Raw genomic sequence first — 56376 nt, 5'->3', positions numbered from 1 at the left:
TCTGGCCGATCGACGCGCTCGGCCACATCATCGCCAACGCGCAGGAGGCGATGACGGCAGCCGACCGCTTCTACGAGGTCATCGACACCCCGCCCGACATCGCCGACCGGCGGGGGGCGACGCCGCTGGAGCCGACCGCCGTACGCGGCGCGGTCCGGTTCGACAACGTCCGGTTCGCCTACCCGGACGCGCCCACCGAGGTGCTGCGCGGCGTGAACCTGGACGTGCGCCCCGGCGAGACACTCGCGATCGCGGGCGTGACCGGCTCGGGCAAGTCGACGCTGGTCTCCCTGGTGCCCCGGCTCATCGACGCGGACTCGGGACGGGTGCTGATCGACGGCGTCGACATCCGGGATGTGACGCTGGCGTCGCTGCGTACGGTCGTCGCGGTGGCGTTCGAGGAGCCGATCCTGTTCTCCATGAGCGTGCGGGAGAACCTGACGCTGGGTCGCCCCGACGCCACGGACGCCGACATCGAGGAGGCCCTCGACGTCGTGCAGGCCGACTTCGTCCGCGACCTGCCGTGGGGTCTGGCGACGCGGGTCGGCGAGCAGGGCCTGTCGCTGTCGGGTGGGCAGCGCCAGCGGCTCGCGCTGGCCCGGGCGGTGCTGTCCCGGCCGAAGGTGCTCGTGCTCGACGATCCGTTGTCGGCGCTGGACGTGCACACGGAGGCGCTGGTGGAGCGGGCACTGACCCGCGTACTGGCCGGCACGACGGCGATCATCGTGGTGCACCGGCCGAGCACGGTGGCGCTGGCGGACCGGGTGGCGTTCCTGCGGGACGGGGTGATCGCGGGCGTGGGTACCCACTCGGAGCTGCTCGCCACGAACCGCGACTACGCCGCCGTCCTCAGCGCGACGGAGGTGCCGGCGTGAGCGTGGACGTGGACGCGTGGCGCGGGGTCGCGCAGGAGCAGGACGCCGAGCGTACGGCCGCCGAGGCGCCCGACCAGAAGGCGACGATCCGGCTGCGCGCCGCGAGCCGGGCCCTGCTTCGCTCGCTCATGCGCCCGCACCGGCGCGCGTTGGGCGTACTCGTGGGGTTGTTGCTGGTGCAGAACGCCGCGGGCATGGCCGGGCCGTGGCTGGTGCAGCTGGGCATCGACGAGGGCATCCCGCCGATCCAGCGCGCGGGCGACTACCGCCTGCTGGCCGCGCTCGCGGTCGCGTTCGGCGCGGCGACCGTCCTGGAGTACGTGACGAAGCGCGGCTTCCTCACGCTGTCCGGGCGCACCGGACAGGCGGTGCTGCTGGACCTGCGGCAGCGGGTCTACGAGCGGTTCCAGCGGCTGTCGATCGGGTTCCACGAGCGCTACACCGCGGGCCGCATGGTCTCGCGGCTCACCTCGGACATGGACACCATCTCCGAGCTGGTCGACGGCGGCATCGACGACCTCGTGCTCGCCCTGCTCTCCGTGGTGTCCGTGGCGACGATCCTGCTGGTGCTCGATCCTCCGCTGGCGTTCGTGGCCCTGCTGTCGTTCCCGCTGTTGCTGCTGCTGTCGAACTGGTTCCGGGTCGCGTCGGCGGTCGCCTACCGCCGTACCCGGGAGAAGGTCGCGCTCGTGATCGTCCACTTCGTGGAGTCGCTCGGCGGCATCCGGGCGGTGCAGGCGTTCCGCCGCGAGGCGCGCAACCAGGAGATCTTCGAGGCGGTCAACGAGGACTACCGCGCCGCCAACCTGACCGCCAACCGGCTCATGGCGAAGTTCAACCCGGGCATCCGCCTGGTCGGCAACGTGACGATCGCGGTCGTGCTCACCTACGGCGGTTACCGGGTGCTGCACGGGCAGACGGACGTCGGCGTGCTGGCCGCCTTTCTGCTCTACCTGCGGCGGTTCTTCGGGCCGATGGAGGAGCTGAGCCAGTTCTACAACACGCTGCAGTCGGCCACGGCCGCGCTGGAGAAGCTGTCCGGCGTGCTCCAGGAGGCACCCGACGTGGCGGAACCGGTGTCACCGACGCCGCTGACGGCCCCGCGCGGCGAGATCACGTTCTCCGCGGTGACCTTCAGCTACCGCCCGGGACTCGTCGTGCTGCCGGCCATGGATTTGCACGTGCCGGCCGGACAGACGGTCGCGCTGGTCGGGGCGACCGGCGCGGGCAAGTCGACCGTGGCCAAGCTGGTGGCCCGCTTCTACGACCCGACCGCCGGGTCGGTGCGCATCGACGGGGTCGACCTGCGCGAGGTGGCCGAGGCCGACCTGCGCCGCGCGGTCGTCATGGTCACCCAGGAGAACTTCCTCTTCTCCGGCACGATCGCCGAGAACATCGCGTTCGGCAAGCCCACCGCGACACGGGCGGAGATCGAGGAGGCCGCCGCCGCGATCGGCGCCGACGCCTTCATCAGGAGACTTCCCGAGGGGTACGACACGGATGTGCGCAAGCGCGGCGGGCGGCTGTCGGCCGGGCAGCGGCAACTCGTCGCGTTCGCCCGCGCGTTCCTCGCCGACCCGGCCGTACTGATCCTCGACGAGGCGACCTCGTCGCTGGACATCCCGTCGGAGCGGCTCGTCCAGCACGCGCTGCGCACCGTCCTGACGGACCGTACCGCGTTCGTGATCGCGCACCGGCTGTCGACCGTCGAGATCGCCGACCGGGTACTCGTGATCGAGGGCGGCCGGGTCGTGGAGGACGGGTCCCCCGCGTCCCTGGTCGCGGGCGGCGGGCACTACGCGGACCTGCACACCCAGTGGCGGACGAGCCTGGCCTGACACCCCGACGATCCGGCCGGTCAGGGCCCGGTCGCCGCGCCTGCACGCCCCGGCGGCGAACAACCCCGGCCCGAGCGGCAACTCGACGATCCCGTGCTAAGCGGATGGCTGCGGGCTATCGTTCGTCACCGGGCACCTGAGCGGCGATCACCTTGGCCAGGGCGCGGAACGCCTCGCCCCGGTGACTGATGGCGTCCTTCTCGTCGGCGGTCAGCTCGGCGCTCGTCCGCGAATGCCCGTCCGGAACGAAGATCGGGTCGTATCCGAAGCCGGCCTCGCCGCGCGGCGCCCGGATCAGGTGGCCGCGCATGTGGCCGGCCACCGTGAACTCCCGCCCGTCCGGCAGCACGAGGGCCGCGGCGCAGACGAACTCGCCGCCCCGGTGGGCGTCGGGCACGTCGGAGATCTGCGCCAGCACGAGGTCGAGGTTGGCGCGGTCCCTGGTCGCCTGGTCGCCGGTGGCGAGGCCCGCCCAGCGGGCGCTGAGCACGCCCGGCATGCCGTTGAGGGCGTCGACCGCGAGGCCCGAGTCGTCGGCCACCGTGGGCAGGCCACTGTGCCGGGCCCCTTCGCGCGCCTTGATGAGCGCGTTCTCCTCGAAGGTGAGGCCGGTCTCGGGCACCTCCTCGTACTCGTCGATCTCGCCGAGGCCGACCAGGGTGACCGCCCCACCGCCGAGCGCCGCGTCCAGGATGCGCTGCAGTTCGACGAGCTTCTTCGCGTTGCGCGTGGCGAGCAGGAGTCTCATCGGCCCAGCGCCTCTTTCTGGGTGGTCGCGAGGCTCAGGCAGCCCGCCACGCCCAGGTCCAGGAGCTGGTTGAACTGCTCGCGGTTGAACACGCCGTCCTCGCCGGTGCCCTGCACCTCCACGAAGTCGCCCGTACCCGTGCAGACAATGTTCATGTCGACGCCCGCGCGCACGTCCTCCTCGTAGCAGAGGTCCAGCCGCGGCTCACCGTCGATGATGCCGACACTCACGGCCGCGACACTGCGCGGCAGGGCGCTCTCGACCGTACCGGCGAGTTTGTTGCGGCCGGCGAGCCAGGAGACGGCGTCGTGCAGGGCGACGAACCCGCCCGTGATCGACGCGGTGCGCGTGCCCCCGTCGGCCTGCAGCACGTCGCAGTCGATGACGATGGAGTTCTCGCCCAACGCCTTCAGGTCGATGGCCGCGCGCAGGCTGCGGCCGATGAGGCGGGATATCTCGTGGGTACGGCCGCCGACCTTGCCGCGCACGCTCTCCCGGTCGGACCGGGTCGTGGTCGAGCGCGGCAGCATCGCGTACTCGCTGGTGACCCAGCCGAGACCGCTGCCCTTGCGCCAGCGCGGCACACCTTCGGTGACGCTCGCGGTGCACAGCACCCGCGTCGCCCCGAACTCCACGAGCACGGACCCCTCGGGATGCATGCTCCACCCACGGGTAATCGTCACAGGGCGCAGCGAATCGGCTGTTCGTCCATCAGGTCGGGCCATGTGATGCAGCCTATGTGGCGCGGTGTCTGGCATTGTCATAGGCCTGACCACCGAGGAGCCCGCTTCCCGATGAGCATGATCATGCAGTACGTACGGCTGCGTTCCGACGAGCTGACCCGGCTGCGAGAACTGCTCCGGAGCGATCCCAACGGCGCATTCGACTTCGTCGACGAACTGGCCGACCTGTCCCTCGGAGACGAGGTCGACGATCGCACGTTCGACACCGACAAGGCCTGGGCCGGCCTGGACCACCTGCTGGAGAAGGCCGGCGGCGCCCCCGTCAACGTCATCTACGGGGAGGAGACCCTGACGGCCGACGACTGGGGCTATGCCCCGCCCCGCCTGCTCGACCCCGACCAGGTACGCGCGGGCGCCGGCTTCCTCGCCGCCCTGCCCTTCGACACGCTCGCCGCGCACTATGACGCCCGGGCACTGACCCGGGCCGGCGTCTACCCCGAGATCTGGCACGCGGACGAGCGCGCCCGCGACTACCTGCGCACCTGGTACGACGGCCTGGTCGCCTTCTTCACCCGGGCCGCGGCGGCCGGCGACTCCCTGGTGATCTATCTGACCTGAGGGTGCGAGGATGGGCGCATGGTTGCCGCTCCCGAGGACGTGCCCGTCGAGGGCGACATGATCCGGCTGGGCCAGTTCCTCAAGCTGGCGAACGTCGTCGACACCGGCGGTGAGATCAAGGACCTGCTCGCGTCCGGCGACGTCCTGGTCAACGGCGAGGTCGACGAGCGTCGCGGCCGTCAGCTGCACCCGGGCGACATCGTCACGGTCGGCGGCCTGCGGCTGCGGGTCGCGGCGGCGTAACGCCGCCACGGGCCGGCCAGGACTAGACCGTGTACCGGCCCCCCGGGCGGGCGATCTCGACCTGGCCGTCGAAGGTGGCCTGGGCGGCTTCCAGGGTGCGCGCCTCGCTGCCCCAGGCGGCCACGAGGTGGGTCAGCACGAGCAGCCCCACGCTCGCCTTGGCCGCGATCTCGCCGGCCTCGCTGCCGGTGAGGTGCAGGTCCGGCGGGTTGTCCTCGCCGTCGAGGTAGCTGGCCTCGCACAGGAACAGGTCGGCGTCCTGGGCCAGCCGCTCGACCGCCTCGCACGGGGCGGTATCAGCCGAGTAGGCCAGGATGCGGCCGTCATGCTCCACCCGTACGCCGAACGTCTCGATGGGGTGGTTGACGCGGTCCACGGTCACCGCGAACGGGCCGATCTCGATGGTGCCCGGCTCCAGGGTGCGGAACTCGTACACGTCGTCGAGCGGGCCCTCGTTGCGCTGCGCGTAACCCGCCATGATCCGCTCGGCGGTGCCGGCCGGGCCGTAGACGGGCAGCACCGGGTACGGGCCCTCGGGAGCGTACCGGCGCACGACGACGTAGCTGACCGCGTCGAGCACGTGGTCGGCGTGCAGGTGCGAGACGAGGATCGCGTCGACGCACTTCAGGCTGGCGTAGCGCTGCAACGCGGTCATCGAGCCGGGGCCGAAGTCGAGCAGCAGGCGGAACCCCTCGGCCTCCACCAGGTACGCGGAACAGGCCGACTCGGGTCCGGGGAAGCTTCCCGCGCACCCGAGGATGGTCAAGCGCATGTCATGCCGCCGCTCCGTAGCTCGTGGCCGGCCCGCTCGGGCGGGCGGTCACCGGGACGTCCCGGCCGAGGAAACGCCGAGCCAGCTGGGCGAAGGGCGCCTGGTCCCCGGTCGCGATGAACCGGTGCACGGGTGGTGGCTGGGTGTCGGGCCGCAGCAGCCCTCGCTCGGTCAGCACCCGGTAGACCTCCTTGGCCGTCTCGTCCGCGCTGGATACGAGCGTAACGTCGGGGCCCATCACCAGCCCGATCAGGCCGGAGAGCATCGGGTAGTGGGTGCAGCCCAGCACCAGCGTGTCCACCTGGGCCCGCTGCAACGGCTCCAGGTACGACTCGGCGAGGCCGAGCAGCGCCCGGCCGGAGGTGACGCCCCGCTCGACGAAGTCGGCGAAGAGCGGGCAGGCGACGCTCGTGACGTGCACCTGCGGGGCGGCGGCGAAGGCGTCGGCGTAGGCACCGCTGTTGACCGTGGCTGTGGTGCCGATCACACCGACGTGGCCGTTGCGGGTGGCGGCGGCGGCCCGGCGCACGGCCGGCCGGATCACCTCGATCACCGGGACCCGGTAGCGTTCCCGGGCGTCGTGCAGGCTCGCGGCGGCCGCGCTGTTGCACGCGATCACCAGGAGCTTCACGCCATCCGCGACGAGCTTGTCGAGGCACTCCAGCGCGTACCGTCGCACGTCCGCGATCGGCTTGTCGCCATACGGGAAATGCGCGGTGTCGCCCACGTATCGGACCTGCTCATGCGGGAGCTGGTCCAGGATGGCCCGGGCGACCGTCAATCCACCGACCCCACTGTCGAAGATCCCGATCGGTGCGTCCGCCACGCAGCGGAGCCTACGCCGGCCAGGACCGGTTTTATGAGCGCTCCCGCGAGACCTGTCATCAACGCGACACCCGAAAATCACCGTTACGCAGGGTATTGTCGCGCGTTGCACTCCATGGGCGTGCTGCCTATCGTCACACAGCAGAGGTCCGCACAGCGGGCGAACGCCCACTGAACGACTGCGGGCCGGACCGGAAACGGAGACGACGTGGCTACCGATACCAAACCCCAGGTGACCGGGACCGCGGCGCACGTGCCGAACCAGCAGCGGCCCGCCGACCTGTCGATCACCGGGCTCCACACGGCCCTCAAGGGCCACCCCATCGCCCCGGCGATCCGGGTCGCCCCGGACGAGGACACGCCGCGCCTGCGGCACCTCGTGGCGGTGAGCGCCTGGGCGGCGCTGCTCGGCGTGCTCGGGCTCGCCATCGGCACCCGCGGGTTCGTCGGCGTCCTCGCCGGCGACGCGGCCGGCTGGTACGAGCCGACGCTGATCGTCCTCGGCGCGGTCGGCATCGGGCTGACCGTGGCCGGCTTCGCCACCATCCACCGCGACCGGGCCCCGTGGCTCCTGCTGGGCGCGGCCTCCCTGACGCTGCTGGCGGGCCTGGCCGCCACGATCAGCGCCTTCTAGGGCCACGGCCCTACGCCCAGAGCTGCCCTTCCAGGGCGTTCTCGGCGTCGGCCAGGGTGCCGCCGTAGGCGCCGGTCGACAGGTACTTCCAGCCGCCGTCGGGCACCAGGAACGCCACGTCCGCCCGGCGTCCGGCCTTCATCGCCTCGTGCGCCACGGCCAGCGCCGCGTGCAGGATCGCGCCGGTGGAGAACCCGGCGAAGACACCCTCGACCTCGACGAGCTGCCGGGTACGCAGGACCGCGTCGCGGGTGCCCACGGAGAACCGTCGGGTCAGCACGGACGCGTCGTACAGCTCCGGCACGTAGCCCTCGTCGATGTTGCGCAGGCCGTAGACCAGCTCGCCGTAGCGCGGCTCGGCCGCGATGATGGCGACGTCGTCGACCTTCTCGCGCAGGTAGCGCCCCACACCCATGAGCGTGCCCGTGGTGCCCAGGCCCCCCACGAAGTGGGTGATCGTGGGCAGGTCGCGCAGCAGCTCCGGACCTGTCGTCTCGTAGTGCGAGCGCCAGTTGCCCTCGTTGGCGTACTGGTTGAGCATGATCCAGTCGGGGTGCTCGGCGGCGATCTGGCGCGCCTGCGCCACGGCCGCGTTCGAGCCGCCCGCCGCCGGCGAAAAGATGATCTCCGCGCCGTACATGCGGAGCAGCTGCGTACGCTCGGCGGAGACGTTCTCCGGCATGACGCACACGAGGCGGTAGCCGCGCAGCTTGGCCACCATCGCCAGGGCGATGCCGGTGTTGCCGCTCGTCGGCTCCAGGATCGTGTCGCCGGGCTTGATCCGGCCCTCCGCCTCGGCCGCCTTGATCATCCAGATGGCGGGGCGGTCCTTGACGCTCCCGGTCGGGTTGCGGTCCTCGAGCTTCGCCCACAGCCGGACGTCCGACGAGGGCGAGAGCCGGGGCAACCCGACCAGGGGCGTGTCGCCGCACGCGTCGAGGAGGCTCTCGTAGCGTGCCATGACGTCAGAACCGCTGGCTCGCCAGGCCCGCGTCGGACAGCGGGCGACCGAGCAGCGCGGCGGCGGCCATGAGGCCGAGCGCCCCACCGGCGACGGCCGGCAGGATCGTCACGGTGTCGCCGTCGTTGAGCTTGGCGTCGAGCGCGCCGAGGAAGCGCACATCCTCGTCGTTGACGTAGACGTTGACGAAGCGGTGCAGGCCGCCCTCGGGGGTGATGAGCCGGGCGCGCAGGCCGGAGAACTGGGCGTCCAGGTCGCTCAGCAGGTCGGCGAGGGTGTCGCCGGTGCCCTGCACGGCCTTCTCGCCGCCGGTGTAGGAGCGCAGGATCGTGGGGATGCGTACTTCGATGGCCATGGTTCTACAAACTCCTTGATCGGGTTACGTCGGACGGTGATGACGGGGGCCTGGAGAAGATCAGGCGCGACACTCGTAATCGACCGTCGTCGGGCTCTGCCCGAACATGTAGGACTGCACTGCCACGGGATCCACGATCGCATTGAGGACGCGGACCGGCTCCTCGGTCACCACGCCGTCCAGAATGCGGAACGAACGGACCTCCGCCGGACCCGGCTCGCGCGTGGAGACCAGCAGGTAGTGGGCGTTCGGCTCACTCGCCAGATTGATGTCCGTGCGCGACGGGTAGGGTTCGGTCGCGGTGTGCGAGTGGTAGATGACGACGGGTTCCTCGTCCCGGTCGTCCATCTCGCGCCACACGCGCAGTTGCTCCATCGAGTCGAAGCGGTAGAAGGTGCTCGACCGTTCCGCGTTCTCCATGGGGATGTGCCGCTGCGGGCCTTCCTGCCCGATCGGCGCGGCCACGACACCGCACGCCTCGTCCGGGTGGTCCCGACGGGCGTGGGCAACGATCGCCTCAAGGATCCCCGCGTCGATGCTCAGCACGCAGCCAAGGCTACCTTGCGGTTGTTGATCAAGTAACCCTAGTCCATCAGGGCATCGACGAGCGATCCCTGCAGACCGGTCAGATAGCCGTAGACGGCCAGCTGGCGCACCCGCTGCGAGGTCGGGTCGGCCGCCACCGCGTCGTCGATCTCGGTCTCAAAGTCGGTGTCATCCCGGATGTCCAGTCGCAGGCCCAGGGCCAGGCGCATGTCCGTGAGCCCGCGCACCCACGTGTCAGCGGCCTCCTCGGTGAGGCGTACGTCACCGCCGTCGCGCGGCAGGTCCGCGATCATCTCGCCGAACGCGGTGAGTTTGGCCGCCCGCAGGTCGTCCTCCGTCAGCTCCCGCATCTCGGCGGCGGCCTCGGGGTCGTCGCGGTACATGTCCGGCAGCAGCCGGGCCACCACCGGGTCGTCGCGGTCGGGCTCGTCCCCGAGCATCTCGGTCAGCTGCACCGCGAACTGGCGCAGCACGAGCGCGGCCTCCCGGTCGAGGTGCGCCACCAGCTCGGCGCCGTCGCGATAGAACATCACTACTGCTGGTCCACGGTGGCCCACAGCCCGTACCCGTGCAGGGCCGAGGCGTCGTGCTCCATCTTCTCGCGCGCCCCCGACGAGACCACCGCCTTGCCCTTGTGGTGCACGTCCAACATGAGGCTCTCCGCCTTCTCCCGGCTGTACCCGAACAGCTTCTGGAAGACCCAGGTCACGTACTGCATCAGGTTGACCGGGTCGTTCCAGACGATCGTGACCCAGGGCCGGTCGGCGCCGGGCACCTCGTCGACATCGGGTGTCTCGGTCGGCACCGCGAGTGGAGTCGCCACGCCCCCATCCTATTAACCGCCGGGCGCTCCCGCCCGCGAGAGCAACGCCGATGTGATCGAACGGGAGTACTGGCTGCTCACGCCGTCCGGAACGCCCGTCTGGGCGGGGATGCCGTGCCGGCCCAGATGCAGGCCCATGCCGCCGTGCGGATCCAGCTCCAGGTGCATGCCCACGCCGGTCGGCACCTTCGCGCGCGGCGGCAACACCACCACAGGATGTACGCCCACCTGGGCGCTGCCCGGGCCCACCAGCCCGCGCGGGATGCCCCCGAGGCGCTCGTCGATCACCGCGACCACCCGCGGCCGGGTGCGCCCGCTGCGGTGGCGGGTGTCGACGAGGGCGCGCAGCGAGGCGCCGAGCAGCTTCGCGTGGCGGCGGCTGTGCACCGGGCCCCCGTCGCGCGACACCAGCGGCAGGGCGCGCGCGTGCGGCAGGTCGGCCAGCCAGCCCCAGTCGTCGTCCGGCACCGGGGCGACCGCCGCCACCAGCGACAGGTCGTCCGGCGCGTACAGGACCGCCAGTTGGGTCACCACGCGCCGCAACAGGCCGGCCGCCAGCGCGGGCTCGCCGCGCACCGCCAGCGTGTCGAGGGCGCCCACCTTCACCGCCACCGGCCCCGGCGGCGTGCCGTGCCGCCAGCCCACCCGCACCATCAGCTCGTTGTCCTTGCCGACCGTGGCAGACCCGGGCCGGCCCTGCCGGGCCAGATGGGAGACCGCGAGCGGGTCCAGCCCCACCCAGCCCACGTCCGGGTCGCCGAACGGGTCGCGCCACGGCTCGGCGGCCGTACGCACCTGCAGCAGCGTCGAGCGCACCGACACCACGTCGCCGGGCCGCAGGTCGCAGCCCTCGTCCGCGGGCAGCCCGTTGACCCGGGCCGGCCCGAACGGCGCGAGCCGCAGCCCGCCGGGCGTCAGATCGACCCGGGCGTCGTGCCCGCCGCCGGACAACTGCAGGCCGGTCTCCGGCACGATGAGCACCTCGCCGGCGCCCGGTCCACCGATCACCGCCAGGACGGGCGGCGGCGTGACGACGCTGGACCGCAGCAGCGGGCTGCCGGCCAGGGACGCGGGGCCGGTCGACTCGTGCGGCAACGACCGGGGCAGCGGTGGTGGGCCGGGGGCCGGCCGGGTCGACGGCGCCTCGGCGCCCGGGAGCAGGTCGGCGAGCGCGGCGACGAACGCCGCGCAGCTGGCGTAGCGCCGGTCGGCCGTCTTCGCCATGGCGCGGGCGAACACGCCGTCGACCTCCGGCGGCAGGTCCGGCCGCAGGTCGCGGATGCGTGGCGGGGGCAGGGTCAGGTGCGCGGCCATCATGGCCACCTGGCTGTCCCGCGGGTAGGGCGGCTGCCCGGTCAGGCACTCGTACGCCACGCACGCCAGGGCGTACTGGTCGCAGCGCCCGTCGAGCGGTTCGCCGGTGAGCTGTTCGGGCGCGCAGTAGGCGACCGTGCCCACGAACTCGCCGGTCGCCGTCAGCCGGTCGGTGTCCCCGACCCACTTGCTGATGCCGAAGTCCGTGATGTACGACCGGTCGTCCGGGGCCACGAGCACGTTGCTGGGCTTCACGTCGCGGTGCACGATCTGCTCGGCGTGCGCCATGTCGAGGGCACCCGCGATGGGCGTGAGGAGCGCGACCGTGCGCGCCAGCTCCAGCGTGCCGGCCCGCTCGATGACGGCCGCCAGGTCGGCCCCCTCGACGTACTCCATCGCCAGGTACAGCAGGCCGTCCGCCTCGTCGGCGGTGTAGATCGTGACGATGTGCGGGTGTCGCAGCTTCGCGGCGGACAGCGCCTCCAGGCGCAGCCGCTTGCGGTAGACGGGATCGCTCGCGTAGTAGCGGTGCAGGACCTTCACCGCGTCGACGCGGTCGAGCATCCGGTGCCGGCACAGGTAGATCTCTCCCATGCCACCGGCTCCCAGGCGCTGCAGAACCTCGTATGCGGCGAACTGGACGCCGGGCGCGAGCTCGGCATCACCGTCGCCGCCCGCGCGGTGTCGGCTCACGGCGAGCGGCCCTTCACTGAGTCTGTCCAGGATGAACCAGGGGTGCGGAGCAGTCCGTGCGAGGCCGGTCGCGCTCGTTGGGTACACGCGCCGCCACGGTCGGTGGTTGAGCTGAGCCACCGAGTGTACGGGTTCCGCGTCGGGGCGTGGGGGTTGGGCATCACAGATCCGATCCGTTCGCCCGCCGTCGGTGACCACCTAGGCTGGAACCGTGACACGCCCTGACATCGCCCTGCTGACGGACCATTACGAACTGACGATGGTGAGCGCCGCCCTCCGCGACGGAACCGCCGAGCGGCAGTGCGTCTTCGAGGTGTTCGCGCGCCGCCTGCCGCCCGGCCGCCGGTACGGCGTGGTCGCGGGCACCGGCCGGCTGCTCGACCTCGTCCGCGAGTTCCGGTTCACCCCGGAGGAGATCGAGTTCCTCCAGCGGACCGGCGTTGTCGATGAACCGACAGCGACGTGGTTGGCCGACTACGAGTTCACGGGCGAGATCAGCGGGTACGCCGAGGGAGAGCTGTTCTTCCCCGGCTCCCCGATCCTGACGATCGCCGGCACGTTCGCCGAGTGTGTGGTCCTGGAGACGCTGATCCTGTCGGTCCTGAACCACGACTGCGCCGTCGCGGTCGCCGCCGCCCGCATGGTCACCGCGGCGCGCGGGCGGCCCATCATCGAGATGGGCAGCCGCCGCACCCACGAGGAGGCGGCCGTGGCGGCGGCCCGGGCGGCCTATCTGGCCGGCTTCGCGTTCACCTCCAACCTGGCGGCCGGGCACCGGTACGGCATCCCGACCGCCGGGACGGCCGCGCACGCCTTCACGCTGCTGCACCAGGACGAGCCGGCCGCCTTCGCCGCCCAGGTCGCCGCGCTGGGCAAGCAGACGACGCTGCTCGTCGACACGTACGACATCTCCCAGGGCATCCGCAACGCCATCGAGGTCGCCGGGCCGGCGCTGCGCGCGGTACGCATCGACTCGGGCGACCTGTCCGTGCTCGCCCAGCAGTCGCGCGACCTGCTGGACTCCCTGGGCGCGACCGACACGAAGATCATCGTCTCCGGGGACCTCGACGAGTACGCCATCGCGGCGCTCGCCGCCGAGCCGGTCGACATCTACGGCGCCGGGACGGCGGTCGTCGTCGGCTCCGGCGCCCCCACCGCCGGCCTGGTCTACAAGCTCGTCGAGGTCGACGGGCGGCCCGTGGTCAAGCGCTCCGAGAACAAGGCCACGGTGGGCGGGCGCAAGACAGCCGTACGCCGGCACAAGCCGACCGGCACGGCGACGGAGGAGATCGTGGTCTCGCAGGGGACCGTTGATCCCGCCCCGCACGACCGTCCGCTGCAGCGGGTCTTCGTCCGCGACGGCAGGGTGGTGCCCGACGTGCCCACGCTGGAGCAGTCCCGCGATCATCTGCGACAGTGCCTGATCTCCATCCCGTGGGAGGGCCTCAAGCTGTCCTCGGGCGACCCCGCTATCCCGCTTACCGTCATCCCGGCCCGTGCCTAGGAGGCTGCTGTGACCCGCGCGCTCATCATCGTGGACGTGCAGAACGACTTCTGTGAGGGCGGCTCCCTGCCCGTGACCGGCGGCGCGGCCGTCGCGGCCGGCATCTCCGCCGCGCTGCGCGCCGGGGAGGGCCGCTGGGACCACGTGGTGGCCACGAAGGACTACCACGTCGACCCGGGCGCCCACTTCGGCAACCCGCCCGACTACGTCAACTCCTGGCCGGTGCACTGCGTCGTCGGTACGGGCGGCGTGGAGTTCCACCCGGCCCTCGACACCGACAGGATCGAGGCCGTCTTCGAGAAGGGCCAGCACGCCGCCGCCTACTCGGGCTTCGAGGGCCACGCGGGCAGCATCGGCCTCGCCGCCTGGCTGCGGATGCGCGACGTCGACGCCGTGGACGTGGTCGGCATCGCCACTGACCACTGCGTACGGGCAACCGCCCTGGACGCGGCGGCGGAGGGCTTCGACACGACGGTCCTCCTGGACTACACGGCCGGCGTCGCTGCCGAGACGACGGAGGCTGCCCTGTCGGCGATGCGCCAGGCGGGCATCGCCCTCCGCTAACGCCAAGCTGCGGCGGGAACCGGCCCCACAGGGGCTGATTCCCGCCGCAGCTGAATGCGATGGAAGGCTAGCGTTCGCCGGCCGTTTTGCCGCTGGGCGGTTCGTCCGTCGTGGCCGGGGCCGTGCTCACCGCGTCCCTGGCGTGGATGCTCAGGGTCGCCTCGCGGGACGTGTCCACGGCCATCTCGGGGAACTTCGCGTCGAACGCCGGCCGCTCGGAGCGGATGCGCGGCATGCGGTCGAAGTTGCGCAGCGGGGGCGGGGACGACGTCGCCCACTCCAGCGAGTTGCCGTGGCCCCAGGGGTCATCCGCCGTGACGACGCGCCCGGTCGTGTAGGACTTCCACACGTTCCACAGGAACGGCAGCGTCGAGATACCGGTGATGAACGCGCCGACCGTGGAGATCATGTTGAGGGTGGTGAAGCCGTCGGACGCCAGGTAGTCGGCGTACCGCCGGGGCATGCCCTCCGTACCCAGCCAGTGCTGCACCAGGAACGTCATGTGGAAGCCGATCGTGGTGAGCCAGAAATGCACCTTGCCCAGGCGTTCGTCCAGCATGCGTCCGGTCATCTTCGGGAACCAGAAGTACACGCCCGCGTAGACGGCGTACACGATGGTGCCGAAGAGCACGTAGTGGAAGTGGGCCACCACGAAGTACGAGTCGGAGACGTGGAAGTCGATCGGCGGGGCCGCCAGCAGCACGCCGGACAGGCCGCCGAAGAGGAACGTCACCAGGAAGCCGATGGAGAACAGCATCGGCGTCTCGAAGGTGAGCTGCCCTCGCCACATGGTGCCGATCCAGTTGAAGAACTTCATGCCGGTCGGCACGGCGATGAGGAAGCTCAGGAAGCTGAAGAACGGCAGGAGCACCTTGCCGGTGACGAACATGTGGTGCGCCCACACGCTCATGGACAGCGCGGCGATGGCGATCGTGGCGCCGACCAGGCCCTTGTAGCCGAAGATCGGCTTGCGGGAGAAGACCGGGATGACCTCGGAGACGATGCCGAAGAACGGCAGCGCCACGATGTACACCTCGGGGTGCCCGAAGAACCAGAACAGGTGCTGCCAGAGCATGGGCCCGCCGGTGGCCGGATCATAGACGTGCGAGCCGAGTTGCCGGTCGGACAGGAGCGCGAGCAGCGCGGCCGCCAGGATCGGGAACACCATGAGGACGAGCAGGCTCGTGACCAGGATGTTCCACGTGAAGATCGGCATCCGGAACATCGTCATGCCCGGCGCGCGCAGGGTGAGGATCGTGGTCATCATGTTGACCGCGCCCAGGATCGTGCCGAGGCCGGAGATCACCAGACCGACGATCCACATGTCCGCGCCCGGGCCGGGCGAGTTCTGCACGTTGGACAGCGGCGTGTACGCGAACCAGCCGAAGTCCGCCGCCCCGCCGGGCGTGATGAACCCGGCGACCGTCAGCGTGCCGCCGAACAGGTACAGCCAGTACGCCAGCGAGTTGAGCCGAGGGAAGCTCACGTCCGGCGCACCGATCTGCAGCGGCACGATGTAGTTCGCGAAGGCGAACAGCACCGGCGTCGCGAACAGCAGCAGCATGATCGTGCCGTGCATCGTGAAGAGCTGGTTGTACTGCTCCGGGGAGAGGAACTGCATGCCCGGACTGAACAGCTCGGCGCGCATGAGCAGCGCCATGATGCCGCCGATCATGAAGAACACGAACGACGTGACCAGATACATCAGGCCGATCTGCTTGGCGTCCGTCGTCCGCAGCAGGCGCGCGAAGGCCGAGCCTTTGACCGGCTGGTGAACCGGCCATGGCCGGGTCACGATCGGCTTCGGTGCAACCGTGGTCACTCGGGGCCTCCTGGTCACCTGGCTTACAAGATCTGTGGCGTACCTCGGACGCAGAATAATCCCTCCCCGTCACACGCGTACCACGGGGTCACGGGACGCGCCCGCACGGAATGCGGGAGGTGGTCCACGGCCCCGCCGGCGACGGCCCCGCGCCGGGCGATACGACGCGTTTCAGCGAGCTTGAAGATGTTTCGTCAACGACAACGAGACCTTCGGACGAATCCATGCCCTTAACACTGGCGTAACGTCCCCGGGACTATCACCTCGGGAGGGATGCGGCATGCGCGTACGAGGATACCCAGCAGCCGCTCTGTGCTGGGTCGACCTGTTCTGCCCGGATCCGGCGAGCGTGACGGATTTCTACGGTGAGCTGCTCGGCTGGACGGCGACGGGCGGCCCGGGCGCCGGGCGCCTCGACTTCCGCCTCGGTGACCTGGTCGCCGCGGGTGCGACCGCGTCGGACGGCGGGCCCGCGGCCTGGGTGGTCTTTGTGAGTACGGACGACATCGAGGCCACCGCAGCGGCAGTGGCCTCGGCCGGCGGCCGCGTCGTGTCGCCGCCCGCCGAAGTCGGCACCCGGGGGCGCGCGGCCATCTGCGCCGACCCGCAGGGCGCGGTCTTCGGGCTGTGGCAGCGGACCACCTTCCCGGGCACGCAGGTGCACCGCGAGCCCGGCGCCCCGTCGTGGGGCGAGCTGTGGACCCGCGACACCGCCGGCGCCACCGCCTTCTACAAGGAGGTCTTCGGCTGGTCGGTGCGGGCCGGGGAGCTGGCCGCGTCGGTCGACTACGGCGAGTTCTACACGGCCGGCCGCACGGTCGGCGGGCTGGTCGCGATCACGGACGACATGCCGGCCGCCCTGCCGCCCCGCTGGGGCATCACTGTCGAGGTGGCCGACTGCGCGGCGGCGGCCCGGCGGTGCGGCGAGCTCGGCGGTGCGGTCGCGTTCCGGCCGATGTTCCTGGGCGTGGGGACGGCCGCGTTCCTGGTGGACCCCCAGGGCGCCCTCTTCGGCGTTTTCGAGCCGATTCCGGAGCTTCTCGACACCACCCACGCCGCACTGTAACTTCGCCCAGGCTGGCCAAGGTTTGCCCGGTACGGGCACAATGACAGTGATCATCCACCTCACCCCGAGGGACGCTATGGACCGACCGGACTGGGCACCTGAGGAGATCGACATAGAGCGCCCGAGCGCGGCGCGCATGTACGACTTCTACCTCGGCGGCAACCACAACTTCGCGGCCGACCGGGCCGCGGTGGAGCAGATACGCGCGGTCATCCCGGACGTGGAGGTCGGCGCGCGGGCCAACCGTGCCTTCCTGCGCCGGGCCGTGCGGTTCCTGGCCGAGTCCGGGATTCGCCAGTTCCTCGACATCGGGTCGGGCATCCCGACGCTCGGCAACGTCCACGAGATCGCCCAGCAGGCCGACCCCACGGCCCGGGTCGCCTACGTCGACATCGACCCCGTGGCGGTGGCGCACAGCCGCAAGATCCTCGCCGGCAACGGCAACGCCACGGCCATCCAGGCGGACGGCCGCCAGCCAGAGCGCGTTCTCGCCGACCCCGAGGTGCGCGCGTTGCTCGACTTCGACAGGCCGATCGCTGTCATGCTGGTGGCCATGCTGCACTTCGTGTCGGACGATGAAAACCCGGCCGGCATCCTGCGCACCTTCCACGACGCCGTGCCCTCCGGCAGCTATCTGGTGCTCAGCCACGGCTCGCCCGACAGCCGGCCGCAGGAGGGGGCCGCCGGCCAGGCGGTCTACAACCGCACCGCGAACCCGCTGACGCTGCGCACCCGCGCCGAACTCACCGCGCTGTTCGACGGCTTCGCCCTCGTGCCGCCGGGCGTGGTGTGGGTGCCCGAGTGGCGCCCGGACTCCCCCGACGAGGTGGGCGAGCACCCTGAGCGAACGGGCGTACTGGGCGGGGTGGGGCGCAAGGAATGACCGACAGCGCACCGGGTTCGCCCGGGGTGGCCGCCTTCGCCCGAGCCTGGACGAAGGCGATCACGGGCACCTGTTATGTGCCGCTGACGGTCGCTGAGGTGGAGCAGTACCTGGGCGGGCTGACGGAGCGGCTCGCGGCCGCGCTGCGCCAGGAGCCGTTCTCGCCCGGGATCGGACACGACATCGGCACCGAACTGGTGGCCGCCGACTTCACGGCGGCCGAGGCACTCGGGCGCACCATCGAGGTGATGCAGCTGCGCCTGCTGCGCGACCTCGGCGCCACCACGCCCGAGGACGCCGACCGGATCGGGCGGCTGCTGGGCTCGCTGGCCACCGGGTACGCGAAGGCCATCCGCGATCGCACGCTCGACGAGCAGGAGACGATCCGACAGGCGGCCCTGGTGGCGCGCGTGCAGGCCGAGCAGGCGCTACGGGCCAGCGAGGCCCGCTTCCGGCACCAGGCCACGCACGACCCGCTGACCGGGCTGCCGAACCGGGCCCTGTTCGCGCACCGCCTCGCCGAGGCGCTGGGCGGTGACGGAGGCGGCCAGGTCGGGATCTGCTTCATCGACCTTGACGGCTTCAAAGTGATCAACGACAGCCTCGGTCACGGCGTCGGCGACCGCCTGCTCGTCGCGATCGCCTCCCGGCTGGGCCAGCAGGTCGCCTCGCACCGCCACCTCGTGGCCCGGATGGGCGGCGACGAGTTCGTGATCCTGGTCACCGACCCCACCGACACGGACGAGCTGATCGCGATCGCCGACGAGGTGCTCGTCTCCATCGCGGAGCCGGTCCACATCGACGGCCACGAACTCGCCGTCACGGCCAGCATCGGCATCGCCCAGTCGCCCGCCGCGGGCGCCAACCCGACCGACCTCATGCGGGCGGCGGACATCACGCTGCAGTGGGCGAAGGCGGCCGGCAAGGGCCGATGGGCGCTGTTCGACCCGGCCCGCGACGACCTGGAGATCGCGCGCTACGCCCTGTCGGCCCAGATGCCGGCCGCCCTCGAACACGGCGAGTTCGTCGTGGAGTACCAGCCCATGGTTTCGCTTTTCGAGGGGACGCTGGTCGGGGTCGAGGCGCTGGTTCGCTGGCGCCACCCCAAGCTGGGCCGGCTGCAGCCGGGCGAGTTCATCCCGCTCGCTGAGGAGACGGGCCTGATCCTCCGGCTGGGCTATGCCGTCCTTGAGGAGGCCTGCGAGCAGGCCGCCCGGTGGTGGCCCGAGCCGAAGCCGGAGGGCTTCATCAGCGTCAACCTGGCCGTCCGGCAGGTGCACGACCCGGCGCTCGTCACCAAGGTGTTCGACGTCCTCGACCGCACCGGCCTGGATCCGGCGCGACTCCAGCTGGAGATCACGGAGAGCTCCATCATGGGGACGGACACCGAGCCGATCGCCGCGCTGCGCGAGCTCGCGGCGCGCGGGATCCGCATCGCCATCGACGACTTCGGTACGGGCTACTCCAACCTGGCGTACCTGCGCCGCCTGCCCGTACGGGAATTGAAGATCGCGGGCGAGTTCGTGACCGGCCTGCGCGCGACCGACGCGGCGGGCAACCCGACCGACGAGCGCATCCTCGCCACCCTCGTGTCGCTGGCCCACACCCTGGGCCTCACGGTCACGGCCGAGGGGGTCGAGACGACCGCCCAGGCCGAGCGGCTGCGCGCCATCGGCTGCGATGCGGCCCAGGGCTGGCTCTACGGGCGCCCCGGCTCGGCGGGCGCGATCGGCGACCTCGTGGGCGCCGGGTCGGGTCTGGCCTGATCAACGCCACCACAACATTGATCAGGCCAGACCCCTGGAGACCCCATTCCCGGCGGCCCGGTCCGACGCCACCACGTCATCGGACGGGCCCGCACCGCGGGATATCGGTCCCCCACGGAACAAGTCTCAGGTGTCCCCGCGGGTTCGCTCAGCCGACGAGAGCCAGATCCGCGTCCGGGGACGGTTCGGTATCGATGGCGGCGATCTCGCCGCCGGCCCGGTCCAGCGCGGCCAGCAGCTCGTCGTCCGCGCCGACCAGCAGCAGGCACTTGTCGGGCGCCGACAGCAGCGAGCCGGGACCCTTCAGCGCCGCGGCGAGCGCCTCCACGTCGGTCACCGTCGCCGCCACGAGGTTGACCACGACAATGTTCGCCGTACGCGCGACGGACGTCATCTCGTCCGCCAGCCGCTCCACAGCGGACGCGGACAGGACGCCGGCCGGCCGGAGGACAGCGGTCATCCACATGTCCTCATTGTTCGCGATAGTCATGCCAGGGCTCCTCACTGGTGGGCTCGGCTGCGACGATCAACCGCGTTCGCCTAGCGCGCTTGTCATTTCCCGTCATCGTGTACACCAAACCCCCGCTCCATCTGTATTGGAGCTGGGAATCAGCCGAGAGTGGTAGATGAGACGGCGGGTGTGCGATCCACGACACGGCGTTACGATCGGGACTCCCGAGCGCTGGAGGCCGCATGGTGACGCCCAACGCCCGCACTATTCTTGAGCAGCAGGTCACGGCCGGTAAGGTGGTCCAACTCGCCACACTGGACGGCGACGGGTCGCCGTACGTGTGCAATGTCTGGTTTGCGAGTGCCTTCACTCCGGACCGCCTGTGGTTCATCTCCCGACCCAACCGGTTCCACTGCGCCAACATCCGCACCGATGCACGTGTCGCGGGTGCGATCCTGGCCATCGAACTCGACGCCCTCGGCCAACCGGTCCAGGGCGTTGCGTTCAAGGGCACGGCCCGCGAGCTACCCACTACCGGCATCAACGAGCAGATCCAGCATTACGTCACGCGGTGGCCGAAGGCGGCCAACGCGATCGACCCCGAGCGGCTGGCCAACGGCGAGGCTCACCACCGGGTCTACGAGATCTCGGTGGCGAGCTGGGTGCTCTACGACGAGGCCAACTTCGGCAGGGACCCGCGCCAGGAAGTGAGTGTCCGCTAACCGAAGCGCGGCGGCTGGTTCGTCGCCTCCAGCACGGTCATCCACAGGTCGCCCTCCGGATCGACCTGGTTGCGGGAGCTGATCGCCAGCGCCATCGGGATATGGACGAACCGGCCGTGCCACCGGCCGACGACCATCTCCGTACGGCCTGCCATGGCCGCGTGCACGGCGGCGTGGGCCAGCCGGATGCAGTACACACTGTCGTACGGGTTGGCGGGCACGCTGCGGATGGCGTAGCTGGGGTCGATGTACTTCAGGTTGACCTCGGTGTCGGTCTCGGCGAAGTAGTCGAAGATCCGTTTGCGCAGGTAGACGCCGAAGTCGTGCAGCTTGCGATTGCCCGACGCGTCCGAGCCCTGCGGTTCGTGCTGAAGGTACTCCTGCCCGGCGCCCTCCGCGACCACCACAACGGCGTGCCCGCGGCGGGTGACCCGGGCACGCAGGTGGCTGAGGAAGCCGTTGTCACCGTCGAGGGCGAACGGCACCTCCGGGATGAGCACATAGTCGGCGTCGTTGTTGGCCAGCGCCGCGTAGCAGGCGATGAAGCCGGAGTGCCGCCCCATCAGCTGCACCAGGCCCACGCCGTTGGGCACGGCCCGCGCCTCGACGTGCGCGGCCCGGATCGTCTCGGTCGCCTTGCCGAACGCCGTCTGGAACCCGAAGCTCTGGTCGATATAGGGGATGTCGTTGTCGATCGTCTTCGGCACCCCGATAACCGCGATCTTGCGCCCGCGCTCGGCGATCACCTCGGCGATGCGCAGCGCGCCCCGCATCGACCCGTCACCGCCGATGACGAACAGCACGTTCAGGCTGAGCTGCTCCAGGCAGTCCACGATCTCGTAAGGGTCCTGCTGGCCGCGCGACGTGCCCAGGATCGTCCCACCGTACTCGTTGATGCCGCTGACCACCTCCGGCGTGAGGTCGACGACGGCCCGCCCGTACTTCGCGACGAACCCCTGATAACCGTTCCGGAACCCATAGATCCGTTGTACGCCGTACCGGTTGGTGAGTTCGAGCACGATCGCCCGGATCACGTCATTGAGGCCGGGGCACAGCCCGCCGCACGTCACGATGCCCACCCGCGTCTTGGACGGGTCGAAGAAGATGCGCCCCCGCGGACCGCCCGGCTCGAAGCCCGGCAACTCCTCCGCCCCCACCCCACGGCCGGCCACCATCGTGCGGGTGTCGTCGAACAGGACCACGTCGGTCTCGTCCACATAGTGCAATGTGGACCGACGGTTCTGGACCAGCGTCCCGAGGGGCGAGGAGATCCGGCAGGTGCCAAGGGTCTTCACCGAGAGGTCCAGCGAGTCGGTCATAGGCGAACCGTGCAACATCGTTCGCGAGCGCGTCAAGCGCCTCCGGAGGCTGAGACGAGGTAGCAACGCGGCCGAAATCGGCCGGTCACGACGAGGGGCCGGGGCGTCCGCCCCGGGCCCTCTGAGTCGTGCCGGTCAGCCGCGGCCGGACAGCTCCACGACCGTGATGACGATCCGCTTGCCCGGCGCCACCTTCGTGCCGGCCTTGATGGACTGCTTGGTCACCTTCCAGTCCGGTTGAACCGGTACGCCGGGACCGTCGAAGTCCACATTGGTCAGACCCGCGTCCTCCAGGATCCTCTCCGCCTCACGGACGGACTTGCCGACGACGTTCGGCACGGTCACGGTGGGCTTGGGCGACGCGGTGGAGGTCGCGTCACCACCGCCCGGCGCGGCCGTCGACCCCGGCCCGGCCGTCGAACCCGGCCCGGCCGTCGAACCCGATCCTGACGACGGACCCGGCGCCGCTGTGGCGGGCGCGTCCGTGGCGCCCGCGGTGGTGTCCGCGCCCGCGGTGGTCCCCGAGCCCGCCGTGGTGTCCGCGCCCGCCGTGGTGTTCGGGGTCGCGCCGCCCGGGGCCGCTGTGCCGCCGGCCGCACCGGTGGCGCCCGCGCCCGGCGTGCCCCCGGCCGTGGGGGCCACCGTGACCGTGGCGCCCGGCGTGACGGGCGCGCTCGCCTCCTTGTCGTCGTCGAACCAGGTGACGAACCCGAGCCAGCCGCAGAGCAGGCACAGCAGGAGCAGCAGCAGGAGGAGCAGCAGAAGCAGCCACCGCCGGCGCCCCTTCTTCTCCTCCGGCTCGCCAGGAGCCGCCGGCGCAGCGCCGCCTCCAGCGGCCGGCGCGTCGGCGCCGCCCGTCGGGGCATCGTCGCTGCCGCCGGTCGGAGCGTCGTCGGCGCCGCCCGTCGGCGCGTCGGCGGCGGCGTCCTTCGGGGCGTCCCCGTCAGACCTCGCGGCAGCCGCCGTCGCCCCCGCGGCCGCAGCCGCGGCGACGACCGGAGCAGCCGTCGCCGACTCCGTGTCGCCGCCGTCGTCAGCCGGCACGCCGTCGTCAGCCGGCACGCCGGTGTCAGCCGGCACGCCGGTGTCAGCCGGCACGCCGGTGTCAGCCGGCCCGCCGGTGTCAGCCGGCACGCCGGTGTCGACCGGCACCTCGGTGTCGACCGGCACGTCGGTGTCAGCCGGTACGTCGGTGTCAGCCGGTACGTCGGTGTCGACCGGCACGTCGGCAGCCGCTCCGCCGTCACCGGGTGCTGCGGTCGTGGCGCCGTCTGCGGCCGTGTCCGGGTCGGCGGCGGCCGCAGCCGCACCAGCTGCCGCACCGCCGGCCGGGGCCGCCAGGTCCCTCGTCTCATCGGCCGGGGCGTCGACGTCGTCTTCATCGTCGTCGAACTCGTCGGCCGCGAACGCCGCCCCGCCGGCCGCCGCCGCGGCGGCCGCACGTGCCCGACGGCCGCGCAGGAAGCGGCCACGGACGTCGCGCGGCGGGATCCGCCGGCCGGTGGCGGTCACGGAGGCCGGCATCGCCGGCTCGGGTCCTTCGTCCTCCTCGGTGCGCTGTTCGCCGCCGTCGGCGGCAGCCTCCTGAGGCGCGGCGCCCGTCGCGGCCTCCGGTCCGGGTGCGGTCTGCGGCCCGGCCGGCGCCTGAGGTTCGACCGGCGTGGTCACGGTCGTGTCGGGCTCGGCGTCCGGGCCAGGTGTCGTGGGGGTCTCAGGGTCAGGAACGCTGTCGGCGGATGCGGCCTGCGGTTCCGCCTCTCGCCTCGAAAGCTCGGGGGGCCCCTCGAGCGGCCCGCTGAGGTGGGGGTTGGTCACGGAAGCCTCTCAGGTCCTCAGTGCACGGATAGCACCGGGACATGATGTCGCTTCCCCTCGACACGGTCACCCGCCCACCAGTCGAAGCCGCACGTCCGAACGGATACCACCCGTACGGACAGACATCGATAAAGGCGGGTTCCGGCGACACCGGCCGATGGCTATCCTGGACCAGCGAAGCCTTGTTACGCAGGGTTCCTGGGGAGTAACACACGGTGGCCCGGGCCATTCGGCCCGGGCCACGGTGTGTTCATCTACAGAGGATTACTACGACAGTACGCAGCTCACCGTCGGTGCGGTGGTGGTGCCGCTGCCGATGAACCCGAACGCTGTGCTGGCCCCGCCACCCAGGGTGCCGTTCCAGTTGGCGTTCTTCACCGTCGTCGTGGAGCCACTCGACGATCCCGTGCCGCTCCAGACCTGCGTGATGGTCTGGCCGCTGGGCGAGGTCAGTGTGGCTGTCCAGGCGTTCGTGGTCGACGACCCGTTGTTCTTGACGGTCACTTCGCCCTGGAAGCCGTTGCCCCACGAGTTCACCGTCTTGTAGGTCGCGACGCAGGCGCCGCCGTTGTTGTTGCCGCCGGTCGTCGCCGGCGCACCGGTGGTCGGGCCGGCCGTGGTGCCCGGGGCCCGCGTGGTCGGGCCGGCCGTGGTCACCGGAGCCCGCGTGGTCGGGCCGGCCGTCGTGACCGGAGCCCGCGTGGTCGGCGCCGCCGAGGTCTGCCCACCGCCGGTGCCGATGCCGGTCACCTCACCGTTGCCGCCGTCGAACACCACGTCGGAGCAGCCGAAGAAGTTCTCGTTGCTGTCCGAGCGCACCCAGCGGGAGTAGATGATGTGGCGGCCGCTCTTGCCGGACGGCAGGTTGCCCGACCAGTAGTAGTGACCCTCGTTGCTGCCGACCGAGCCGTTCTGCGGCGGGTTCGTGATGGTCAGGAACGGCGTGGACTCCAGGTCGCTCCACTTGAGCGGAGAGGTGGGGTTGAAGCCGTCCCGCGTCACGTACATGTAGAACGTGCCCGGGTGGTGGGCCCAGTTGCTGTACTTCCAACTGAAGCCGGCGCCGGCCGTGAGGTGCGTGAGGGGCCAGTCGTTACGCGCGGCGTCGTACGCGGCGAACGTCGGGTTACCGCCGGAACACAGCTGCCCGTCGGAGATGAAACCCGTCGTACGGCCGCCCGCGTCCGAGCGCAGCACGCCGAACCAGTTGTAGAGGGGGGTCGTGCCGCCGGCCGCGACGGCGGCCGCGCAGGCGGGGTTCTTGGGCTGGATGTCACCCTGCGGGGTGACGCCATCCAGCCAGCAGTTGTACGTGCGGGCACCGGGCCGCATCATGGCCCCGTGCGCGAGCGCGCCCGACGGCGTCAGCACCGTCAGCGCGGTAGTCGCCAACACAGTTGCGGCCGAAAGCACTGCGAGCCGCTGTCTGATCCGCATCAGACTCTCCTTCCTTGCCCGGCTGCCCTCAGGGACGGGACAGTCCGGGATTGCGTGCCGAGTGGCTATCGCGGTCGCGCTTCCGGTTCTTCGGTGGCCAGCCGGCGCGGCGCGGTCGAAGGTGCGAGGGGAACTCGTGACGCCCGGCAGGCACGGCCGGACATCGCCGCCGCATCGGCTCCCAGGCGGGGCGGATACCGGGTGTCCCAGCCCGAGAGACGCCGCGGCAGGAACTTATTGCAGCATCCATACCGTTGATAGAGCAATAAACATGGGTCTATCACGGGTCTCACCAGGTCTGGCCGGGGAAACTTTCACCTCGATAGCGGGCCGGTGATCGCGCCATCACGGCGCGTGTCGACCTGCGGAAACCCTCGGACAGCACGACGACGGGGCCGGTCGTTGCCGACCGGCCCCGTCTCTTCGCCGGTGAGCGCTACGGCGAGACAGTGACGCCGGGACGCAGGGCCCGACGGTGATCGACCGTCCGCAGCGCGCCGGTGAGGCGGGCCTTGACGGTGTGCCGGATGTCCACGCTGGACGCGCCGAGGCGCAGCTCCACATCGCCCGGCTCGACGACGCGCCGGCCGTTGAGGCCGACGAACGAGCACAGGTCGGCCGGCACAGTGAACGTGACCTGCCGCGCCTGGCCGGCCTCCAGCGCCACCTTGGCGTACCCGATCAGGCGGATGACCGGACGGGTCACCTGCGCCACGGCGTCGTGCAGGTACAGCTGGACGACATCGGCGCCGGCGCGCTCGCCCGTGTTGCGCACCGTGACCGACACGGAGACGCTGCCGTCGGTCGGCCAGTCGAGCCGCTCGCTCTCCTCCGCCGACCACTCGAAGGACGTGTACGCCAGGCCGTGCCCGAACGGGTACACCGGGGTGGGGTCGACCGAGCTGACATCGGAAAGGTGGCCGAGCTCCGGGGCGAGGTACGTGGCCGTCGAGTCGGGCGTGCGCGGCACGCTCACCGGCAGCCGCCCGGACGGGCTGACATCGCCGGTGAGGACGCGCGCCACGGCCGGTCCGCCCTCCTCGCCCGGGAAGAAGGCCTGCACGGTCGCGGCGAGCCGGTCGGCGTAGGCGCCCAGCGCGTAGGGGCGTCCGGTCAGCAGGACCAGGACCACCGGCTTGCCCGTGGCGAGCAGCTCCTCCAGCAGCTCGCCCTGAACCCCGGGCAGCGCCAGGTTGGCCGCGTCGCAGCCCTCGCCGGAGGTGCCCATCCCGAACAGGGCCGACCGGTCGCCGAGTGCGGCCACGATGACGTCCGCGTCGCGCGCGGCGGCGACCGCGGCGGCGAAGCCCGACCGGTCGTCGGTGTCCACCCCGCAGCCGGCCTCGTGGGTCACCGTCAGGTCCGCCTCGCGCAGGGCCGTCAGAAGCGTCGGTACGGGCACCCCGTCCGGGTACTCCGGGAACTGGCTGGCCACGTGGCGCGGGAACGTGTAGCAGCCGAGCATGGCGTCGGCGGTGTCACTCTGGGGGCCGACGAGCGCGACCCGGGCGCCCGCCCGCAACGGCAGCGCGCCGTCGTTGGCGAGCAGCACCACGGACTCCTCGGCGATCCTGCGGGCCAGCGCCCGGTCGGCCGGCGGGTCGAGGTCGACGACCGGGTCCGCTTCGCCGGCCAGCACCGGGATCGGCGCCCAGTCGGGGTCCAGCAGGCCCAGCTCCACCTTCTGCAGCAGCACCCGGGTGACCGCGCGGTCGATCAGCGACTCGGGGACCTCGCCCCGTTGAATCGCTTCGACGAGGGGCTCGCCGAAGCACCGGATGGACGGCAATTCGACATCGACCCCGGCGGCGAGCGCCAGCCCGGCCGCGCTGCCCCGGTTGTCGGCGATGTGGTGCAGCATCTCCAGGAAGCTCACGCCGAAGTAGTCGGCGACGACCGTGCCCTCGAACCCCCATGTGTCGCGCAGCAGGGTGGTGAGCAGCTCGACGCTCGCCGCAGCGGGCACCCCGTCGATCTCGGCGTACGAGTGCATGACGGAGCGGGCCCCGCCCTCGCGCAGTGCCATCTCGAACGGCGGCAGGTAGACGTCGGCCAGCTCGCGCGGACCGGCCGAGACGGGGCCGAAGTTGCGCGCGCCGCGCGAGCCGGAGTAGCCGGCGAAGTGCTTGAGGGTGGCGATGACCCCGGAGCGCTCCAGGCCCCGCACGTACGCGGTGCCCACGGTGCCGACGAGGTACGGGTCCTCGCCGATCGTCTCCTCCGTGCGCCCCCAGCGGGCGTCGCGGGTGACGTCGAGGACGGGCGCCAGACCCTGGTGAATGCCCAGCCGCCACATGTGCGCGCCGACCCGGTACGCCATCTCCTCAACCAGATCGGGGTCGAAGCTGGCGCCCCACGCCAGCGGCGTGGGGTAGACGGTGGCGCCCCAGGTCATGAAGCCGTTGAGGCACTCCTCGTGGACGACGGCGGGGATGCCGTGCCGGCTGTTGGTCGTCACGTCGGCCTGCAGGCGCTCCAGCGCGCGGGCGCCCTCCAGCGGATCGGTGGGCGCCGTGCCGAACGGCCGGGTGAACTGTCCGAGGCCGTCGCGGATGACGTCGGGCCACTCGTACGACGACGGGGCTAGCTCGTGCTGGTGAGGCACCACCGCGTCGCCGTCAGCGCGCACGCCCACCCAGACCGAATACAGCTGGGCGATCTTCTCCGCCAGCGTCATCCGGCCGAGCAGGTCAGCGACCCGCTCAGCGGCCGGCCGCGTGTGGTCACGCCACGGTGACCCGCCGTCCAGCGGGGACGGGGCGAGAACGCGCTCGTCGGCTGCGGCCGGGATGGTTTCCGCCGCCGATTGGCCGGCGCTTCCGCTCATGGTGGAGCCTCCTGATCATTGCGATCCGACAACTTCCGATACTTCTCCAGAAAGTTTGCCGCCTCGCACGCGCTAAAGTTCGCCTCACGGTAGCGTCCGATGTCGAGATGCGATAGGTCTTGACCCAAGGTTCACGTGGCCGTAGCGTGCGCCACATTGTTCGAAGCTATCGGGCCCGATCCCGAAAGTTTCGCGGCAACATCCCAAAAGTCACACCGCCCCCGTTCCACCTGATTCAGCACCCAGCAACACCCCTGCTCCGCCCCCGCCATTTACCGATATGGGCCGTCGCCATCCGGCAACGGCCTCCTCGAAAGGGACGGCACATGACCACCCCAAACCTGTCCCGTCGTACGTTCCTCGGCGCCGCCGGCGCTACCGCCGGCGCGCTGGCGCTCAGCGCTTGCGGCTCGGACGACGAGACTCCCCCCGCCGATGACAACTCCCCGCAGACCATCAACTGGTGGCACATTCAGACCACCGAGCCCGGTCTGACGCAGTGGGCCACCATGGCGAAGGCCTACGAGGCCGCTAACCCCAACGTGAAGATCAACATCACGCCGCTGGAGAACGAGGCCTTCAAGGCCAAGCTCACCACCGCCGGGCAGGCGGGCAACCCGCCGGACCTGTTCCAGTCGTGGGGTGGCGGCGTGCTCTCCCAGCAGGTCGACGCCGGCCTGGTGAAGGACCTCTCGGACTCCACCAAGGCGTGGACCGGCGACCTTCTGCCGGCCTCCCTGCAGCCGTACACGGTTGAGGGCAAGCTGTACGGCATCCCGTGGGACGTCGGCATGGTCGGCTTCTGGTACAACAAGGACCTGTTCGCCAAGGCCGGCATCACCGCCCCGCCGACGACGTGGGCCGAGTTCCTGACGACCGTGTCGACGCTGAAGAGCAAGGGTGTCACGCCCATCGCGCTCGCCGGCAAGGACAAGTGGCCCGGCCACTTCTACTGGGCGTACCTGGCCATGCGTACCGCGGGCCTGGACGCGCTGAAGGCGGCGGCGGAGAGCAAGGACTTCAACACCCCGGACTTCATCCAGGCCGGCGCGCACCTCAAGGCGCTCGTCGACCTGCAGCCGTTCCAGAAGGGCTTCCTCGCCGCGCAGTACGACAAGCCGGGCGGCCAGGCGGCGAACATGGGTAACGGCAACACCGCGATGGAGCTCATGGGCCAGTGGGCGCCGGTGACCCAGACGTCGTCCTCCGCGAGCGGCAAGGGCCTCGGCGACAAGGTCGGCTTCTTCACCTTCCCGGCGGTTGACGGCGGCAAGGGCTCGGCGACCGACGCGTTCGGTGGCGGCAACGGCTTCTGCATCGGCAAGAACGCTCCGCCGGCCACGGTGGACTTCCTGAAGTTCCTGCTCAACACCGAGAACCAGCGCACGGCTGCGGGCAACGGCACCCTGCCGACGAACAAGTCCGCGTCTGACGCGATCAAGGACCCGAACATCACGACCGTCTCGACGACCCTCGCCTCGGCGACGGGCTTCCAGCTGTACCTCGACCAGGCGTTCCCGCCGGCCGTGGGCGCTGAGGTCAACGACGCCGTGGCGGCGCTGATCGCCGGCCAGAGCACCCCCGAGAAGGTCGTGCAGGCCATCACCCAGGTTGCGAAGTCCCAGTAACAATGTCGGTCTCCGCAACATCCCTACCCACCACGACGCCGGAGCCGGAGGACCTGTCGGGTCCTCCGGCTCGGCCGCGATCACGCCTGCGTGGCTATCTGACCGTCGCGGCCTTCATGCTTCCCGCGCTGGTGCTGTTCGGCCTGATGGTGCTCACGCCCATCGTGCTCGCCGCGTACAACAGCATGTTCAAGTGGAACGGTTACGGGGCCCCCACAAACTTCATCGGGTTCGAGAACTTCACCAGGTTGTTCCAGAACCCGGTGTTCATCGACGACCTTAAGCACGGTGGCATCCTCATCGTGCTGTCGCTGGTCATCCAGCTGCCGCTCTCGCTGGGCCTGGCCATGCTGCTCAACCAGAAGCTGCGCGGGCGGGCCGTGTACCGGGTGCTGTTCTTCGCCCCGTACGTGCTGTCCGAGGTCATCACGGCCGTGCTGTTCAATCTGGTGTTCGCGCCGGAGATCGGCCTGGCCGACTACCTGTTCAACCTGGTGGGCGTCGAGGTCGAGACATCCTGGCTGGGCGACTCGAACATCGTCCTCTACCTGTTGTTCTTCGTGATCACCTGGAAGTACTTCGGCTTCTACATGATCCTCTTCCTGGCCGCCCGCCAGGGCATCCCGCACGAGCTGCATGAGGCGGCGGCCACCGAGGGCGCCAGCAGCTGGGAGATCTTCCGCAAGATCACGTTGCCGCTGCTCGGGCCGACCATCCGGATCAGCGTCTTCCTGTCCGTCATCGGCACCCTGCAGCTGTTCGACCTGGTCTGGGTGCTCACGGGCGGTGGACCGAACCACTCGTCCGAGACGATGGCCGTCACGATGTTCGAGATCGGCTTCAGGCGCTATCAGGTGGGTTACGCGAGCGCGATCAGCATCGTCATGTTCGTGTTCAGCCTGATCTTCGCCCTGCTATACCAGCGGTTCGTCCTGCGCCGCGACACCGAGGGAGCTATCACGGTCATGCGAGACTACCGATGAACGGCGACATGGTGGGTTCCAAGTCACGCCTCAAGTCGGTGTGGCTGCACATCATCTCGATCTTCGTCGCGGCATTCATCGTCGTGCCGATCGTGTTCGGTGTGCTGGGCGGTTTCAAGACCAACGGTCAGCTCTCCACGAACCCGCTGGGCATACCCAAGCCGTGGGTGTTCGACAACTACGCCGAGATCCTCGGGTCCGTGCACTTCTGGACCCCGATGCGCAACAGCCTGCTGGTCGCGCTCGGCACGGTGGTCCTCGTGGTCGGGACGGGGGCCGCCGCGGCGTACGTCTTCGCGCGGTTCGCGTTCCGCGGCCGGGAGTTGTTCTTCACCCTCTTCTCCGTGGGGCTGATGTTCCCGTTCGCGGTCGCGATCCTGCCGCTGTTCGTCCTCCTGCGGGAGATGGAGCTGCTGGACAACCCGCTGGGCGTGATCCTGCCCCAGGCGGCGTTCGGCCTGCCCATTACCATCATCGTCCTTCGGTCCTTCTTCCGGCAGATCCCGGTGGAGGTCGAGGAGGCGGCGACGATCGACGGCTGCGGGGCCTGGGGCTTCTTCTGGCGCATCCTGCTGCCGATGGCCCGTCCGGCCCTCGCGACCGTGTCGGTGCTGGCGATCGTGGCCAGCTGGAACAACTTCATGCTTCCGCTGGTTGTCTTCACCGACCCGAGCTGGTGGACGTTGCCCATCGGTGTGCAGCAGTTCCAGAGCCAGTACGCGACGGACGTCGCGAAGATCCTCGCTTACGTGGTTATCGCGATGATTCCCGCGCTGATCTTCTACGCGGTTGCCGAGCGCCAGCTGATCGGTGGCCTGACCGCGTCGGACTCCAGCAAGGGCTAGGTCCACCGATACGGACTACTCCGGATCGAAAACTATCGGGATACACTCTGGCTTAGGTGGTCAATTAACCCCCTGACCAGCAGGTGATGGAGGAAAGATGCCGGGAAAGGCCACCCGCGGCCGCCGTGCGACGATGGCTGAAATCGCCGCGGCGGCGGGTGTCTCGGTGCCGACCGTGTCCAAAGTGGTCAACGGTCGACCCGACGTCGCCCCGGCCACCCGGCACACCATCGAGGAGCTGCTGCGCACCCACGGCTACCGTCCGCCGCGGGGCCGGCAGAACAGCAACGTCGGCCTGATCGACCTCGTCTTCGTCGACCTCGGCAGCCCGTGGGCGATGGAGATCCTCGCGGGCGTCGAGGAGGTCGCCTACCGCGCGGGCTCGGCCGTCGTCGTCTCGGCGGTGCACGGCCGGCACCGCACCCGCCCCGACGAGCGGTGGCTGCAGAATCTTGCCGCCCGCCGCTCCGACGGGGTGCTGCTGGTCCTCTCCGAGCTTTCCCCCGGGCAGCAGGCCCGCCTCGAGGAGCTGGACGTGCCGGTGGTCATCGTGGACCCCGCCGGCACGCCGGCTCCCGGCATCCCGGCCGTCGGCGCCACCAACTGGGCCGGCGGCCTCGCCGCCACGGAACACCTGATCGGCCTGGGCCACCGGAAGGTCGCCGTCATCGGCGGCCCCACGGACGTGCTGTGCAGCCGGGCCCGCGTCGACGGCTACCGGGCCGCGATGGGCGCCGCCGGCCTCAGCGTGCCGCCGGGCTACGTCCGCTTCGGCGACTTCCTCAGCCCCACGGGGTACCGCGAGACGATGTCGCTGCTCGACCTCCCCGACCCGCCGACGGGCATCTTCGTCTGCGCCGACCAGATGGCGCTCGGCGCCTACGAGGCGCTGTACGAGCGCGGGATGCGGGTGCCCGATCACATGAGCATCGTCGGCTTCGACGACCTCGACGAGGCCCGCTGGGCGGTGCCGCCGCTCACCACGGTCCGCCAGCCGCTGACCGAAATGGCCGGTATGGCCACCCGCATGCTGTTCTCGCTGATCTCGGGCGAGGAGCTGGACACGACCCGGGTCGAGCTGGCCACGCCGCTCGTCGTCCGGGCCAGCACCGCCCGTAACACCACAGCATGACGACTGTCCGACTCCCGGCAGAGTCCACCAGGCGCGGACGATAGCGTCGCCGCACCGGAACATCGCCGGAGGAGCCGTGCAGACTATAGATACCCCACGCCGGGCCGGTGCCCGCTTCGCCCCGCCAGACAAGTTCGTCCGCGTCGTCGCGTTCGCGGCGGTGCTGGGCAACCTGGGCGTACTCGTCTCTTTCTGGCTCTCCCCCGGCCTGCACGACCTCGTGCTACTCGGCGCCCCCGCGGTCATGTCGATCGGCCGCCTGGCCGGCCTCACCGCCATCGCTCTCCTGCTCACCCAGGTCATGCTCATGGCCCGGATCCCGTGGCTGGAGCGCGCCTTCGGCCAGGACACGCTCGCGCGCTGGCACCGGTGGGTGGGGTTCACGTCCTTCCACCTGCTGGTGGTGCACATCCTGACCACCTGGGTCGGCTACACCTGGGACCACGGCCACCCGTACCTGCACGAGCTGTGGCGCATCGTCTGGGAACTGCGCGGCATGCTGTACGCGGTCGCCGGCACGGCCCTGCTCGTACTCGTCGTGGCCATCTCGCTGCGGGCGGCCCGGCGCCGGCTGCGCTACGAGCTGTGGCACCTGCTGCACCTGTACGCGTACCTGGGCATCGGTCTGCTGATGCCGCACATGCTGTGGAACGGCACGGAGTTCCTCGGCCAGACCTGGGCCAAGCGGTACCTGTGGGCGGTGTACCTGCTCACCGCCGGCTCCGTGCTGGCCTTCCGCGTCGCGCTGCCCCTGCTGCGCAGCTGGCGCCACCAGCTCACCGTGACCGAGGTGCGTCCGGAGGGGCCGGGCGTCGTGTCCGTCCAGATGACCGGTCGCGAGCTGGACCGCCTGCCGATCCGGGCCGGACACTTCCTGCAGTGGCGCTTCCTGGGCACGCGCGGCTGGACCCGCTCGCACCCGTACTCGCTGTCGGCAGCGCCCACCCGGGACACCCTGCGGATCACGGTCAAGGACGCCGGGGACGGCCTGGCCCACCTGTGGCCCGGCGCCCGGGTGCTGTTCGAAGGGCCGTACGGCCGGCTCACCGGCGCCGTACGGCGCAAGCGCCGGGTGGCGCTGATCGCGGCCGGCATCGGCATCACGCCGCTCCGCGCCCTGCTGGAGGAGCTCGAGTACGCCCCCGGCGAGGCCGTGCTCATCTACCGGGCGCGCACCGAGGCCGATCTGGTGCTCCGCGAGGAGCTCGCGGAGCTGGCCCGCGAGCGCGGCGTCCAGGTGCACCTGCTGGTCGGCGGGCGCGGGCCGGGCGACGACTGGCTGCCCGCCGGCGCGGGCGTCACGCTGGGCGACCTTGTCCCCGACCCGGCCGAGCACGACTTCTACGTGTGTGGCCCGCCGGAGTGGACCCGCGCGGTCCTGGCGGCGGCCCGCCGGGCCGGCGTGCCCCGCGACCAGCTGCACAGCGAGCGCTTCTCCTGGTGAATGAGGTCCTTCCGGCGGGTACCGGGGTGTGCGATCCGGCCCCGCCGGGTACCTGGCGGCGGGACGATGGTGTCAACGGCGCGCACAAGGAGGACACCACCATGACCATCGAAGCGGACGAGCCGAACGAGTACGGCTTCGCGGGCGGGGCCACCGCTCCCGAGCCGGAGGAGGAGCAGGAGGACGAGCTGCACGCGGAGGCGGAGGCCGTCGCCATCCCCAGGGACGACCTGACAGCCCCGATCAGCGAGGCCCTGCAGGGACTGGGCGGCGACGAGGACGAGGAGCGGTAGCGCTCAGCGCGACGGCTGACCCACCGGCTCCACCCGACCTGCGGCACGGTCCTCCGCCGCCGCGATGAGCGCCCGATCGATGCCCTTCCGGCACCGGTCGGGCGCCATGGCGAGCCGGCGGGTGCGGCAGCGCCCGGCTGCTCAGTCGCTCTTGCGCTTGCGACGCGGCCGCCGGGCGGGCCGGTCGTTGTCGGCGAGCCGGGTGTGCGTCAGCAGTTGCGCGAGCGCGACGCCCACGACGGCGCAGGCGACCTGGATGCCGAGCGTCGCCCAGCTCCAGCTGAAGCTGCCGATCTGGGCCTGGCCTTCGTCCTGCACCCCGAACGCCTTGGCCAGCAGGGCGCCCAGCAGGGCGGCGCCGAAGCCGATCAGACCCGTGCTGAAGAACCCGATGCTCTGCTTGCCGGGCAGAGCGAGCCTGCCGAGCAGCCCGACGAGCGCCCCGAACAGGATCGCCGTCAGTACGTCCTCCACCTGCATGTCTGTGGCCCTCCCACGCCTGCCCTTGATCTAGCGGCCTCCGAGCGTAGTGGATACCCACAAAGTCGGCCATCGCACCGACGCACTGTCCACACGCGACCTGTCACTCCCGCAGCCAGGCCACCACGGCGTCGCCCTGGGCCCGCTGAAATGCCCGCAGCGTGGGCAGGCCGGGCGCGGGCGGCAGCCGGGCGGCGTCCACAAAGAACCCACCCAGGCCGGCGAGGACGCCCCGCAGATCGGCCGGATCGGCGCCCGTCCGGCGGGCGTGTTCGCGCAGCCGGGCGCCCGTGTCGTGCCCGCCGAACAGGCGCACGTTGATGAGCAGCAGCAGCGTGTCCAGCCAGGCCGGGCCCCGGCAGGCCCACGGCCAGTCCACGAGGATGACCCGCCCGTCGTCGCTGAGCAGCAGGTTGTCGGCCCGCACGTCGAGGTGAACGAGGGTGTCGCCGGCCAGCGACGCCCGGCCGCGCGCGGCGAGCGCGCGCAACTCCCCGAGGTGCGCGGCGATCCACGGGTCCAGGTCGGCGGGCGGGTCGGCCGCGACCCGGTCCCAGCCGGCGAGGTCCGTCGCCAGCACCTCCGCGGCCGGGCGCAGGTCGCTGATCGGCGACGGCGTGCACCGGTCGGCGAGCGCGGCCAGCGCGGCGAGGACCCGGTCGAGTTCGTCGGCACGCCACGGGGTCGCCGGGTGCCGCCCCTCGACATCGGCCAGCACCAGCGCGACCCACGTACCGTCGTCGAAACAGCCGAGCAGTTCGGGCGCGGGCGCCGCCGCCGGCAGCGCGGCCGACACCCGCGCCTCCTGGCGGTGCATGACCGGGCTGCGCTCGTTCTGTGCGGGGCTGACCGCCTTGACGAACGCCCGCCGCCCGTCGGCCGCGCGCACCCGGTCGGCCGTGCCCGGCGAGAAGCCACCCGGCTGGGAGACCGCGGACACCACCGGCGCGCCGATGATCTCCTCGACGGCGGCACGCACGTGGCCCGGCAGATCGGTCCAGCCGATCCGGACGCCTGACGCGACTACCATGCCCCGCAGGCTGGCATGCCGGACGACCTCGGGCCACCTGATTTACGCGCTCAGTCCGGCAGCAGGGGCATCACCAGCCCCGGATCGTGGCCGAGCAGGCCCGCCCGGTTGATGGCCGCCGCGCCGAACCGGTCGCGGACCGCGTCCACCATGGCGTCGAGCGCCACCGGCGGATGCCCCTCGATCGGCAGTTCCAGTTGCACCGCCCCGTGCTGGTCGAAGTTGCTGACCGAGACCCCCACGAGCGTGATGCCCCGCTCGTCGATGAGCGGCTGGGCGGCCGCGAGCAGCCCGCGTACCGCCCCCAGGATGGTCTGCGTGCCGTCGGTCGCGCGGGGCAGGGTCCGCGACCGGGTCGCCCTCGACGAGTCCGTGAACCGCAGTCGGAGTACGACCGTCCGCCCGGCGCGCCCGGCCTTACGCATGCGGCGGGTGACCCGGTCAACGAGCGCGACCGCAGCCGCGTCGACCGACTCGGGGGTGTGCGGCCGCCAGCCGAGCGCCCGCTGGGCGCCGATGGAGCCGCGCCGCCGGCCGACGGTCACCCGCCGGTGGTCCCTGTTGTGGGCCAACGCGTGCAGCTGCCGGCCGGTCGCCTCGCCCAGCATCGACACGAGCGCGGCCTCACCCAGGCGCGCCACGTGGCCGACGGTCGCGATCCGCCGCTCACGCAGCTTGCCGGCGGTCACCGGGCCTACGCCCCACAACAGTTCCACCGGCAGCGGATGCAGGAACGCCAGCTCCTCGTCCGGCGGCACGACGAGCAGGCCGTCGGGCTTGGCGACCCGGCTGGCCACCTTGGCGAGAAACTTCGTGCGGGCCACGCCGACGGTGATCGGCAGGCCCACCCGCTCACGCACCTGTTCGCGCAGCCGCTCGGCGATCCCCGCCGGCGGCCCGGCGATGCGGCGTAGCCCGGACACGTCGAGGAAAGCCTCGTCGATCGACAGGCCCTCCACGACCGGGGTGGTGTCGCGGAACACGTCGAAGACGGCCCGGCTGGCCGCCACGTACTCCCCGAAGCGGGGGGCGACCACGACGGCGTCCGGGCACAGCCGCAGGGCCTGGCGGCCGCCCATGGCGGTGCGCACCCCTCGCGCCTTGGCCTCGTAGCTGCACGCCAGCACCACCCCGCCGCCCACGATCACCGGCCGGCCCCGCAGGCGCGGGTGGTCGCGCTGCTCGACGGACGCGTAGAACGCGTCCAGGTCCGCATGCATGATCCCCGCCTCGCCTGACACGAACATATGTTCGAACACGACCCCGGCCCGCGTCAACGGAGTGGCGGCACGTCGCGCTCAGGCCGCCGCCTTGACGGCCACGGCCAGGTCGGCGGCGAAGGCCCGGTAGGCGCCGGCCCGGTCGTCGGAGCGCAGCACCGCCGATGGATGGACGGTCGCCATGAACAGTGCCGGCGGGTCGACCTCCGGGAAGTCCCCCGGCCGGTACGCGCTGGCCGGCCACGGCAGCAACTCGCCGCGCGAGCGGGTGACCCGGAAAGCCGGACCCATCAGTGCGCCCGCCGCCGTGGCGCCGAGCGCCACCACCACCCGGGGGCGAAGGACGGCCAACTCCGCGACGAGCCACGGCCGGCAGGCCGTGATCTCGATCCGGTCGGGCTTGTCGTGGATCCGGCGCTTACCGCGCGGCGACAACCGGAACTTGAAGTGCTTGACGGCGTTGGTGAGGTACGCGCCCTCGCGCCCCACGCCGAGCTCGTCGAGTGCCTTGGTCAGCAGAGCCCCGGCCGGCCCGACGAACGGCTCGCCGGCCTTGTCCTCGACGTCGCCGGGCTGTTCCCCCACGAGCACGAGCGGAGCGTCGGGCGGCCCCGCCGAGAAGACCACCTGCGTGGCCTGACGGTAGAGATCGCAGCCGCGGCAGGCGGGCGCGGCCTCCCGCAGCTGGTTGAGGTCGGCCTCGGGCGGGATGAAACGCTGCGCCCCCGGCGCGTGCACGCGACTCGTGGCCACGCGCGCTCACTACCCCCCACGCCCGCGCTCTAACCGTGGCCGGGGTTGGCCCGGCGCGGCGCGGGGTAGATGCCGGTCACGCACGTAGCGATACGGGGAGTCGACATGAGTATCCGGTCGTTCGCCAGGCACAACGGACTGTCACTGGCCATGTTCGGCGCGTTCCTCGTCTTCGTCGTCCTGCAGGCGATCTTCGGTTGGCACGTGCGCAACGAGGAGCTTCTGCAGGCCGGCCAGCCGGCCGACGGCTTCTGGCACTACCTGGGCACGGGCCACTTCGGCGAGGCGCTGTTCGAGAACTGGGAGTCCGAGTTCCTCCAGATGGGCTCGTACGTCCTGCTCACCGCGTACCTGGTGCAGCGCGGCTCGGCCGAGTCCAAGCCGGTCGACCAGAAGGACCGCGCTGAGGACTACCCGCAGCACGCCACGTCCGGGTCGCCGCGGTGGTCGCGCACCCACGGCGCCGCCCAGGTGATCTACCGCAACAGCCTGTCGATCGTGCTGCTGGCGTTCTTCCTCATGTCCTTCCTGGCCCACCTGCTGGCCGGCACCTCGGAGTACAACGAGCAGCAGGCGTTGCAGACCGGTGCGGCGCCCGTCACGCCGCTGGACTTCCTGGGCACGTCCGAGTTCTGGTTCCAGTCGATGCAGAACTGGCAGAGCGAGTTTCTCGCGGTCGGCGTCCTCGTGGTCCTCAGCGTCTTCCTGCGTCAGCACGGCTCGCCTGAGTCCAAGGCCGTCACCGCCACCCACGGGCAAACCGGGGAATAGCGGCACCCGCGCGCTACCCGCGCGGACGCGCCGATCGGAGTACCGTGAGCAGCGAAAAGACCTCCCCTCGGTCGGCACATAGAGCGAGGGGGTTGAACATGCCGATACCTGCGCACCGCATCGTGGGGCTGGCCGCCGCGATCATCGTCACCGGCGGGCTTGCCGTGAGCCTGGCGGGTTCCGCTACGGCTGCGTCCGCGGCCATCCCGCCACCGGCCGCGCGGCCCGTGACGGCATCGCCCGGCGAGATGGCCCAGCCGATCCAGGCGGCGGCCAGCTGTTACGCGTCACCGCGCCGTGGCGTACCGAACGTCGCCGTCCGCCGGCACCGGTCGGTCAACAGCGACTTCCTCGGCCTGATGCCGAACCAGCTCGTCCCGACGGACTGCGCTACCACGGCCGGCTCGCCGTACCTGATCAAAGGATGCGAAGCCAGCAACCAGTGGCTGCGCGTGCAGGTACCGCAACCGGGGTGGGTGCCGCGCGGCTGCATCCACTGGACCATCGCGGCCAGCTGACGCCGACGGCCCCGCAGCCGCACGCCCGACCTTTCGGCTCGGCGTGCGGCGCGGGGCGGTCGTCTAGCGCAGCGCGGCGATGCCGTCGATCAGCAACCAGAGGCCGAAGACGGCGAACAGCGCGGCCGCGCCGTACTTGATGGCCTTCTCCGGCAGGCGGCGGCCGAGCAGGCGGCCCACGCCGATGGCGAGTGCGTCCGCCGCCACCATGCCGACCGTGGAGCCGATCCACGTGCCGAACCAGCCGTGCTGGGTGGCCAGGGTGATCGTGGCCAGCATGGTCTTGTCGCCCAGTTCGGCCAGGAAGAACGCGCCGCCGACCGCCAGCACCGCCGAACCGGTGCTGCGCTGCGCCTTGGCCTTCTCGTCCTCGGTGAGGGAGTCGCCGCGCAGGGTCCACGCCGCGAAGCCGAGGAAGGCCAGACCGGCCAGCAGGCTGACGGGTCCGGTGGGGATGGTCGCGCCGAGCCACACGCCGACACCGACCGACACGAGGTGCACGAGCGCGGTGGCGATGGTGATGCCGACGAGCACGGTCGCCGCGCGGTACCGCGTCGCGAAGGTCATGGCCATGAGCTGCGACTTGTCGCCCAGCTCCGCTACAAAGATCACGCCGAAACTGACCGCGAGCGCGGTCCAGAAGCCTGCCATGGGGTGTCCTCCCGGGAATGATCACCGGGTTCGGACGCGCGAGAGCCTCGACCCCGGCATGCCTGCCTGAGTCGAAGGTCTCGCTCACCCCGACATCGCCGAGGTCGGGCGGCCGGGCGGAATCCCGCCAGTATGTCGACCACCACGTTGGGAGCTACTCCCCTTCGCGCCGCCCACCCTACCGGCCGTGCGCTCCGGCGCGGCGGGAACGTGACAAGGACCTCAGCCCGGACTGACCTCGTCCGCCACGTCGCCGCGCAGCTGGTCCACCGCGCCTGAGACGAGTTCCCTGATCCGCCCGGCGTTCGCGCCGTCCGGCACGGTGGCGTCCAGGCGCAGGACGCTGCCGCCGGCCGGGCCGTCCTCGACCGTGACCGTGCCGTGCAGGTCCGGCTGCCCCGAGCGTCGCCACTCGACCACCATCGCGCCGTCCGGCCGCCGGGTCTGGTACACCGTGCCGGAATTGCCGAACGACACCCGGACCCGGTCCCGGTCCAGCCACGCCACGCGGACGCCGGGCGGCGCCCAGCGGTCGGCCCGCTCCGGGTCGGTGAGCGTGGAGAAGACCACCTCGGGCGGGGCCTCGAAGTCAAACGCCTCGCTGATGAACACGTCCGCCCTCTACCCAGTCCGGCCGGTGGTTAGTCCCACCGGCCTGCCGCCGAGGGTTTTCTCTATATTCACATCGATCGACGCTGTCCCTAACGTGGCGACTGCCGGCCACCCCCCGGCATCACCCCCCGCAGAGGAGCACGGCGTTGAGACCTCCCTCGATCCTGCGCTGCGTGACGGCCATGACCCTGGCCGCCGTCGCCACCCTGGCCGTACCCGCCACGGCGAACGCCGCACTGCTGGCCACCCCGGACGTGCCGCTCGCCAACCAGAAGGCCCACGTACAGCAGTTCCAGAACATCGCCACCGCCAACGGCGGCAACCGGCGCTCCACGACCGCCGGGTACACGGCCTCCGTCACCTACGTGTACAACCAGCTGTCCGCGGCGGGTTTCACGGTCGTACGACAGAACTGCACGTCCGGCTGCACCTCGGGCGCGGGCCCGAACGTGATCGCGGACTGGCCCGGCGGCGACGCGAACAACGTGTACATGTTCGGCGCCCACCTCGACAGCGTGTCGGCCGGCCCGGGCGCGAACGACAACGCCTCCGGCTCGGCCACGGTCCTCGAACTCGCCCTCACCCTCGCCCGGACGAACCCACAGATGCGAAACCACGTACGGTTCGCCTTCTGGACCGACGAGGAGCAGGGCCTCAACGGCTCGGAGTTTTACGCCAACAGCCTGTCGTCGACCGAACGCGCCAAGATCAAGGGGTACTTCAACTTCGACATGGTCGGCTCGGTCAACGGCGGGTACTTCATCAACCGCATCTCCTCCGGCGTCGGCCAGGTCCTCAAGGCCTACTACGACTCGATCGGCGTACCTACAGAGGAGAACAGCGAGGGCGCCGGCCGATCGGATGACGCCCCGTTCAACGCCATCGGCGTGCAGACCTCCGGTGTCGCCGCGGGCGCCTCCCGGGTCAAGACCGCCGCCCAGGTCACCAAGTGGGGCGGCACCCAGTCCGCGTTCGACCCCTGCTACCACCGTGCCTGCGACACGTACCCGAGCAACGTCTCCGACACGCTGCTCAACCGCGCCGGCGACGCCGCCGCCCACGCCCTCTGGACCCTGGCCACCGGCGCCCCGCCGACGGTGGTCTGGTCGGACACGTTCGAGACCGCGACCGGCTGGACGGTCAACCCCACCGGCGCGGACACCGCCACCACGGGCGCCTGGGAGCGCGGCGACCCCGAGGCGACCACCTCCAGCGGCGCCAAGCAGCTCGGCACGACCGTCTCCGGCTCGAACGGCCTGGTCACCGGCCGGCTCGCGGGCTCGGCGGCCGGCGACTACGACATCGACGGCGGGACCACCTCGGTACGTTCGCCGGCCATCACCCTGCCGGCCAGCGGCACGCTCAATGTCACCCTCTCCTGGTACCTGGCGCACGGGTCCAACAGCTCGTCGGCAGACTTCTTCCGCGTCTCGGTCGTCCACAGTGGTGGTACGACCGCCCTGTTCACCCAGGCCGGGGCGGCCACGAACCGCAACGGCGCCTGGGGGCAGGGCACCTGGAGCCTGAGCGCCTACGCCGGCCAGTCCGTCCGGCTGCTGATCGAGGCGGCCGACGCCTCCGGCGCCAGCCTCGTGGAGGCGGGCGTCGACGATGTCACCATCACCCAGTCGTAGCCGCGGCTGATCGCTCTCGTCGGGGGCGCCCGCTCCCGACGAGAGCACCGGTCACCATCGCGGGCGCCCGCGGTGGCGCCCTTGACGATGGCCGCTGCCCTATGGATTCGGGTAACTATGACGTAGTCCTACAGACTAGACTTTTCAGTGAAATACGGTCCGGGCGTGTCCCAGCAGGCGCTGTCCAGGTGAGGCGAAGGACTGATGCATTCGCTGCGAATCGACCCGGTCAAGGCGGTAGCCGGCCGGGCGCCGCAAGGCTGACACCGTGCCGGGTCGGGACCGGTCGGCCGGACACGGCGCGGCGCGGGAAGAGCGCGGCGTCTGGCGTCCGTCGCTGTGGCTGCGAGCCCTGGCCGCGGCACCCCCAGCGCGATGGCCGGTCGGGCGGTCGATGCGCGCCGGGGTCGGCGTGGGCCTGCCGGTCCTGATCGCCTCGCTGGCCGGGCAGATGCACATCGGCATGTGGATCGGTCTGGGCGCCCTCGGACAGGCCGTGGGCGAACGCGAGCAGCCGTACCGGGCACGTTTCCGCCAGATCTGGTGCACCGTGCCGATCGCCGCGTCGGCGTACGGGCTGGGGTTGGTGTCACACCTGCCGGTCGCGGCGGCCGTGGTGGTGATGACCGCGGTCGCGTTCGGTTGCGGGATAGTCAGCGGCTACTCCGCCGTCCTGTCCGCCGCAACGATGCAGGCGATGCTGATCGCCGCGATCGCTATCGGGCTGCCCACCGCGGCGCCGTACTGGCCACCGGCGCTGCTGTACCTGATCGCCGGGGTCTGGTTCTCGGCGCTCATGGCCGTCGAGGCCGTGCTGGCCCGCGACCGGCCGCAACGGGCGGCGTTGGCGGCGATGCTCGGGGCGCTGGCCGACCTGGCGCAGGCCCAGGCGGAAGGTCAGGCGGACCTGGGTCCGGCGCAGCGCACCGCGGTCGGCGCAATCGACCGGTTCGAACAGGCGGCGATGCTGGCCAGGGGGCACGCGCAGGGCCCGACCAGGGAGTACACCCGTGAGGCGCGGATCTGCCGGGCGGCCGACCAGCTCGCCGCCCGGCTGCTGGCCCCGGACGCGGAGGCGGACCTGTCGGCACGGGCGGCGGCCCGGCTGCGGCAGTGCGCCGACGCGGCGGTCAGCGGCCGGCCTCCGCCACCCCGGACCGACGGGCCGGGCACGCTGGTCCGGCTGACGATGCTGGAGACGGCGATCTGGGCCGGGGCCGAGCCACAGCAGGCGGGCCGAGCCTCGGCGCGCGCACGCCTGTCGGCTCCCGGGCCGGCCCTGCTGGCCGGGGCGGCGAGGCTGGCCCTGTGCACGGGGCTGGCCTACGTCGCCTTCTTCGCGCTGCCGTTGCCGCACGGGTACTGGATCCCGCTGACGGTCGCGCTGGTGATGAAGCCCGATCTCGGGTCGGTGTTCGGACGGGCGGTGCTGCGCTGCGCCGGCACGGTCGGCGGCGCGGTGGTGGCCGTACTGTTCACCGCGGTGTCGCGTGATGCGGTGTTCACCAGTATCGCCATCGGGGCGGTGGCCGCGTGCCTGCCGTGGGCGAAGTCGCGCTCGTACGCGCTGCAGACGCTCTGCACGACCCCGCCGGCGATGCTGCTGATCGATCTGGTGGCGCCCGACACGCACATCGTGCCGCTGGCCGCCGATAGGATCGCCGCCACGTTCATCGGCGGGGTCGTCACCATCGTCGCCGGCTACCTGATCTGGCCGGCCGTCCGGCGACCCGACGTCGAAGGGAACTTCGCCGCGGCGCTGGGCGACCTCGCCGACTACGCGCGCGCGGTCGCCCGGGGTCATCATCAGGGCCGGATCACCGCCGCGCGGCGCCGGTGCTACCAGCGACTGTCGGACACCCGGCTCACCCTTCAGCGCATGCTCGCCGAACCTCCGCCGGCAGGTGCGCTGGCCTGGGCGTGGATCCCGGTGGTCGGGGCGGCTGAGCGGGTGGCCGACCAGGTCACGGGCATCTCGGCCACCCGCCGGAAGGGTGACCCGGCCACCTTGTCAGCACTGGCCGACGACATCGACGCGCTCGCGAGCGTCAGCGTCAAGGACGACTCGCCCGTCCGCCACCCGGCGGTGTCCCGTCACGGCGACTGCCACGACGCCGCCGTCCGGGAACTGGCCGACGACCTGAACGGCCTGTCCGCGATGCTCAGCCGCGAGAGCTCACCGCCAGGGACCGCGCCGGATCAGAGCTGACCGCCCAGCCACAGTCCCAGTCCGGCCAGGATCAGGCTGGCACCCAGGCTGCCGAGCACGTTCCATGCCTCCACGGCGGCGTTCTTCCGCAGCAGGCCCAGCGTGTGCCATTCCTCAGTGGAGAAGGTGGTGTACGCGCCGAGGAAGCCGACGCCCGCGATGGTGGCGAAGTCCTGCACCGACTCGGCCGTGTGCGCGGTGGCGAAGCCGGTCACCAGGCCGAGCACGAGCGCGCCGGACACGTTGATGACGAACGTGCCGGCGGGGAAGGCCGCGGCCGGACCGTGCCGGCGCGCCCGCCATCGGGCTGACACCAGTGCGTCGAGTCCGCCTCGGCACAGCGCTCCGCAGCCACCGGCCACAAAGACGAGAATGGTGACCCACATCAGCGGCCTCCCGCCTGCGAACGCGCCCGCCGCTCCACGAGGTGCGCGCCGGCCGCGGCCGCGGCCACGCCAACGACGATCGACGTGGCGAGGTAGACGATCGCGAGACCGGTCCGGTCGCCACTGATGAGCTGATCGGCCTCGACGATGAAGTGCGACCAGGTCGTGAAGCCGCCGATGAGGCCGGTCGACAGGAACGGTTTGCCCCACGGCCCGCGCAACCGATGCTGCGTCAGCAATGTCATGACCGCGCCGAGGGCGAACGCGCCCACAATATTGATCATGAATGTGACCCACGGGAAGTTCGGCGGCGTGGGTGGCGCCAGGGCCTCCCCGAGCGCGTACCGCAGTGTGGCGCCCAGCCCACCGCCAAGAAATATGGCAATAACCGACATTCCCTGACTTTCTCATGTCCACTCGGCGCCGCCCGACGTTTCCGGCTCCGTGACGCAATACCAGACCGGCCGTGACCCGGGAGCCGGAATGCTCCCCGAATTGCCGTTGACCAGGCATTCCCTATCCGTCCAAGCGCATCACGCGCCACCAATCAACCGAGTAAGTTCAGCCACGTGGCGGGTTGCGACGCTGGCGCGCCCTGAGCGAGTCGGCGCGACCCGGATCCCGGAAGGAGTGCCGAATGCATCTCACACCACGGGAATTGGACAAGCTGACGATCCTGACGCTTGCCCTGGTGGCCCAGGGCCGCAAGGACCGTGGCCTGAAGCTGAACCACCCGGAAGCGGTGGCGGTCATCTCCGCCGCCGCGCTGGAAGGCGCGCGGGAGGGCAAGACGGTCGAGCAGGTCATGACCGACGCCCGTAGCGCGCTCACCCGTGCCGATGTGATGGACGGCGTGGCCGACATGGTCCCGTTTATTCAGGTCGAGGCGGTGTTCGCCGACGGCAGCCGCCTGGTCACGGTCCACAGCCCGATCCAGTAGCCGGCCAACCCGGCAGGCGTACTCATGGGGGAACGATGCCGACCAAGAAAGCCGCTTCGACCGCCGCCGGCGGGCACGAGCAGACACGGCACAAGCATGTGCGTCCGATCGGCGGCTACGTGCTGGCCGACGGAGATCTGGAACTGAACGCGGGTCGTCCGGTGACCACCATCGAGGTCTACAACACCGGTGACCGTCCGGTGCAGGTCGGGTCTCATTTCCACTTCTTCGAAGTGAACCGGATGTTGGAGTTCGACCGCGACGCCGCGTACGGCCTGCGGCTGGACATCCCGGCGACCACCGCGGTGCGTTTCGAGCCCGGTGACAAGAAGACAGTGGACCTGGTGCCGTTCGCCGGCAAGCAGCGGGTGTACGGCTTCAACGGGCTCGTGCAGGGCTGGACCGGCGACGGACCGAAGCCGGGCTACAACCCGGACCGGGCCGCGGCCGCCGAGCGGGCCGCGCTGCGCGGCTTCAAGAACCGGCCCCAGGCCGCGGACAAGCCCGCCGCCGATGCGAAGGGAAAGAGCCGATGAGCAGGATCTCACGCCAGCAGTACAGCGACCTGTTCGGCCCGACAGTCGGCGACAAGATCCGCCTGGCCGACACGGACCTGTTCGTCGAGGTGGAACGCGACCTGCGGGTGCTGGGCGACGAGGCCGTGTACGGCGGCGGCAAGACACTGCGGGACGGTATGGGCCTGGACAACCAGCTCACGAACTCCGCCGGCGCGCTGGACCTCGTCATCACCAACGTGGTGATCGTCGACGCGGTGCAGGGTGTGGTGAAGGCCGACGTCGGCATCAAGGACGGCAAGATCGTCGGGATCGGCAAGGCGGGCAACCCGGCCACCATGGAGGGCGTCACCCCGGAGCTGGCGGTCGGCGCGGCGACGGACGCGATCTCCGGCGAGCACCTGATCCTCACCGCGGCCGGCATGGACGCCCACGTGCACTACATCTCGCCGCAGCAGGCGTACGCGGCGCTGAGCAACGGAGTGACGACGCTGTGGGGCGGCGGTGTGGGTCCGACCGACGGCACCAACGGCACGACGATCACCTCCGGGGTGTGGAACCTGGAGCGGATGCTGCGCTCGGTCGAGGCGGTGCCGATCAACATGGGCTTCCTGGGCAAGGGCAACTGTTCGGGACGGGAGCCCTTGGTGGAGCAGATCAAAGCGGGCGCCGCCGGCCTGAAGGTCCATGAGGACTGGGGCACCACCTCGGCGGCCATCCGGGCGGCGCTGAGCGTCGCCGACGACTTCGACATACAGGTCAGCATCCACACGGACACCCTGAACGAAGCCGGGTTCGTCGAGGACACCATCGCGGCGTTCGAGGGCCGCACGATCCACACGTTCCACACCGAGGGCGCCGGCGGCGGGCACGCGCCGGACATCATGAAGGTCGCCGGCGAACTGAACGTCCTGCCGAGTTCGACGAACCCGACCCTGCCGTTCGGCGTGAACTCGCAGGCAGAACTCTTCGACATGATCATGGTCTGTCACAACCTGAACCCGAAGATCCCGTCCGATGTGGCGTTCGCGGAGAGCCGGGTACGGGCCGAGACGATCGCGGCCGAGAGCGTCCTGCACGACCTGGGCGTCATCTCGATGGTCTCCAGCGACTCGCAGGCGATGGGCCGCGTCGGCGAGAACTGGCTACGGGCGCTGCAGATCGCCAACACGATGAAGGCCGCGCGCGGCAGCCTGCCCGAGGACGCACCCGGCAACGACAACTTCCGGGTACTGCGCTACGTGGCGAAGGTGACCATCAACCCCGCGATCACCCAGGGCATCTCGCACGTCCTCGGGTCGGTCGAGGTGGGCAAGATGGCCGACCTCGTGCTGTGGGAACCGGCGTTCTTCGGCGCGAAGCCGAAGATGGTCATCAAGGGCGGCATGATCAGCTGGGCGGTGATGGGCGACCCGAACGCCTCGCTGCCCACCCCGCAGCCGGTGCTGTACCGGCCCATGTTCGGCGCGTACGGCGCCGCGCTGACCGACACCTGCGTGACGTTCGTGTCACGGGCCGGGTTCGACGCCGGTGTCGCCGAACGGCTGGAGCTTCACCGGCAGGTGATCCCGGTATCGGGTACCCGGACGCTGACCAAGCGGGACATGGTCCGCAACGGCAACACCCCGCGCATCGACGTCGACCCGGAGACGTTCGCTGTCAAGGTCGACGGCGAACACGCGACGGCGCCGCCAGCCGAGTCCGTGCCCCTGGCACAGATGTACTTCTTCAGCTGATCGGAGTATTCGGTGACCACTAGTGAGGTGAGCACGACGCTCATCGAGGGGGTACTCGGCAACGCGGCCGACCCGCCGTGGCCGCAGCGGCTGGCCGGCGCCAGCGTCGACACGCTGGTACTGGACCAGTGGGAGGCGCAGAAGAACCGGCTCCGCAAGGCGACCACCGGCGGGGTGGAACTGGCGGTGTCGCTGGACCGGTCCGAGCACCTCCACGACGGCGACGTGCTGCGCTGGGATCCCGATCGGGCGAGCGCCGTCGTGGTTCGCATCCAGTTGGGTGAGGTGATGGTGATCGACCTGGCCCCGCTGTACGGTCTGGCGCCCGAGGCACTGGCGCGCACCGCCGTGGAACTGGGCCACGCGCTGGGAAATCAGCACTGGCCCGCGGTCATCAAGGGCTCGAAGGTGTTCGTGCCGCTGACCGTCGACAAGAAGGTCACCGCGGCGGTGATGAAAACGCACGACCTGCCCGGGGTGGTGTGCGAATTCGTGGCCGGATCGGAGGTGACGCCGTTCCTGGCGCCGCACGAGGCCCGGCGGCTGTTCGGCGGCGCCGGATCGAGCACCCACTCCCATGCCGACGACCATCACTGATCTGCCGGCCGACCCTGACGTGGTCACGCGGGTGCTCCGGGCGCTGCAGTTCGGCGACTCGATGTTCCCCGTCGGCGGGTTCTCGTTCTCCAACGGTGTGGAGTCGGCGCTGGCCGAGGGCGTCGTGCGTGACGCCGACACCCTGACCGGCTGGGTGCGTGCCGCCGTGCGTAACGCCGCCGCCGGCGACGGGATAGCGCTCGTGCACGCCCACCGGGGCGCGGTGCGAGGCGACCTCGACCGCGTCGCCGCCTGCGATGAGGCCGTGTACGTGCGCAAGCTCCACGAGGAGACCCGCGCGATGACGGAACGCACCGGCCGCAAACTGGCCGAGGCGACCGCCCGGATCGTGCCGGGCCCGATCTCCGACGGGTGGCTGGACCGGGTCACCACCCGCCGGACCCCGGGCACCCACCCGGCCGCGCTCGGGGTGCTCGGCGCGGCGCTGGGCCTGCCGGAAGCCGACGTGTTCGCCATGCAGCAGTACAGCCTGGCGGCCACCATGGTCAGCGCCGCGGTGCGGCTGCTGCCGCTGCACCATCTCGCCGCCCAGCAGGTGCTCTACGAGGTCAACGGCCACTGTGGAGCCGACTACGCGAGCGTCGCCGGGTGCGAGCTCGACGACATGAGCGGCTTCGCACCGCAGGTCGACGTGCTGGCCTCCGTCCACGTACGCGCCCACGTACGGATGTTCATGAACTGACGCAGACGACGGGAGCAACCATGAAGAAGATCAGCCGCATCGGCATCGGCGGCCCGGTCGGGTCGGGCAAGACCGCCGTCATCGAGGCGATCGTGCCGCGCCTGGTGGCCGACGGCACCAAGGTGCTCGTCGTCACCAACGACATCGTCACCACCGAGGACGCCAAGCACGTCCAGCGCACGCTCAAGGGCGTACTCGTGGAGGAACGCATCCTGGGGGTGGAGACGGGCGCGTGCCCGCACACGGCGGTACGCGAGGACCCGAGCATGAACCTCGCGGCGGTCGAGGACATGGAGGCCCGGTTCCCCGACACCGACGTGGTCCTCATCGAGAGCGGCGGCGACAACCTGACGCTGACGTTCAGCCCCGCGCTCGTCGACTGCTTCATCTACGTCATCGACGTCGCCGCCGGGGACAAGATTCCCCGCAAGAACGGGCCGGGCATCTCCAAGTCCGACATCCTGGTCATCAACAAGACCGACCTGGCGCCGTACGTGGGCGCGAGCCTGGCGGTGATGGAACACGACGCGGCGCTGATGCGTGGGGACAAGCCGTTCGTGTTCACCAACTGCAAGACCGGCGAGGGCATCGAGGAGCTGATCCGGCTGATCCGCCGGGTCGCGCTGTTCGATGTGGCGTTCGCGGCATGACAGCCACCGTGGCGGCCCGATCCGCCTTCGAACTCGACGGATTGCCGCAGCTCGCGCCGTACCAGGACCAGCCCAGGCAGCTGCCCGCCGGGACCGTCGGCAAGGACGCCTACCTGCGCCTGGGCTTCGCCAGGCGCGGTCGGCGCACCGAGCTGATCGACCTGCACCGCCGCGCCCCCCTGCTGGTGCAGCAGGCCCTGTACTTCGACGAGGGGATGCCCGACCTGCCGTGCGTGTTCATGATCTCCACGTCGGGCGGGATCCTCCAGGGCGACCGGTACGCGGTCGAGGTCACGCTGGAACCGGGGGCGCAGGCGCACGTCACCACCCAGGCGGCCACGAAGATCCAGCAGATGGACGCGAACTACGCGACCATGACCCAGGACTTCACCCTGCACGAGGGCAGCTACCTCGAGTTCCTGCCCGACCCCACCATTCCGTACCGCAACAGCCGCTACGCCGCCCGGACCCGGTTGCGGGTAGCCGCCGACGCCACCGCGCTGCACGCCGAGATCGTGCTGGCCGGCCGCAAACACCACGGCGGCGGCGAACTGTTCGCGTACGACCTGTACAGCGCGAGCATCCACGGGTCCCGCCTTGACGGACCGGAACTGTTCGCCGAGAACCTCGTCGTGCAGCCGGCGTCCTGGCCCATGGCCAGCCCGGCCGTCATGGGTCCCTTCCACGTGCTGGCCAACGTCGTGCTGATGACCCCGCCCGACGTCGCCACCCGGGTCGCCGCCCAGGCCCCCGTCGGCTATGCCGGCGACGGCGACGGGCGCACCGCCTGCGGGGTCAGCGCGCTCCCCAACGACGCCGGGCTCATCGTCAAGGTCCTCGGCATGGAGACCGAACCGGTACGCGCGCGGGTCCGCGACATCTGGGCGCTGGTCCGCCGCGAGGTCACCGGACACGAGGTACCCGCCAACTTCTCCTGGCGCTGAACCGGCACCACGCACACGGGGGACGAGCACCATGACGACCAGTACGAGCAACCGGGGCAGCAACCCCATCTGGGCGTTCATCGACGCGAACCTGCGCGGAGCCGGCCAGGTCATGTTCATGAACAACCCGATCACCGGCGCGCTCATCATCGTGGCGATCATCTGGGGCGCCGTGGCGGCCAAGACGCCGGAGGTCGCCATCGGCGCGGTCGTCGGCGTGGTCGTCGGCACCGCCACCGCCATGGCCCTGCGGGTGGACACCGCCTCCCTGCGGCAAGGGCTCTACGGCTTCAGCCCGCTGCTGACCGGTGCCGCCGTGCCCACCTTCCTGGGCAATTCAGTCGTGATGTGGGTGTACCTGATCATCGGGGCCGCGACGACCACCGTGGTCACCCTCGCCATCTCGAACGTATTCAACACCTGGGGCGTACCGGCCCTGACCTTCCCGTTCGTACTGACCTCATGGTTTCTCATGCTGGCCGCGTACCAGTTCCACCAGATCAAGATCAGCTCATTGACCGCGCCGATGCTGGCCCGGCCCGTCGCCGGCACCTCCCTGGACCTGTCGGCCGCCGACCTGGTCACCAGCATGCTGAAGGGCGTCGCCCAGGTGTTCCTCATCGGCAACTGGGTCAGTGGCCTGATCATCCTCATCGGACTGGCGGTCAATTCCCGGTGGGCCGCCGCCCTGGCCGCCGCCGGCACGATCGTGGCCACCCTGCTCGCCGTCGGCCTGAAGGGCGACGAGACGAGCATCACCGCCGGCCTGTACGGCTTCTCCGCCGTCCTGACCGCCATCGCGTTGGGCTGCGTCTTCTACCACCCGTCCTGGCCGGTGCTTGTGTACGCGCTGCTGGGCACCGTGTTCACCCTCTTCGTCCAGGCGGCGCTCAACACCGCCCTCGCCCCGGTCGGCATTCCCAGTTTCACCGGCCCGTTCGTGTTCGCGACCTGGCTGTTCCTGCTGCCTAAGCGCGACCTCACACCGGTGCCGCACCACAAGCACATTGACGACGGCGTACTCACTGGCACCCACCCGAAAGCCTGACCCGTACCGACCGAAGGGGGCGGCCCGATGCCCACAACCGGCTTCCAACCCGGCGACACCGCGTGGGTGCTCGCGTGCGCGGCACTCGTGCTGTTCATGACACCCGGCCTGGCACTGTTCTACGCCGGCATGGTCCGCACCCGCACCACCCTGGTCATGCTGCAGCAGAACATCATCCCGCTCGGGGTGGTCAGCATCGTGTGGATCCTGCTCGGCTACGCCCTGGCCTTCGGCAACGACCTCAGTGGCATCATCGGCGACCTGGAACTGTTCGGGCTGCGCGGCGTGGCCGGCACGTCCCCCGCCCCCGCCTTCCACATCGTCTCCGGTTCGATCACCATCCCCACGCTGGCGTTCGTCGGGTACCAGATGATGTTCGCGATCATCACCCCGGCGTTGATCACCGGCGCCACCGCCGACCGGCTCAAGTTCGGCGGCTGGGTCGCGTTCGTGGCCATCTGGTCACTGGTGGTCTACTCCCCCATCGCCCACTGGCTCTGGGGGGTCGGCGGGTGGCTGGCCGAACGCGGCGCCCAGGACTGGGCCGGCGGCATGGTCGTGCACTCCAGCGCCGGCGCCGCCGTCATCGCCGTCCTGCTCGTCATCGGCCGCCGGCGTGGCTGGCCACACGCGAGCAACCTGCCGCACAACCTGCCGCTGACCATCGCCGGCGCGGGCATCCTGTGGTTCGGCTGGTTCGGGTTCAACGCCGGTGACGGCCTGCAAGCCAACGGCATCGCCGCCCAGGCTCTGCTCAACACCCACGTCGCCGCGGCGGCCGGCATGGTGATCTGGCTCCTGCTCGAAAAGTTCACCGCCGGTCATCCCACCGTCCTGGGCGCGGTCACAGGCGCGGTCGCCGGGCTCGCCACGATCACGCCCTGCGCCGGGTACGTCACCACCCTGTCGGCGCTCATCATCGGAGCACTGGCGGGACTCATCTGCCACCTTGCCCTGCGGCTGAAGTTCGCGTTCAAGTTCGACGACGCCCTCGATGTCGTCGCCGTGCACTTCGTCGGCGGCGTCTTCGGCTCCCTGCTCGTCGGGCTGTTCGCCAGCAAGGACGTCAACCCTCTCAGCGCGGACGGGCTGTTCTACGGCGGCGGCGCCGGCCTGCTCGGCGACCAGATCCTCGCGCTGCTGTCGGTCGTGGTGTTCTCCTTCTGCCTGACCTGGCTCATCGCCATCGCCATCCAGAAGACCATCGGCCTGCGCGTCGACGCGGCCGACGAGCAGGACCTCGACCAGGTCCAGCAGGGGATGGACGCCTACCACCTCAGCGGCCCCGCCGCCCTGTCCGGCGCGGCCGGCCCCACCGGCCCGACGCCAGGGCCGGTGCCCGCCGCACGGCCCCTGGCCGCCGGCAACGTGCAACTGGTCACCAGCATGCTCGACCCGCAGCGCGTCCAGGCCGGCGACCTCGAACAGGCGCTGCTTGAGGCCGGCGCGTCCACCATCGTGCTCTCCGACGCCCACGTCCGCACCTCCGCCCGGCGGACCCAGGTCTTCCGCGGGCTGCGCCGCGACCAGGAGTTCCCGGACCGGCTGCGGGTCGAGATCCTCGTCGACGGCGCGAACACCGCCAACGTGCTCGTTGCGCTCGACCGGCTGGCGGCCGGCGCCCGCGACACCTACGTCCAGGACATACGGCAGGCCACCGTGGACGACGGCGCCCCACGCTGACGACCCGTTATGGTCCTGCTGCCCACCCTGGTCGGGTACCGCCGGACCTGGCTACGCGCCGACATCCTCGCTGGACTGGCCGCCGGGGCCGTGGTCATCCCGCAGGCCATGGCGTACGCGACAGTCGCCCGGATGCCCGCCCAGGTGGGCCTCTACACCTGCATGGTGCCGATGCTCGTGTACGCCTTCCTGGGCGGCAGCCGGACCCTGAGCACCAGCACCACCTCCACGATCGTCACCCTCACCGCCTCGGCCCTGATCGCCGTCGGCGTCACCGCCGGAGACACCCGCGCTCTGGCCACCCTGACCATCGAGGTGGGCCTCATCCTGCTGGCCGCCCGCCTACTGGGCCTGGGGACCCTGGTGGAGAACGTCAGCGAGGCGGCCCTGCTCGGCGTCAAGGCGGCCGTCGGCCTCACCGTCGGCCTGGCCCAGATCCCCCGCCTGCTCGGCATCGCCGTCCCGGCGACGGACGGGCGCTTCCTCACCGAACTCCCCGCGGTGCTGCGCGCCCTGCCCACCACCCAACCCACCACCGCGCTGCTCTCCGCCGGGCTGCTCGCGCTGCTCATCGGGCTCGGCCTGGCCGCCCCGCGACTGCCAGCGCCGCTCATCGCCGTCGCCGTCGTCATCGCCGCCACCGCGGTGTTCAATCTCTCGGCCCACGGCGTCGCCCTCGTGCCCCCCGTACCGAAGGGCCTCGCCCCGCTGACCCTGCCCGACCTCGGCCAAGCGGCCAAGCTCCTGCCCGGCGCACTGACCATCGCCCTCCTGGCCGCGGTCGAAAGCCTGGCCGCCGCCCGCGCCGCACCGACCCGCAAAGGCGAGCCACCACCGGACGACCAGCAGGAGATGCTGGCTACCGGCGCGGCCTCCGCCCTCGGCGGTTTCTTCGGCGCGCTGCCCTCGGCCGGCGGCTTTTCCCAGACCGCCGTCAACGCCCGCGCCGGCGCCCGTACCCAGATCAGCCAGCTCACCACCGTCGTGCTCGCCGTGGCCGTGGCACTATGGCTCGCCCCGGTGCTGCGCCTGCTCCCCGACGCCGCGCTCGCCGCTCTGGTACTCGTCGCCGTCGGCGGCCTCGTCAACCCCGCCGCGTTCATCCGGCTGGCCCGCGTCAGCTCTCGCGACCTGTTCGTCGCCGCCGCCACCACCCTCGTCGGCCTCGCCGCGGGACTGCTCGCCGCCGTCGTCACCGGCGTCGTCGTGACCCTCGTACTCGTCCTGCGCGAACTCAACCAGCCGCAGATGTTCGAACTGCACCACGAACTCACCGACACCCCGGCGCAGGCACCGCGACCGCTGTTACTGCGGCTGGAGACCTACCTCTATACCGCGAACATGATCTCAACCCAGGACACCGTCCTGACCATGGTCAACGCGCGCCAGCCCGCCCCGGACGTGATCATGCTGGAGATGCGGGCCCAGACCGAGGTCGGCACCACCGTCCTCGACCGCCTGCACGACCTCGGCGACCGGCTGAGCGCCCACGGCAGTCAGCTGTGGATCGTCGGACTACCGCCACGGGCACTGGCCACGGCACGCCACAACCCCTGGTGGCAGGACTGGCAACGGGACGGCCGCATCCACGCGACCCTCGACAACGCGCTCAAGGCGTACGCCAGTCGCCCTAGATCGGGCTCGCCCCCGTCGGACGTGACACCGGAGACAGGGTGACGGCGTACGAACTAAAGCGCGTGTCGCGTCATGTGCCATAACAGAACCGGGCAAGTTTTCCGCCATCCGGAGAATGGGCTTGGTTTCGCAAAAAACGTTATGCGCCAGGCCACCGACGAAAGCCCATTCGAGGCGAACAAGATATGAATATCAGCGCGTTGTTTACTACCCGGCCCCGCTAAGCGCGGTTCTGTCTTCGCAGGTAGGCGCCACTTGTCCCGGCCAGGGTGGCCCATCGGGGATGTTCTCGCATTGTCTTGTTGCGACAATCGTCGGCGTCTGGCACCCTCGGAAAACCGCGAAGCGTTAACGCACCGGTGCGGCCCGGGTCCATTGAATCCAACCTCTGACACGGCATTCGCCGACGTGGTTGTTAACGCTAACAACGATGGGCGCGAAAGGAACGAGCCATGAAGCAGCCGTCCCGCGAGGGCCGACGCTTCGTCCGCCCGTCAACACCGCCCCACTGTGGAGCACCGCCTGGCCGGCCCTCGACGAAGCCCGCACGTGGCCTGCCGGCCCGAACACCCGGTCGCACCGGCAAGGCCGGGCACCCCCCAGGAAGGACTCTTCATGAAGCTCAAACACCATCGCCCTGTACTGGCGGCCGCGGTCGTCGCCGCGGTCACCGCCGCCGGGGCCATTACCGCGGTCGCCGCCCAAGCGGCCGCCGGCTGTCAGGTCACCTACGCCGTCAGCAGCCAATGGGGCGGCGGGTTCGGCGCGAACGTGACCATCAACAACCTCGGTGACCCCGTCAACGGCTGGCAACTGACCTGGACCTTCGGCGCCGGGCAGACCATCACGCAGCTCTGGAACGGCACCCCGTCGCAGTCCGGGTCGAACGTCACCGTCACCAACGCCAGCTACAACGGCGCCATCCCGACCGGGGGCAGCGTGAGCTTCGGCTTCAACGGCTCCTGGAACGACGCCAGCAACCCGGTCCCGACCAACTTCGCCCTCAACGGCACGCCGTGCACCGGTGCCGTGTCCACCTCAGCGGCGCCCACCACGGCGGCGCCCACCAGCAGCGGCCCGACGACCGGCGGGCCGGTCACGAGCGCCCCGCCGACCACCCAAGCGCCGCAGACCAGCGCGGGGCCGACCACGGCCGGCCCGTGGCCCCCATCGTCGACGTTCACCAACCCGGTGTTGTGGGAGGACTTCGCGGACCTGGACATCATCCGGGT

At 70.9% G+C, this 56376-nt stretch carries 55 protein-coding genes and 1 pseudogene (1 of these 56 only partly in view); 32 read left to right on the top strand and 24 right to left on the bottom strand.

Annotated elements, in window-relative coordinates; genetic code table 11:
* Both ABD191_RS19145 and ABD191_RS19140 read left to right on the top strand, forming a co-directional pair.
* Nucleotides 1–875, top strand: the 3' portion of a protein-coding gene (locus ABD191_RS19145; protein WP_344083623.1) for an ABC transporter ATP-binding protein. 826 nt of this gene lie to the left of the window's left edge; only the last 875 of its 1701 coding nucleotides appear in the window; its start codon lies beyond the left edge, outside the window; its stop codon occupies nucleotides 873–875.
* Entirely contained in the window at nucleotides 872–2713 is a 1842-nt protein-coding gene (locus ABD191_RS19140) for an ABC transporter ATP-binding protein (RefSeq protein WP_344083620.1), read from the top strand. The genes ABD191_RS19145 and ABD191_RS19140 overlap by 4 nt, the downstream gene beginning before the upstream one ends.
* 115 nt (nucleotides 2714–2828) lie before the next feature.
* Here the strand turns inward: ABD191_RS19140 and rdgB are convergent, their stop codons facing one another.
* Nucleotides 2829–3461, bottom strand: coding sequence for an RdgB/HAM1 family non-canonical purine NTP pyrophosphatase (rdgB, locus tag ABD191_RS19135; RefSeq protein ID WP_344083617.1), 633 nt, complete (start codon nucleotides 3459–3461; stop codon nucleotides 2829–2831).
* Complete coding sequence (gene rph, locus ABD191_RS19130) at nucleotides 3458–4186, bottom strand: ribonuclease PH (RefSeq protein WP_344083614.1); 729 nt, start codon at nucleotides 4184–4186, stop codon at nucleotides 3458–3460. Before rph ends, rdgB begins: the two co-directional genes overlap by 4 nt.
* Before the next feature lie 69 nt (nucleotides 4187–4255).
* Between rph and ABD191_RS19125 the strand changes: the two genes are divergently transcribed.
* Together ABD191_RS19125 and ABD191_RS19120 are read left to right on the top strand one after the other, a co-directional pair.
* Nucleotides 4256–4762, top strand: a complete 507-nt coding sequence (locus tag ABD191_RS19125) for a YfbM family protein (RefSeq protein WP_344083611.1) — start codon at nucleotides 4256–4258, stop codon at nucleotides 4760–4762.
* Nucleotides 4763–4780: 18 nt separating this feature from the next.
* Nucleotides 4781–5005, top strand: a complete 225-nt coding sequence (locus ABD191_RS19120; protein ID WP_344083608.1) for an RNA-binding S4 domain-containing protein — start codon at nucleotides 4781–4783, stop codon at nucleotides 5003–5005.
* Nucleotides 5006–5027: 22 nt separating this feature from the next.
* On the opposite strand, the gene ABD191_RS19115 is transcribed toward ABD191_RS19120, so the two are convergent.
* Nucleotides 5028–5777: an MBL fold metallo-hydrolase gene (locus ABD191_RS19115; protein WP_344083605.1), complete on the bottom strand. Its 750-nt coding sequence runs from the start codon at nucleotides 5775–5777 to the stop codon at nucleotides 5028–5030.
* A gap of 1 nt (nucleotide 5778) precedes the next feature.
* The gene (gene murI / locus ABD191_RS19110) at nucleotides 5779–6603 is read right to left on the bottom strand and encodes a glutamate racemase (protein ID WP_344083602.1); all 825 of its coding nucleotides are present in this window, start codon (nucleotides 6601–6603) and stop codon (nucleotides 5779–5781) included.
* A gap of 231 nt (nucleotides 6604–6834) precedes the next feature.
* Between murI and ABD191_RS19105 the strand changes: the two genes are divergently transcribed.
* On the top strand, nucleotides 6835–7236 hold the full coding sequence (locus ABD191_RS19105) for a hypothetical protein (protein ID WP_344083599.1): 402 nt from the start codon (nucleotides 6835–6837) through the stop codon (nucleotides 7234–7236).
* A 10-nt stretch (nucleotides 7237–7246) separates the two neighbouring features.
* Here ABD191_RS19105 and ABD191_RS19100 read toward each other — a convergent pair whose 3' ends face one another.
* Genes ABD191_RS19100 through ABD191_RS19075 form a run of 6 tightly spaced genes read right to left on the bottom strand, consistent with a single transcriptional unit; the run spans nucleotide 7247 to nucleotide 11928 of the window.
* Nucleotides 7247–8197: a PLP-dependent cysteine synthase family protein gene (locus ABD191_RS19100; RefSeq protein ID WP_344083597.1), complete on the bottom strand. Its 951-nt coding sequence runs from the start codon at nucleotides 8195–8197 to the stop codon at nucleotides 7247–7249.
* Between the two features lie 4 nt (nucleotides 8198–8201).
* A complete protein-coding gene (locus ABD191_RS19095; protein WP_344083594.1) occupies nucleotides 8202–8552 on the bottom strand; it encodes a MoaD family protein in 351 nt (116 codons plus the stop codon).
* A 60-nt stretch (nucleotides 8553–8612) separates the two neighbouring features.
* Nucleotides 8613–9098, bottom strand: coding sequence for a M67 family metallopeptidase (locus ABD191_RS19090; RefSeq protein WP_344083591.1), 486 nt, complete (start codon nucleotides 9096–9098; stop codon nucleotides 8613–8615).
* A 38-nt stretch (nucleotides 9099–9136) separates the two neighbouring features.
* Nucleotides 9137–9628, bottom strand: a complete 492-nt coding sequence (locus ABD191_RS19085) for a DUF2017 family protein (protein ID WP_344083588.1) — start codon at nucleotides 9626–9628, stop codon at nucleotides 9137–9139.
* 2 nt (nucleotides 9629–9630) lie between these two features.
* The gene (clpS, locus tag ABD191_RS19080; protein ID WP_344083585.1) at nucleotides 9631–9921 is read right to left on the bottom strand and encodes an ATP-dependent Clp protease adapter ClpS; all 291 of its coding nucleotides are present in this window, start codon (nucleotides 9919–9921) and stop codon (nucleotides 9631–9633) included.
* 12 nt (nucleotides 9922–9933) lie between these two features.
* The gene (locus ABD191_RS19075; protein ID WP_344083582.1) at nucleotides 9934–11928 is read right to left on the bottom strand and encodes a protein kinase domain-containing protein; all 1995 of its coding nucleotides are present in this window, start codon (nucleotides 11926–11928) and stop codon (nucleotides 9934–9936) included.
* A 211-nt stretch (nucleotides 11929–12139) separates the two neighbouring features.
* Between ABD191_RS19075 and ABD191_RS19070 the strand changes: the two genes are divergently transcribed.
* Nucleotides 12140–13432, top strand: a complete 1293-nt coding sequence (locus ABD191_RS19070) for a nicotinate phosphoribosyltransferase (protein ID WP_344083579.1) — start codon at nucleotides 12140–12142, stop codon at nucleotides 13430–13432.
* A 9-nt stretch (nucleotides 13433–13441) separates the two neighbouring features.
* On the top strand, nucleotides 13442–13996 hold the full coding sequence (locus ABD191_RS19065; RefSeq protein WP_344083576.1) for an isochorismatase family protein: 555 nt from the start codon (nucleotides 13442–13444) through the stop codon (nucleotides 13994–13996).
* 166 nt (nucleotides 13997–14162) lie between these two features.
* On the opposite strand, the pseudogene ctaD reads toward ABD191_RS19065, so the two are convergent.
* A pseudogene (gene ctaD / locus ABD191_RS19060) lies at nucleotides 14163–15818 on the bottom strand (aa3-type cytochrome oxidase subunit I); the annotation flags it as partial.
* 280 nt (nucleotides 15819–16098) lie between these two features.
* Here ctaD and ABD191_RS19055 point away from each other — a divergent pair.
* The 3 genes from ABD191_RS19055 (at nucleotide 16099) to ABD191_RS19045 (ending at nucleotide 19533) form a co-directional block, all read left to right on the top strand.
* The gene (locus ABD191_RS19055; RefSeq protein WP_344083573.1) at nucleotides 16099–16884 is read left to right on the top strand and encodes a VOC family protein; all 786 of its coding nucleotides are present in this window, start codon (nucleotides 16099–16101) and stop codon (nucleotides 16882–16884) included.
* 76 nt (nucleotides 16885–16960) lie between these two features.
* Nucleotides 16961–17767: an SAM-dependent methyltransferase gene (locus ABD191_RS19050; RefSeq protein ID WP_344083570.1), complete on the top strand. Its 807-nt coding sequence runs from the start codon at nucleotides 16961–16963 to the stop codon at nucleotides 17765–17767.
* Nucleotides 17764–19533, top strand: a complete 1770-nt coding sequence (locus ABD191_RS19045; RefSeq protein WP_344083567.1) for a putative bifunctional diguanylate cyclase/phosphodiesterase — start codon at nucleotides 17764–17766, stop codon at nucleotides 19531–19533. The genes ABD191_RS19050 and ABD191_RS19045 overlap by 4 nt, the downstream gene beginning before the upstream one ends.
* A 148-nt stretch (nucleotides 19534–19681) precedes the next feature.
* Here ABD191_RS19045 and ABD191_RS19040 read toward each other — a convergent pair whose 3' ends face one another.
* Nucleotides 19682–19993 carry a hypothetical protein gene (locus ABD191_RS19040; RefSeq protein WP_344083564.1) on the bottom strand — a complete coding sequence of 104 codons (312 nt, stop codon included), beginning with the start codon at nucleotides 19991–19993 and terminating at the stop codon, nucleotides 19682–19684.
* A 233-nt stretch (nucleotides 19994–20226) separates the two neighbouring features.
* Here ABD191_RS19040 and ABD191_RS19035 point away from each other — a divergent pair, with 233 nt between their 5' ends.
* On the top strand, nucleotides 20227–20706 hold the full coding sequence (locus ABD191_RS19035) for a pyridoxamine 5'-phosphate oxidase family protein (protein ID WP_344083561.1): 480 nt from the start codon (nucleotides 20227–20229) through the stop codon (nucleotides 20704–20706).
* On the opposite strand, the gene ABD191_RS19030 is transcribed toward ABD191_RS19035, so the two are convergent.
* The 4 genes from ABD191_RS19030 to ABD191_RS19015 all read right to left on the bottom strand — a co-directional run bounded on the left by ABD191_RS19030 (nucleotide 20703) and on the right by ABD191_RS19015 (nucleotide 28104).
* A complete protein-coding gene (locus ABD191_RS19030; RefSeq protein WP_344083558.1) occupies nucleotides 20703–22025 on the bottom strand; it encodes an ATP-dependent 6-phosphofructokinase in 1323 nt (440 codons plus the stop codon). The genes ABD191_RS19035 and ABD191_RS19030 overlap by 4 nt on opposite strands.
* A gap of 135 nt (nucleotides 22026–22160) precedes the next feature.
* Nucleotides 22161–23693, bottom strand: a complete 1533-nt coding sequence (locus ABD191_RS19025) for a PASTA domain-containing protein (protein WP_344083555.1) — start codon at nucleotides 23691–23693, stop codon at nucleotides 22161–22163.
* 414 nt (nucleotides 23694–24107) lie between these two features.
* Nucleotides 24108–25277 carry a lytic polysaccharide monooxygenase gene (locus ABD191_RS19020; protein ID WP_344083552.1) on the bottom strand — a complete coding sequence of 390 codons (1170 nt, stop codon included), beginning with the start codon at nucleotides 25275–25277 and terminating at the stop codon, nucleotides 24108–24110.
* A 436-nt stretch (nucleotides 25278–25713) separates the two neighbouring features.
* A complete protein-coding gene (locus tag ABD191_RS19015) occupies nucleotides 25714–28104 on the bottom strand; it encodes a beta-xylosidase/alpha-l-arabinosidase (protein ID WP_344083549.1) in 2391 nt (796 codons plus the stop codon).
* 326 nt (nucleotides 28105–28430) lie between these two features.
* Between ABD191_RS19015 and ABD191_RS19010 the strand changes: the two genes are divergently transcribed.
* The 6 genes from ABD191_RS19010 (at nucleotide 28431) to ABD191_RS18985 (ending at nucleotide 34429) form a co-directional block, all read left to right on the top strand.
* Complete coding sequence (locus ABD191_RS19010; RefSeq protein ID WP_344083546.1) at nucleotides 28431–29732, top strand: extracellular solute-binding protein; 1302 nt, start codon at nucleotides 28431–28433, stop codon at nucleotides 29730–29732.
* A 116-nt stretch (nucleotides 29733–29848) separates the two neighbouring features.
* On the top strand, nucleotides 29849–30715 hold the full coding sequence (locus ABD191_RS19005) for a carbohydrate ABC transporter permease (protein WP_344083543.1): 867 nt from the start codon (nucleotides 29849–29851) through the stop codon (nucleotides 30713–30715).
* Entirely contained in the window at nucleotides 30712–31560 is an 849-nt protein-coding gene (locus ABD191_RS19000) for a carbohydrate ABC transporter permease (RefSeq protein ID WP_344083540.1), read from the top strand. Before ABD191_RS19005 ends, ABD191_RS19000 begins: the two co-directional genes overlap by 4 nt.
* Nucleotides 31561–31693: 133 nt before the next feature.
* On the top strand, nucleotides 31694–32692 hold the full coding sequence (locus tag ABD191_RS18995; RefSeq protein ID WP_344083537.1) for a LacI family DNA-binding transcriptional regulator: 999 nt from the start codon (nucleotides 31694–31696) through the stop codon (nucleotides 32690–32692).
* A 76-nt stretch (nucleotides 32693–32768) separates the two neighbouring features.
* Entirely contained in the window at nucleotides 32769–34136 is a 1368-nt protein-coding gene (locus ABD191_RS18990; protein ID WP_344083534.1) for a ferredoxin reductase family protein, read from the top strand.
* 101 nt (nucleotides 34137–34237) lie between these two features.
* On the top strand, nucleotides 34238–34429 hold the full coding sequence (locus tag ABD191_RS18985; RefSeq protein ID WP_344083531.1) for a hypothetical protein: 192 nt from the start codon (nucleotides 34238–34240) through the stop codon (nucleotides 34427–34429).
* Between the two features lie 141 nt (nucleotides 34430–34570).
* Here the strand turns inward: ABD191_RS18985 and ABD191_RS18980 are convergent, their stop codons facing one another.
* The 4 genes from ABD191_RS18980 to ABD191_RS18965 form a co-directional block, all read right to left on the bottom strand.
* The gene (locus ABD191_RS18980) at nucleotides 34571–34909 is read right to left on the bottom strand and encodes a GlsB/YeaQ/YmgE family stress response membrane protein (RefSeq protein WP_344083528.1); all 339 of its coding nucleotides are present in this window, start codon (nucleotides 34907–34909) and stop codon (nucleotides 34571–34573) included.
* A 103-nt stretch (nucleotides 34910–35012) separates the two neighbouring features.
* A complete protein-coding gene (locus ABD191_RS18975; protein WP_344083525.1) occupies nucleotides 35013–35939 on the bottom strand; it encodes a phosphotransferase in 927 nt (308 codons plus the stop codon).
* 50 nt (nucleotides 35940–35989) lie between these two features.
* Complete coding sequence (gene dinB, locus ABD191_RS18970) at nucleotides 35990–37180, bottom strand: DNA polymerase IV (protein ID WP_344083522.1); 1191 nt, start codon at nucleotides 37178–37180, stop codon at nucleotides 35990–35992.
* A 57-nt stretch (nucleotides 37181–37237) separates the two neighbouring features.
* Nucleotides 37238–37912: a UdgX family uracil-DNA binding protein gene (locus ABD191_RS18965; RefSeq protein WP_344083518.1), complete on the bottom strand. Its 675-nt coding sequence runs from the start codon at nucleotides 37910–37912 to the stop codon at nucleotides 37238–37240.
* Between the two features lie 105 nt (nucleotides 37913–38017).
* Here ABD191_RS18965 and ABD191_RS18960 point away from each other — a divergent pair, with 105 nt between their 5' ends.
* Together ABD191_RS18960 and ABD191_RS18955 are read left to right on the top strand one after the other, a co-directional pair.
* Nucleotides 38018–38683, top strand: a complete 666-nt coding sequence (locus ABD191_RS18960) for a DUF6766 family protein (protein ID WP_344083515.1) — start codon at nucleotides 38018–38020, stop codon at nucleotides 38681–38683.
* A 98-nt stretch (nucleotides 38684–38781) separates the two neighbouring features.
* The gene (locus ABD191_RS18955; RefSeq protein WP_344083512.1) at nucleotides 38782–39201 is read left to right on the top strand and encodes a hypothetical protein; all 420 of its coding nucleotides are present in this window, start codon (nucleotides 38782–38784) and stop codon (nucleotides 39199–39201) included.
* Nucleotides 39202–39264: 63 nt separating this feature from the next.
* Here ABD191_RS18955 and ABD191_RS18950 read toward each other — a convergent pair whose 3' ends face one another.
* Nucleotides 39265–39852, bottom strand: a complete 588-nt coding sequence (locus tag ABD191_RS18950; protein ID WP_344083509.1) for a TMEM165/GDT1 family protein — start codon at nucleotides 39850–39852, stop codon at nucleotides 39265–39267.
* 222 nt (nucleotides 39853–40074) lie between these two features.
* Nucleotides 40075–40464, bottom strand: a complete 390-nt coding sequence (locus tag ABD191_RS18945; RefSeq protein ID WP_344083505.1) for an SRPBCC family protein — start codon at nucleotides 40462–40464, stop codon at nucleotides 40075–40077.
* A 182-nt stretch (nucleotides 40465–40646) separates the two neighbouring features.
* Here ABD191_RS18945 and ABD191_RS18940 point away from each other — a divergent pair, with 182 nt between their 5' ends.
* Nucleotides 40647–42098, top strand: coding sequence for a M20/M25/M40 family metallo-hydrolase (locus ABD191_RS18940; protein WP_425560770.1), 1452 nt, complete (start codon nucleotides 40647–40649; stop codon nucleotides 42096–42098).
* A 268-nt stretch (nucleotides 42099–42366) separates the two neighbouring features.
* Entirely contained in the window at nucleotides 42367–44307 is a 1941-nt protein-coding gene (locus tag ABD191_RS18935; protein ID WP_344083499.1) for an FUSC family protein, read from the top strand.
* On the opposite strand, the gene ABD191_RS18930 is transcribed toward ABD191_RS18935, so the two are convergent.
* Nucleotides 44298–44693, bottom strand: a complete 396-nt coding sequence (locus ABD191_RS18930) for a fluoride efflux transporter FluC (RefSeq protein WP_344083496.1) — start codon at nucleotides 44691–44693, stop codon at nucleotides 44298–44300. The two genes, ABD191_RS18935 and ABD191_RS18930, sit on opposite strands and share 10 nt — an antisense overlap.
* Nucleotides 44693–45088 (bottom strand): fluoride efflux transporter FluC, encoded by a 396-nt coding sequence (locus ABD191_RS18925; RefSeq protein ID WP_344083493.1) that lies wholly within the window; start codon nucleotides 45086–45088, stop codon nucleotides 44693–44695. Before ABD191_RS18925 ends, ABD191_RS18930 begins: the two co-directional genes overlap by 1 nt.
* 242 nt (nucleotides 45089–45330) lie before the next feature.
* Here ABD191_RS18925 and ABD191_RS18920 point away from each other — a divergent pair, with 242 nt between their 5' ends.
* The 11 genes from ABD191_RS18920 to ABD191_RS18870 all read left to right on the top strand — a co-directional run.
* Nucleotides 45331–45633 (top strand): urease subunit gamma, encoded by a 303-nt coding sequence (locus ABD191_RS18920; RefSeq protein WP_344083490.1) that lies wholly within the window; start codon nucleotides 45331–45333, stop codon nucleotides 45631–45633.
* A 35-nt stretch (nucleotides 45634–45668) separates the two neighbouring features.
* On the top strand, nucleotides 45669–46169 hold the full coding sequence (locus ABD191_RS18915) for an urease subunit beta (protein WP_425560764.1): 501 nt from the start codon (nucleotides 45669–45671) through the stop codon (nucleotides 46167–46169).
* Nucleotides 46166–47884, top strand: coding sequence for an urease subunit alpha (locus ABD191_RS18910; protein WP_344083488.1), 1719 nt, complete (start codon nucleotides 46166–46168; stop codon nucleotides 47882–47884). Before ABD191_RS18915 ends, ABD191_RS18910 begins: the two co-directional genes overlap by 4 nt.
* Nucleotides 47885–47896: 12 nt before the next feature.
* On the top strand, nucleotides 47897–48481 hold the full coding sequence (locus ABD191_RS18905) for an urease accessory protein UreE (RefSeq protein WP_344083485.1): 585 nt from the start codon (nucleotides 47897–47899) through the stop codon (nucleotides 48479–48481).
* Nucleotides 48462–49184 carry an urease accessory protein UreF gene (locus ABD191_RS18900; protein ID WP_344083482.1) on the top strand — a complete coding sequence of 241 codons (723 nt, stop codon included), beginning with the start codon at nucleotides 48462–48464 and terminating at the stop codon, nucleotides 49182–49184. The genes ABD191_RS18905 and ABD191_RS18900 overlap by 20 nt, the downstream gene beginning before the upstream one ends.
* Before the next feature lie 20 nt (nucleotides 49185–49204).
* Nucleotides 49205–49834 (top strand): urease accessory protein UreG, encoded by a 630-nt coding sequence (gene ureG / locus ABD191_RS18895; protein WP_344083480.1) that lies wholly within the window; start codon nucleotides 49205–49207, stop codon nucleotides 49832–49834.
* The gene (locus tag ABD191_RS18890; RefSeq protein ID WP_344083477.1) at nucleotides 49831–50778 is read left to right on the top strand and encodes an urease accessory protein UreD; all 948 of its coding nucleotides are present in this window, start codon (nucleotides 49831–49833) and stop codon (nucleotides 50776–50778) included. Before ureG ends, ABD191_RS18890 begins: the two co-directional genes overlap by 4 nt.
* A 31-nt stretch (nucleotides 50779–50809) precedes the next feature.
* Complete coding sequence (gene yut, locus ABD191_RS18885; RefSeq protein ID WP_344083474.1) at nucleotides 50810–51826, top strand: urea transporter; 1017 nt, start codon at nucleotides 50810–50812, stop codon at nucleotides 51824–51826.
* Nucleotides 51827–51853: 27 nt separating this feature from the next.
* A complete protein-coding gene (locus ABD191_RS18880) occupies nucleotides 51854–53509 on the top strand; it encodes an ammonium transporter (RefSeq protein WP_344083471.1) in 1656 nt (551 codons plus the stop codon).
* A 9-nt stretch (nucleotides 53510–53518) separates the two neighbouring features.
* On the top strand, nucleotides 53519–55186 hold the full coding sequence (locus ABD191_RS18875; protein WP_344083468.1) for a SulP family inorganic anion transporter: 1668 nt from the start codon (nucleotides 53519–53521) through the stop codon (nucleotides 55184–55186).
* Nucleotides 55187–55759: 573 nt separating this feature from the next.
* Nucleotides 55760–56376: cellulose-binding domain-containing protein (locus ABD191_RS18870; RefSeq protein ID WP_344083463.1), on the top strand; the 617-nt coding region annotated here is incomplete at its 3' end.

It is taken from the genome of Luedemannella helvata (assembly GCF_039528415.1).
In the GTDB taxonomy this organism is placed as follows: Bacteria; Actinomycetota; Actinomycetes; order Mycobacteriales; family Micromonosporaceae; genus Luedemannella; species Luedemannella helvata.
This window is presented reverse-complemented; position numbering and strand designations above follow the sequence as displayed.

Bases quoted from the DNA above. Each gene is read 5' to 3' on its own strand.
- ABD191_RS19115 (WP_344083605.1), bottom strand. From the start codon at position 5,777: ATGCGCTTGACCATCCTCGGGTGCGCGGGAAGCTTCCCCGGACCCGAG.
- ABD191_RS18980 (WP_344083528.1), bottom strand. From the start codon at position 34,909: ATGCAGGTGGAGGACGTACTGACGGCGATCCTGTTCGGGGCGCTCGTC.
- ABD191_RS18960 (WP_344083515.1), top strand. From the start codon at position 38,018: ATGAGTATCCGGTCGTTCGCCAGGCACAACGGACTGTCACTGGCCATG.
- ABD191_RS18900 (WP_344083482.1), top strand. From the start codon at position 48,462: ATGCCGACGACCATCACTGATCTGCCGGCCGACCCTGACGTGGTCACG.
- ABD191_RS19010 (WP_344083546.1), top strand. From the start codon at position 28,431: ATGACCACCCCAAACCTGTCCCGTCGTACGTTCCTCGGCGCCGCCGGC.
- rph (WP_344083614.1), bottom strand. From the start codon at position 4,186: ATGGCCCGACCTGATGGACGAACAGCCGATTCGCTGCGCCCTGTGACG.
- ABD191_RS19000 (WP_344083540.1), top strand. From the start codon at position 30,712: ATGAACGGCGACATGGTGGGTTCCAAGTCACGCCTCAAGTCGGTGTGG.
- ureG (WP_344083480.1), top strand. From the start codon at position 49,205: ATGAAGAAGATCAGCCGCATCGGCATCGGCGGCCCGGTCGGGTCGGGC.
- ABD191_RS19085 (WP_344083588.1), bottom strand. From the start codon at position 9,628: ATGTTCTATCGCGACGGCGCCGAGCTGGTGGCGCACCTCGACCGGGAG.
- ABD191_RS18925 (WP_344083493.1), bottom strand. From the start codon at position 45,088: ATGTCGGTTATTGCCATATTTCTTGGCGGTGGGCTGGGCGCCACACTG.
- ABD191_RS18950 (WP_344083509.1), bottom strand. From the start codon at position 39,852: ATGGCAGGCTTCTGGACCGCGCTCGCGGTCAGTTTCGGCGTGATCTTT.
- ABD191_RS18910 (WP_344083488.1), top strand. From the start codon at position 46,166: ATGAGCAGGATCTCACGCCAGCAGTACAGCGACCTGTTCGGCCCGACA.
- ABD191_RS19095 (WP_344083594.1), bottom strand. From the start codon at position 8,552: ATGGCCATCGAAGTACGCATCCCCACGATCCTGCGCTCCTACACCGGC.
- ABD191_RS18930 (WP_344083496.1), bottom strand. From the start codon at position 44,693: ATGTGGGTCACCATTCTCGTCTTTGTGGCCGGTGGCTGCGGAGCGCTG.
- ABD191_RS19100 (WP_344083597.1), bottom strand. From the start codon at position 8,197: ATGGCACGCTACGAGAGCCTCCTCGACGCGTGCGGCGACACGCCCCTG.
- ABD191_RS19030 (WP_344083558.1), bottom strand. From the start codon at position 22,025: ATGACCGACTCGCTGGACCTCTCGGTGAAGACCCTTGGCACCTGCCGG.
- ABD191_RS18880 (WP_344083471.1), top strand. From the start codon at position 51,854: ATGCCCACAACCGGCTTCCAACCCGGCGACACCGCGTGGGTGCTCGCG.
- ABD191_RS18940 (WP_425560770.1), top strand. From the start codon at position 40,647: ATGACCCTGGCCGCCGTCGCCACCCTGGCCGTACCCGCCACGGCGAAC.
- ABD191_RS19055 (WP_344083573.1), top strand. From the start codon at position 16,099: ATGCGCGTACGAGGATACCCAGCAGCCGCTCTGTGCTGGGTCGACCTG.
- ABD191_RS19005 (WP_344083543.1), top strand. From the start codon at position 29,849: ATGCTTCCCGCGCTGGTGCTGTTCGGCCTGATGGTGCTCACGCCCATC.
- ABD191_RS18875 (WP_344083468.1), top strand. From the start codon at position 53,519: ATGGTCCTGCTGCCCACCCTGGTCGGGTACCGCCGGACCTGGCTACGC.
- ABD191_RS19040 (WP_344083564.1), bottom strand. From the start codon at position 19,993: ATGACCGCTGTCCTCCGGCCGGCCGGCGTCCTGTCCGCGTCCGCTGTG.
- ABD191_RS18975 (WP_344083525.1), bottom strand. From the start codon at position 35,939: ATGGTAGTCGCGTCAGGCGTCCGGATCGGCTGGACCGATCTGCCGGGC.
- ABD191_RS19045 (WP_344083567.1), top strand. From the start codon at position 17,764: ATGACCGACAGCGCACCGGGTTCGCCCGGGGTGGCCGCCTTCGCCCGA.
- ABD191_RS18915 (WP_425560764.1), top strand. From the start codon at position 45,669: ATGCCGACCAAGAAAGCCGCTTCGACCGCCGCCGGCGGGCACGAGCAG.
- ABD191_RS19050 (WP_344083570.1), top strand. From the start codon at position 16,961: ATGGACCGACCGGACTGGGCACCTGAGGAGATCGACATAGAGCGCCCG.
- ABD191_RS19020 (WP_344083552.1), bottom strand. From the start codon at position 25,277: ATGCGGATCAGACAGCGGCTCGCAGTGCTTTCGGCCGCAACTGTGTTG.
- ABD191_RS19035 (WP_344083561.1), top strand. From the start codon at position 20,227: ATGGTGACGCCCAACGCCCGCACTATTCTTGAGCAGCAGGTCACGGCC.
- ABD191_RS19120 (WP_344083608.1), top strand. From the start codon at position 4,781: ATGGTTGCCGCTCCCGAGGACGTGCCCGTCGAGGGCGACATGATCCGG.
- ABD191_RS18920 (WP_344083490.1), top strand. From the start codon at position 45,331: ATGCATCTCACACCACGGGAATTGGACAAGCTGACGATCCTGACGCTT.
- ABD191_RS18985 (WP_344083531.1), top strand. From the start codon at position 34,238: ATGACCATCGAAGCGGACGAGCCGAACGAGTACGGCTTCGCGGGCGGG.
- ABD191_RS19125 (WP_344083611.1), top strand. From the start codon at position 4,256: ATGAGCATGATCATGCAGTACGTACGGCTGCGTTCCGACGAGCTGACC.
- ABD191_RS18955 (WP_344083512.1), top strand. From the start codon at position 38,782: ATGCCGATACCTGCGCACCGCATCGTGGGGCTGGCCGCCGCGATCATC.
- yut (WP_344083474.1), top strand. From the start codon at position 50,810: ATGACGACCAGTACGAGCAACCGGGGCAGCAACCCCATCTGGGCGTTC.
- rdgB (WP_344083617.1), bottom strand. From the start codon at position 3,461: ATGAGACTCCTGCTCGCCACGCGCAACGCGAAGAAGCTCGTCGAACTG.
- ABD191_RS18890 (WP_344083477.1), top strand. From the start codon at position 49,831: ATGACAGCCACCGTGGCGGCCCGATCCGCCTTCGAACTCGACGGATTG.
- ABD191_RS18995 (WP_344083537.1), top strand. From the start codon at position 31,694: ATGGCTGAAATCGCCGCGGCGGCGGGTGTCTCGGTGCCGACCGTGTCC.
- ABD191_RS19015 (WP_344083549.1), bottom strand. From the start codon at position 28,104: ATGAGCGGAAGCGCCGGCCAATCGGCGGCGGAAACCATCCCGGCCGCA.